This window comes from Dactylosporangium sp. NPDC048998, from assembly GCF_043197855.1.
In the GTDB taxonomy this organism is placed as follows: domain Bacteria; phylum Actinomycetota; class Actinomycetes; order Mycobacteriales; family Micromonosporaceae; genus Dactylosporangium.
Genome location: NZ_JBICTV010000017.1, coordinates 55,189 through 112,859, shown reverse-complemented (window position 1 = coordinate 112,859; position 57,671 = coordinate 55,189). Strand labels below are relative to the sequence as shown.

Here is a 57,671-nt window from a genome sequence, read left to right as displayed (position 1 = left end):
GCGGCTCACCGCCGACGAGCACGTCGTCGGGTTCGGGGAGCGCTTCGACCGGCTCGACCAGCGCGGGCACGCGCTCGACGCGACGGTCTTCGAGCAGTACAAGGGCCAGGGCGCGGCCGGGCGCACCTACCTGCCGATGCCGTTCGCGCACGTCCTCGGCGGCTCCGGCTGGGCGTTCCACGTCGACACCGCCGAGCGGACCTGGTTCGACGCCGGCGCGGACCTCTGGGTCGAGGCCGACGTGGTGGACGGACACCTGGACGTCCGCTTCTACGACGGCACACCCGGCGAGACCCTGCACCGGTGGCTCGGCGAGGTCGGCCGGCCGGAACCGCTGCCCGACTGGGTGTTCCGGCTGTGGGCCAGCGGCAACGAGTGGAACACCCAGGAGCGGGTCGCCACCGAGATGGCGCTGCACCGCGAGCACGACGTCCCGGTCGGGGTCGTGGTCGTCGAGGCGTGGAGCGACGAGTCGACGTTCGTGGCGTTCCGCGACGCGCGGTACGAGGTCCACGACGACGGCCGCCCGCACCGCCTGGCCGACTTCACCTTCCCGCCGGACGGCGCCTGGCCCGACCCGAAGGGCATGGTCGACGACCTGCACGCCGACGGCGTCAAGGTCGTGCTGTGGCAGATTCCCCTGCAGAAGATGCGCCCCCACCCGACCGGCCAGGCCGCCGCCGACTCCGCCACCATGGTCGCCCGCGGCTACGGGGTGCGCGAAGGCGACGGCCGGCCGTACCGCAACCGTGGCTGGTGGTTCCCGACCGCGCTCATGCCGGACCTCACAAGCGCCGAGGCGCGCGACTGGTGGCTGGCGAAGCGGCGGTACCTCGTGGAAGACGTCGGCATCGACGGGTTCAAGACCGACGGCGGCGAACACGCGTGGGGCCACGACCTGCGCTACGCCGACGGCTCGGTCGGCGCCACCGGCAACAACCGCTTCCCCGTGCACTACGCCGCGGCCTACGGGGCCCTGCTGCGCTCCTGCGGCAAGGCGCCGGTCACGTTCAGCCGGGCCGGCTTCACCGGCTCACAGCCGCACGGCGTGTTCTGGGCTGGCGACGAGGACTCCACGTGGGAGGCGATGCGGTCCTCGCTGCGGGCCGGCCTGACCGCGGCGGCGTGCGGGATCGTCTACTGGGGCTGGGATCTGGCCGGCTTCTCGGGACCGGTCCCCTCCGCCGAGCTGTACCTGCGGGCCACGGCGATGTCTGCGTTCCTGCCGATCATGCAGTACCACTCGGAGTACAACCACCATCGCAAACCGTCCCGTGACCGCACCCCGTGGAACGTCGCCGCGCAGACCGGCGACCCTCGGGTGCTGCCGGTGTTCCGCCGGTACGCGCACCTGCGCGAGCGGCTGGTGCCGTACCTCGCCGCCTCGGCGGCCCGGACGATCGAGACCGGCTGGCCGCTGCTGCGCTCGGTGTGCCTGGTCGCGCCGGACGACCCCCGCGCGTGGCAGCACCCGTACGACTATCTGCTCGGCGACGACCTGCTGGTGTCGCCGGTGGTCGAGGAGGGCTCGACGACCCGGTCGGCCTACCTGCCGCAGGGACGCTGGCTGGACCTGCGGACGCACGAGGTGCTGGACGGCGCCCGCGAGGTGGAGGTCCCGGCCCCGGCCGACGAGATCCCGGTCTGGTGCCGCCTGGAAGCAGCGGATCGCCACCGCGGCCTGTTCACCGCCGGCTGACCCGGAGACCCGACGACGGCGAGGAAGCCCCGGCCGACCTGACTTCGGCCGGGGCTTCTGCCGGTGTCCGTCTACTGGCCGGCAGCGGCTCGCTTGATCAGGTCCGCGACCGCGTCGGGGCGGGACTCGTAGATGGCGTGGCTGCCGGGCACCTCGACGACGGTCGAGCCGGCGCGCTCGGACATCGCCCGCTGGGCCGGCGGGGGGATCATCCTGTCGTCGGTGGCGACGAGGTACCAGCTCGGCTTGGCACGCCAGGCCGGCTCGGTGACCGCGCCGGCGAGCGCGTCCAGACCCCACGGTACCTGCGAGTCGGCGAGGAACGCGGCGCGGTCGGCGGGCAGGTCCCCGGCGAAGGAGCCGTGGAATTTGTCGCGGTCGAGGAACAGGAAGCCGTCGACCGGGGGCAGGATCGGCGGGACCGGGGCGCCCGGCGGCGGGTCGGCGATGAGGGTGTTGACGGACTCACCCTTGTCGGGCGCGAACGCGGCGATGTAGACCAGCGCCGCGACCTTGTCGTGGGTGCCGGCCTCGCTGATGACGGCGCCGCCGTAGGAGTGACCGACCAGCACGGTGGGTCCGTCCTGCAGGTTGAGAATCTGCCGGGTCGCGGTGGCGTCGCCGGCCAGCGACAGGGTGGGGTTCTGCACGATGCTCACGTGGTAGCCGTCGGCCTTGAGCAGCTCGTACACCGCCTGCCAGCCGCCGCCGTCGACGAAACCGCCGTGCACCAGCACGACGTTGCGAATGGGGTCACCGGTACTCATTGTTCATTCCTCCTCCGAAGTACTGGTGCCACGCTAGATCCGGCCGCCGGCCCGCCGATTGCGTCATTTGACTTGGATCTGACTTGGATCGCCGCCGCTTCAGCGCATGAGCGGGAAGGTCGTCCACCGGTTCGCGTCCGTGGTGACGTACACGGTGGCGGGGCCCGAGATCGCGATGTACGCCAGCCCGGGCCCGGCGCCCGCGGTCGGGGTGTCGATGCCGACCTCCGGCGGGGTCGACCGGGTGAAGTGGGCACCGCCGTCCCGGCTGATCCAGGCCCCCGCGGGCTCGCTGTCGGCGAGCAGCAGGGCACCGTCCGAGGTGGCGGTGAAGTCCCGGACGTGGTCCGTCACCGGCATGTCGGTCGTCACGTCCTGCCAGGTCCGGCCCGCGTCGGCGGTGCTCAGGACGTGCATGGGTGCGCCGCTGTCCGGGGTGTAGGGGACATAGGCACGGTGCCGGTCGACGGCGAACACGCCTTCCGCACCGGTCTTGGCCGGCACGGGACTGGTCTGCCACGTCGCGCCGCCGTCTGCGCTCCAGCCCACCGCGGCGCTGTCGAACCGGGTGCCGAACAGCGTCGCCCACAGGATGCCGTCGGCCTGCTGGTACGCGGTGATCCGGAGACCGGCCGGCGACGAGATCAGCCGGTACACCGCGCCGCTGGACGTGTCGACGGCGTACGGCGTCGCGCTGTGCGTGAAGCAGCGCGAGGAGCCGCAGTCCATCACCCGGGCGGTGGACGGGAACGCGGCGACGTCGACGAACGCCGACGCCGCGGGTCGCCACGTGTGCCCGGCGTCGGTGGTCAGGTAGTCGGCGCCCTGCACGCTCGCGAGATACGTCTGCGCGTCGATGACGAACGCATCGGGACCGGCGGACGGGTCGAGCGGGTCGCACTGGCTCGCCGGCGCCGGACCGCTGGCCGCGCTCCACCCGCGACCGGCATCCGTGGTGAAGGCGAACCGCAGCTCGCACGGTCCGGCCCAGACGGCGACGGCGGTGTCCGGCGAGAGCAGCGTGAGCCTCGTCGGCCTTGACGCGGTCAGCGGCGGGGGTGGCGGCGTATCGGTGAGCGGCAACGAGGGCACCGATACCCGGGGCGGCATCGTGAACACCATGCCGGCGGCCACCAGCGCCGCGACGGTGAGCGCCAGGCTCGCCGTGCGACGGCGGCGACGCCGCGCGGCCCGCGCGTACAGCTGCTCCAAGGGGTACTGCCGCACGGCGTCCGCGACGCGTGTCCGGTCGAACGGCAGTTGGTCGATGTCAGTCACTCGTGCTCCCCGAAAACGTCGGTTGCGCGCCGGCGGCGCCGATCGTGGTTCGCTCCGCGGTGGGTTGCTCGTCGGCCAGCAGCGCCGCGAGTGCGCGGCGGCCCCGGGACAGCCGCGACTTCACCGTGCCGATCGAGACGCCGAGCACCTCGGCCACCTCCTCGACCGGCCGGTCCGCGAGGTAGTGCAGGGCGATCGCGTACCGCTGGCCGACCGGAAGCCGGCGCAGCGCGGCCATCAGCGTCACGTGCTCCGGTGACGGGTCGGGCACCACCGGCACGGGCCCGGCCCGGCGCAACAGCGTCTCGAGGACCATCCGCCGCCGAAACCGGCTCCGGCTGATGTTGATCGCAACCCGGCACAACCACGCCTCGGGGTTGTCGAGACGCTGGAACCGGCGCGGATCGGAGATCGCGCGGACGAACGCCTCCTGCACCGCCTCCTGGGCCTCGCTGAGATCGCCCGTCACCGCGTACAACTGCACCACCAGGCGCTGAAAACAAGCCGCGTAGACCTGATCGATCACGTCGCCGTCGGGCACCGTGGACTCCTCCCTTTGGCTATCCCACTCACGGGACAGCCGCCAGGTTCCACCTCCGGCGAAAGAATGTGCTGTCAGTCGCCTTTCATGAGGGGGCGCAGCAGTGCGGTGAGCCGGCCGGCGGTCTGGTCGTCGAGGCGTCCGTCGTCGTGCAGCTCGTTGATCTGCTTCTGCAGTTCCTGGGCCGTCTTGCGCACCTTGCCGCGGCCGGAGCCCTGGCGCAGGTCGTTGAGCTTGCCGCGCAGCTTCTCCGCGGTGCCGGAGTCGATGCTGCCGGCGGCGAGACCGTCGGCGATCGCGGCGTCGAACTGGTCCGCGATGGCCCGTGCGGTGGTGGCGGTCGGGATCGGGGACGCCGTCGCGGAGGGGGGCGCCGGCGAAGCCGTCTGGGTCTGGGTCGGCGGGCCCGACTGGGCCAGTTGCGCCGTTTCGCCCGCGGGACGGGACACCAGCATCGCGATCACGACGACGAGGGCGAGGCCGAGCACCACCACCGCGCCGACCAGGCCGGCCAGCAGCGGTCGTGGCATGCGTCGCGCAGGAGGCGCAGCCGGTTCGACGCCGAACGCCGGCAGGTCATGCTCGATCATGGTGGGCGGGTGCGGCAGCGGCGCCGAGCCGACGGCGTGACCGGGGCGTGGGTTGGGCGTGACCGGCGGCTGGTCGCCCACGACGGTCGGTAGGGCCGGCGTGACCGGCGGCGGCTGACCGGCGGCCGCGGCCAGGCCCTGCGCCACCGCTTCGGCGGTGGGCCGCTGGGCCGGATCGGGCGCCATGCAGGCCATGCACAGCCGGCGCACCTGGCGCGGCAGCCCGTCGACGTCCGGGGGCGGCACCGCCGCACCGGCCAGGTGCGCGGACGCTGCCTCCGCCCAGGTGGTCACCGCGCCTGGCCGGTGCCCGGTCAGCGCCTCGTACAGCAGCACGCCCAGGGCGTAGACGTCGCTTTCGGGCGACGCCGCGCCCGGCCGGAGTCGCTCCGGCGCCGCATACGCCGGGGTGCCGACCAGCCGGCCTCCGTCGGCGGCCGGCTCGCCTCCGCCCAGCGCGGCGATGCCGAAGTCGAGGATCTTGGCGCCGGCCTGGGTCAGCATCACGTTGCCGGGCTTGACATCGCGGTGTACCACACCGATGCGGTGCGCGGCGGCCAGCGCCGCGGCGACCTGAGCGACCACGATGGTCGCCTGCTCCCACGGCAGCGGTCCGAGCCGCAGCCGGTCGGCGAGGCTCTGCCCTTCGACCAGCTCCATCACCATGTACCCGGCCACGGCACCGCCCGGCAGCGTCATCTCACCGTAGTCGTACACCTGGGTCACGTGCGGGTGGGCCAGGCGGGCCGAGGCGCGCGCCTCCGTCCAGGTCGCGGCGCGCAGCAGCGGATCCATGGCCAGCGCGGTGGTGAGTACCTTCACCGCCACCGCGCGGCCCAGGACCAGGTCATCGGCCCGCCAGACCTCCGACATGCCGCCCGTCCCGATCCGCTCGCGCAGCGTGAACCGGTCGTGGATGCGCGTGCCGGCGGACAACGCGGACATGGGCACGGCTCCGCCAGAAGCATCCGACCACGACATCGGGCGGCTCACCGGTGCCGGGCGATCGTCGTGAGGGCGTCCATGGGTCGTGAGCCTGCCTCGTCGTGTCGGCCTGCCTCGCTGGGCGAGGCATGGAACTGCTGGAACGTCATGCTTCGGGTGCGGGTCCGGCGCGGACCAACCCTGTAAGGAGCGTTTCGGCGCAGCGCGGTGTTACAGCGCGAGCGCGACGCAGGCGAGCAGCAGCACGCAGTTGGCGATCTCCATGAGGCCGACCCGTTTCGGGGTCCAGCCGCGGCCGGGTAGCAGCGCCGCTCGGAGCAGCAGCACCGCGAACAGCGCGCCGGCCCAGGGGCTCAGCCATGCGGCGACCACCAGGGCCAGGGCATGGTAGCCGATCGACCACCGCCGGTAGGCGGCGTTGCCGCGCTCGCGGATCATGGTTTTGACATAGCAGACAGTACCGGCGAAATAGGCCAGGCACAGCAGGAACGCCTCGAAGACCGCGGCCGGTGCACGGCCGGCGACGGTGGCCACGACCAGCGCGATCAGGCAGCTCTGCGCGACCGAGGCGAGGTCGTTGAACGTGCTGCGCTCGCGGCGGCGGGCCGCGTACCAGGCGTTGAGGCCGAACAACGCGGCGTAGGCGGGCGCATACCACAGCACCGCCGGGCGGGCGGCCACGACGAGGGCGGCGAGCGGCGCGGCGATCCCGCCGTACAGCCACAGCTGCGCCCGGTAGCGGCTCGGCCGGCGGGACTTGACCGCCTGGAACACGTAGTAGGACAGCAGGTACCCGGCGAGCCAGGCCCCGAGCAGCGGCAGGTCGGGCCAGCGGTACCCGGCGGCGAGCAGCCCGGCGAGGTAGGGCACGGTGAGCATCGCCCACGCACCGTGCTGCGGCGGCAGAAACCGGCGCCGGCGGCCCGCGGCAGCGCCCCGACCCGACCGGCCCGACCGGCCCGACCGGCCCTGCCCGGCCGTGGCGGTCGGGGTCGTCGGGGTGGCCGTGTCGCGCATGGTGACCTCCTGGTTCTACCCGGTGACCCGGATGGTGCCGCGGGCGCCCAGGTCCGCGTCGGCAAGGGCGTGGCTGAGGAACGGGTAGCCGCCCGGCTGGTCGAACCTGGTTTCGATGAACCCGCCGCTGCCGGGGGCGAGGTCGAGGATCTGCGCGCCGCCGGGATCGGCCGGTCGCAGCCGGTAGCCGCCCTCGGCGTAGACGGTGTCGAACGGCGCCCCGACGACGTGGAAGGCGGTGGACCGGTTGGGGCCGGCGTCGAGCAGCCAGATCCGCACCCGCTGCCCGGCGCGGGCGGTGAGCGGCCGGAACGCGTACTGGGAGGCGTATCCGTTGAATACGACGACGTCGGGCCGGCCGGACGCCATCTTGGCCGCGTCGCCGGCCTGTCCCTGCGCGCCGAGGTAGAACTCGGACTGCACCAGCAGGTATTCGCCGTCGACCGGCGAAAGGTCGGGCGGGTCGATGATCAGCGCGCCGTACATGCCGTTGCCGACGTGGTACAGCATCGGCATGGCCGAGCAGTGGTACATCCAGATTCCGGCCCTGCCGGCGGTGAACCGGTACACGATGCTCTGCCCCGGCTCGACGGTGCGCATCCCGGTGTCCGGGGCGAGCGCCGCTACGTGAAAGTCGATGCCGTGCTCGACGGTGGTGTCGTTGACCAGGGTGACCTCGAAGGTGTCGCCGATCCGGCCGCGCAGCACCGGCGCCGGCGTGGTGCCGTTGAACGTCCACAGTTGCTGGTTGATCCCGGCGGCGACGTCGCGCCGCACCTGCTGGGCGTGCAGGGTGATGCGGTGCTCGCGTCCGGCCGGCGCCGGGGGCAGGGCGGCGTCGCGAGCGGTGAAGCCGGGGCCCGGGTCGGCCATCGGGTCCAGCCGGTCGGCGCCGGCGGTTCCGGTCATGCCGGGCATGGCGGCCGTCGAGCCGGCGGCGGGTTCCGCGCCGGACGCCGTACCCGTGGCGGTGATGGTGAGGGTCATGCCCGACGCGCGGTGGGCGGGCTGCGAGCACCAGCCCTGCACGGTGCCGCCGATGATCCCCGCGTCCAGGCGGGCGGTGTCCCCCTTGCCCAGCAACGATGTGCGCGCCCCGTTGGCCAGCACCAGGTCGTGGCGGCGGTCGTCGGCGTTGGTCAGCACGATGACCAGGCGGTCGCCGGCCGGGACGGCGAGGTGGTCGGGCTGGTAGCGCATCCCCTTGGCGGTGACCGGCAGGGTCGTGGTGTGCCCGGTGGCCGTCACCGCCGCGGCCGGGGTCGCGGGGGTACCGCCGTCGGCGGCGTGCTGGCCGATGACCCCGGCGACGACGGCGAGCAGGACGAGGGCGACGCCGGTCGCGATCCCGCCCAGCGGCCGGGCCGGTGCCGCCGCCGAGGGCGGCGCGGGCGGGTTGAGGTCCGATGTGGACGGTGCGGGCATGGGCTACCTCGCTCGGGACAGCAGGATGCGCGCCGCCGGCAGCAGGAACTGCAGCAGCGCGGCGAGCAGCAGCACGGAGGTGGTGATCCGCACGAACGGCGGGACGGGCAGGAGGTAGACGGCGAGCGCGAGGTTGGTCATGGTGAGCCGCTGCGGCCAGTGCGCGTCCATGCGGGCGGTGCGTTCACGGACCGGCCCGGGCCCGCCGCCGAGGGCCATCGGCAGCAGGTAGGACAGCGCGCCGAGCAGGACCTGCGCCACGAACCCGCCGCCGAGCGGCAGCAGGACGGTGTCGAATCGGTCGGCGGCGGTTGCCGCGCTGTGCGCGGTGAGCAGCGCGACGGCGTCCCAGGCGAGGGCGACCGGCAGCCAGCACAGGCCGGCGGCGATGGACCAGGTGGCGAAGGACGCCGGCGGGCGCTGCCGGGCCGTCGCGGCGGCGGGCAACGCGACCAGGACAGCTGCGGCGGCGAACAGCGCCAGTCCGGCCGCGGCGAGGACCGGCCACCAGGCGAGGGTGCCCACGCCGAGGCAGGCGAGGCCGGCCAGGCCCAGCGGCAGCGCCTTGCCGGTGGCCGAGGCGGCACCGTGGTGCATGCGGGTGCGCAGCACGGTCGGCCACAGCGTCAGGAGGGTGCCCAGCACGGTGAGGGTGACGAAGCCGAGCAGGTTGACGTGCGCGTGGAACAGCAGCAGCCTCGGCCGCCGATCGTCGTCGGCCAGCAGCATCCACGCCCCGGCCGGGATGCCGGCCAGCACCGCGACGCAGGCGGCGAGGTAGTAGTGCACCGTGACCGCGAACCGGGCCGGCAAGGCCCGCCGTAACCGGACGGCGAGATCCCACAGATGGGCACCGATCGCGGCGAACACGAGCGCGGCGGCGGCCACGCCCAGCCATGCCGGGCCCGCGCTGCCGCCGGCCAGCACGCCGAGCACGCCGGCGTTGAGCATCACCAGGCGGGCGGCCTCGCCACGGCGGTCCGGCGGCGCCGCGGTACGCAGGATCGCCGCGGCGAAATGCGCTCCCCAGACCAGGACGGCGTTGGTGACGGCGCCCAGGAGCAGCAGGTGCACCAGCAGCCACCGGCCCTGCGGCACGAACGGGTGGGCCAGACCGACGGCCACCATCCCGGCCAGGTACGCCAGCGGCAGCAGGCCGGCCCGCCGGTGCCAACCGGCCCGGCCCGATGACGCCCGTTCGGCGGTCGCGCTCACCGCCCTGCCGCCGTCTCGGCGGCCCGGGCGTGCGGCACCGCGCGCCGGGGCCGGCGGGCGCGCAGCGCGAGCGCGGCGGCGCAGACCACGAACCCGGCCACGGAGACCTCGTTGACCACGCCGGCCCATCGCCAGACCGGGACCAGCCCGGCCCAGTCCCCCAGACCCAGCCGCGCGGCCGGCCCCGGCCCGGCGACCAGCAGGAGCAGCGCGCCCAGCCCGGAACAGGCCGGGGCGAGCAGCCCCCACCGGGCGCCGAGGGCGACGGCGCGTTCCAGAGCGACCAGGGTGCCGACGAATCCGAAGACCATCACCGGCCCGTGCACGGCACCGACGCCGGCCGCGCCCGAGCGGTCCGGCAGCGGCAGGTCGAGCAGGATCAGGGCGGCGTACAGGCCGCCGAGCAGCCCCACTCCCCCGGTGACGAGCAGCGGCAATCGCCATCCGACCGGGACGGCGTGCCGGCTGCTCACCGATCCGGCCGCTCGCCGCCGCTGCGCAGGCGGACCACGCAGGCGCCGGGCACGGCGAACGGCTCCAGCTCGGTGTCCGCGCCGGAGGCGCCCAGCGCGCCCAGCGCGCCGCCGATGACGCCGTGGTGCACCCCGCACACCACGTCCGGGTTGGCCAGGGCGAGGTCCAGGAACGGGCAGGATCGCAGGTGTACCACCGCGGAGCCCGGGGCCGGCCGGTCGACGACCTGCGGGGTGAAGCCGAGCCCGTCCAGGACCCGGACCAGTCCGTCGACGGGGGTGGGCCGGGCCGCGTCCCCGGCCCGGGCGGCCGTGAGGGGCGCGGCGAGGGCCCGGCCCCAGTCCCGCCCGGCGCGCACCCCGGCGGCGTGCGGGTCGTCGGCGTCGCGGGCGAGGTGCCCGATCAGCGCGGCGGCCAGATCCCGGTACGGCCGGGCCGCCGGTGACTGCGCTTCCCCGGTGTCGGGCTGGGTGGCGGCCTGATAGCGCCAGGCGGGCCGGCCCGGGGAGCCGTCGCCGCGGCGCTGTCGGGTCAGCAGCCCGGACTCGACGAGCTGGTCCAGGTGGGCGCGCACGGTGCTGGGGTGCAGCCCGGTCGCGTCGGCGACCTCCGCCGCGGTCATGCCCTCGTCCGCGCGGCGGACCAGGTCCAGCATCCGGACCCGGCTGACCGCCGACAGCGCCCGATGCCGGGCGGTGTCGGGTACCTCACTGGATGGCCCACGCCCTACCGTTGTCACGGGATATAACGTTACAACGGTAATCGCCAGCAAAACTAGTGGAGGGCTCCATGTCACATCCGGAAACCGCGGACGAGACCGCCGCGCAGGCGGTCAGACGCCATCACGCCCAGCTCGCCGCCGAGCTCGACCAGCGGGTGGAGGCGCTGCTGCGCCTGGTCGACGACGATGACCCGTATACGGCCGAGGAGGCCCGCCAGGACCTACTGGGTCACCTGCGGCGCGAGATCGTCCCGCACGCCCTGGCGGAGGAGCGGGCGCTCTACCCGGCGGCCGCCGCCGAGCCGGAGGGTCGCCTGCTGGTCGACGGCATGCTCGGCGAGCACCGTGCGCTGACCGCGCTGATCGGGGAACTGGCCGCCACGGGTTCGCCGGTGCGCGCCGCCGCGGCCGGCCGCGCGCTGAGCGCGCTGTTCGCCGTCCACCTGGCCAAGGAGAACGATCTCGTACTGCCGCTGCTGGTCGCCGCGCCCGGCGTGTCCCTGGCCGGCATCCTCGCGGGCATGCACGACCTCCTCGGCCTCCCCGGCCCGGAATCCGTCGGCGCCGCGCAGCCGGCCGGCGGCTGCGGCTGCGGGGGTTGCGGTTGCGGCGGTGATCAAGCCGGCAGCCCGGCGAGCTGAGCGGCCATCGGTTCTCAGCCTCCCGTCACCCACGTCAGCATCGCTTGCCAGTGTGCGGGTGACGGCGTGTGGGCCGCGTCCTCGCCGATGCGAATCGTGGCGTCGGGCATCCGTGCGGCGATCAGTGGCGCATCGGGAACAGCCCGGCCGGGGTCGTGCCGACCGGCCCAGACGAGGACGCGGCAGGGCACGCCGCGCAGGCCGAACCCCCACGGGTGGATGTCGGTGGCGAGCCAGTCGCCGACCAGGCCGGCCGCGCCCTGGCTGGCGCCTTCGCGGTAGGACTCCTCGTGCGGCCGCATCCAGGCGTCCCGGCCCGCGGCGAGCAGTTGCCGGTGCTGCTTGAGCGGATCCTCGGCGTACCACGCGGCGGCGCGGGTCACGTAGCGGCGCCCGAGCCCCGGAACGCTCCGCAGCGCCCACGCCTGCAGCCGCTCCCGGCCACGCAGCGTGCGCAGTTCCCGATCCGGGCCGGTGAAACCGGCGGCGACCACGCCGGTAAGGCGATGCGGGAACCGGGCCCCACACGCCACGGCGTACGGCGCGCCGCCGGAGAACCCGATTACGCCGAAGCGCTCGATCTCCAGGGATCGCATCAGCGTACCGACGTCGTCGGCGACGCCGAGCAGCGTCGGCCGCCGGGCAGGCGTGGACCGGCCGTACCCGGGCCGGTCCACGGTGATCAGGCGGAAGCCCGCCAGGGCCGTGTCGTCCGGGCGGCTGAGCCGGGAGCCCGGCGTGCCGTGCAGGAACACCACCGGCGGCCCCGCCGGATCGCCATACTCCGCCCAGCCCAGGACCCGGCCGTCCGGCAACACAAGATCCATATCGCCTCCCCGTCGGGCACCGCGGTGCACAGACCCGCGTCGCCGGTCACCCGTCCGTCGAGTCGCTGGTCTCCGGGCTGCCATTGTCCGCCTGGCTGGCCGGTGTCGCACGGTCGCGACGCGGCAGCGCCCTGCCCACGCCCATGGCGGCGACGCCGCCGATCCAGGCCGCGCAGGCCCAGGCGCCGTGGAACATCCATACCGGCGCCTGTTGCAGATCGCGGAGCTCGTTCACGGCCCCCGCCAACAGCACCGTCGCGAACGTCGACACGGCCAGCACCAGCAGCCACGCCAGCGGCCGCCGTGCGCCACCGAAGACGCTGAGGATCACGCTCGGCGTGGCCAGCCACACGCTCGACGAACGCATATGGTGACTGGACGGCCAGATCCAGTTGAAGATCCAGTCGAGGAACAGCATCGCGCCCGTGCCGAGCACCAGAACGATCGTCAGCCAGAACAGGGCCCGCCGCCACGAGAAGTCGTCACCGCCATCCGCCACAGACCGATCGTAGAGGCCGAATGCCATACGTAGCGCCGAGGTCAAGCGGCGGCTCGGCCCCACCGCTCGGCCATGTCCCGCACGTACGTCTCATAGCGCCGCGGCGGACGGCCGAGCAGGCGGGTGGTCGTCGCCACGTCGCGGGCCGACGTCGGCATGCTGCGCTTGGCGACGAAGGCGTACGAGCGCTGGAAGTCGGCGAGCTTCGGCCCGCTCAGGCTCCGGGCGAGCACGTCAGGCCAGTCCGGGCGGTCGCCCTCGTAGCGCACCGGCCGGCCGAGGACCTCGCTCCAGACCTGCGCCGCCCGGGCGCCGCTGACCGACTCCGGGCCGGCCAGCGCGTATGCGCCGGACGGGAAGGCCGGGTCGGTCATCGCCCGGGCCACCACCTCGCCGACGTCACGCAGGTCGATCCGGTTCACGCCCGCGCCGTTGGCCGGCAGGCCGTACCGGCCCGCCAGGATGTCGGCGCGGATCAGCTCGTCGTTCTGGTAGTAGTTCGTCACCCCGAACAGCACCGGCCTGGCCTTCGACCGGCTGATGCGGTGCCCGATGCGCAGCTTCCCGCGGTAGTGCGGCAGGCCGAGGCCGATCAGCTTCCGCAGGAACCAGCGCACCACGACGTTGTACCCACTGACGTGGACGCCGGCGAAGACCAGCCGCACGCCGAGCCGCTCGCAGGCGGCCACGAACGTGGCGGCCATCCGCTCCTCGTCCGGATCGTGCGGCGAAACGTACAGCGCGGCCGTGGCGCCTGCCAGTGCGGCCTCGACGGACGCCGCATCCCGCAGGTCGGCGACGACCGGCTTTGCGTCCGGCGGCAGCAGCCGGGCCCGTTCGGGGCCCCGCACGAGCGCCCGCACGTCGGCGCCGCGGGCCAGCAGCGCCGCCGTCACCTCCCGGCCGATGCTTCCCGTCGCGCCGGTGACCAGTACCGTCATCTTCTCTTCCTGTCTGCTGTGGCGCCGTCAGGCGCCGTGGACGTGGTGGGAGGGCGCCGCGTAGCCCTCGTAGGCGAGGTGCACGACCATGCCCTTCGCGGCGTGTTTGAGGTTGTGGCAGTGGTTCATCCAGACGCCCGGGTTGTCGGCCCGCAGCGCGACCTCCCACACCTCGCCCGGCTGCACGTCGAACGTGTCCATCCACAGTGGACTTCCGGTGAAGGGGCGGCCGTTGTACCGCAGTGCCAGCACGTGATGGCCGTGCAGGTGCATCGGGTGCGTGTCCCGGCTGCGGTTGACGACCGTCAGGTGGACGAGGTCCCCGGTGCGCACCGTCTGCGTCGCGACGTTCGGGTACGCGCGCCCGTTGACGGTGAACGCGTACTTCGGCAGGCCGTCCACCATGGACACCCCGCGGTCGAGCACCATCGTGAACCGCTTGTCGAAGTGGCTGTCCGGGCCGAACGGGGTCGCCGCGGGCGCGCCGTAGCGGGTCTGGTCCAGCGTCGGCCAGGCCGCGGTGTCGACCGGCGCCGGTGCCGCAGCGTCCGCGGCGGGCGCGAGCCGGACGGTGGCGCGGCCGCCGTCCACCAGCAGCGTCACCGGCGCCGGGCCGGCCGTCACCAGCAGGTCGGCGCGGGCGCCGGCGGGCAGCCGCAGCGCCACCCGGTCCACGACGCCGGGCTCGTTGAGGTCGGTGCCGTCGACGGCCGCCAGCCGGAACGGCGCGCCGGTCAGCGCGAGCCGGTGCGGGCCGTCGTCGGTGTTGACCACCCGCAGCCGGACCGGCGTGCCCGGCGCCACCACGTGCGTGGTGGGCTGGTCGCGGTCGCCGACGGCGAGGGCGGTGCCGAACGTGTGCAGCGGCAGCGTGAGGTCGGCCCCGGCGGCGGCGTCGCGCGGGCGGACGACAAGCGTGCCGTACAGGCCCAGCCGGACGGCGCGGTCGGACGCCTCGTGGGTGTGGTACCAGTACGTGCCCACCCGGTCGGCGCGAAAGCGGTACTCGAACGCCTCGCCCGGGCGTACCGCGTCCTGGGTCATGCCGGCGACCCCGTCCTCGCCGACCGGCACGTCGTAGCCGTGCCAGTGCAGCGTGACCCCAGCGGCGATGTCGGCGTTGCGCAGCGTCACCACGACGAGGTCGCCCTGCGTCACCTCGAGGGCCGGCCCCGGCGCCCGCCCGTCGAACGTCCACGCCTGGAAGCGCTGCCCGGAGGAGAGGGTGATGGTGGCGGTACGGGCGGTGAGCGTGAACCGGCGGACCGGGATGCCGGACGCCGCCGCGGCCGCCGGATCCGGGCCCCGCAGGGAGGTCACCGCCACCCCGTGCCCGTCCTCCGGCGCCGCGGACACGGGCGCCGGGACGGCGATGGCCACGCCCAGGACGACCGGCGCCAGCGCGAACAGCCAGGCGAACGGCGCCCGCCGGGAGCGGTTCCCCGCGGCCCGCCAGGTGACCATCCCGGCGAGCGCCACCGCACCGGCCGCGACCAGCCCGGTACCCCAGCCGGCCGGGTAGCCGGCGAGCAGGGTCAGGACGGGCCCGACGGCCGCAGCGTAGCCGGCGACGGCCAGCGCCACCGGCGTCAACCGCCGGGCCACGACCACCGCCGCGCCGGCCGCCGCGGCGGTGACCGCGGCCAGCGGCAGCGCCACCGACACCTTCTCCTGGACGAACCACCAACCGGCCCGGGCGATCGCCGCCACGAGGCCGAACCTCGCGAGCATGGCCAGCACGGCGGCCGTGACCAGCAGTACGGCCGCGCGGTGCCGCCGAGCCGCGGCGCACCACGCCGCGCCGAGCCAGGCCGCCGCCGACAGGGTCGCGGCGAGCACCTCCACGTCGATGAGCCGGGCGGTCACACCGTCACCCCGCTCGGCTCGGCCGGCGCGGTGACGGCGGTCGGGCGGGAACCGGACCCGGCGGACGCCGCCCGCACGAACCGGCGGGCCCGCACCACGCCGAGCACGGCGACGGACACCACGGCGAGGCCGTTGAGGGCGTGGAAGCCGAGGATCCACTGGGCGCCAGGGGTGCTCTGCTCCATGGTCATCTCGGTCACCAGGTGGACCACCACGAAGATCAGGATCTGCACGACCACCAGGCCGAACGGGACGGCCGCGAGACCGATCAGCCGGCCCGGCACCCGGGCGATCGCGGCGACGGCGGTGGTCAGCAGCGAGGCGAGGGGGATCACGATCATGCCGTTGACGGAGTGCATCTCGAAGGACGCATGATCGCGCGGGATGGAGAACGCGCCGAACGCGGCGAAATAGAACTGGGCCAGCACCGCGAGCAGCACCACGCCGCTCATGCCCAGATAAACTTTGCGCACTACCGTGCTCCTGTCTGAAGGGGTACCGACTTGCGGTGCCGTCACACTGCGACCGGGCCCTGGAAGAGCGCTTGGCCCCGGTACGGCGCGCGCCCCCAGTCGGCTCCCATTCCGCGCCAAGCGCGGGCGTGCAGGGTGCGGGCATGACTCGTAGTGCCAACGCACCGACCGCCGGCCAGATCAACCTGCCCGGCCAGGCCGCCGCACCCGACGGCCCCAACGACCTGACCGGCATGTTTGTCATGCATTGGGCATTCCGCCGGGATCTGGACCGCTTCGCCGCCGCGGCGATCCACACGCCGGTCGAGGACCAGGCCGCGTGGCGCGCCCTGGCCCGCCGCTGGAGCCTGTTCCGCCACGTCCTGCACGACCACCACACGGGCGAGGACGAGGGGTTGTGGCCGGCCCTGCGCTCCTCGGCCGACGCGGCGGGCGCGGCCGTGCTCGACGCCATGGCGGCCGAGCACCACGACATCGATCCGCTGCTCGCCTCGGTCGCCGAGGGAATGGACCGGATGGCGGCCACGCCCGATCCGGACGCGCGGGCGGCGCTGGAGGTGCGCGTGGTGGCGGCCCGGGAACGGCTCGGCCGCCACCTAGCCCACGAGGAGCGCGACGCGCTGGCCCTGATACAGCGGCACCTCCCGCCCGCCGAGTGGGAGCGGATCTCCAAGGTGTACTTCGAGCGGGCCAAGACCCCGCGCGAGGTCGCCGCGCTCGTCGCGTGGGTGCTGCACGACCTGCCGGAGCCGGCCGCCGCTCGCCTGCTCGGCGGGGCGGCCCCCGTGCGCGTGCTGTGGCGGCTGGTGTTGCGCCGGCCGTTCGCTCGCCGGGAGCGCCGCGCGTTCCGCTACGCCGGCTGAGCCGCCGGCCGCCCGTCAGAAGCCGCCGTCGGCCCGGAGCTCGGCCAGCCACCGGGCCATCACGGGCACGTCCCACGCGGCGGCGAGCCCGGCCGCGTCGTCGGCGTGGCGGGCGGCCAGGTCCCGCTCGCCGGCCGCCGCCGCGGCGAGCGCGAGGTACGCGTCGACGGGCCCGAGCGCGCCGCCGGACCCCGCCGTGGCGGGCCGGCCCGCGTGCGGTGCCAGCAGCTCGTACACCTGGGCGGCGAACCGGGGCCGCCGCGCCGCGTAGGCGGCGTGCGCGCCGATGGCCAGGTCGAAGGTGGCGGCCCAGGACGTGCCGTCCGGCACCCATCCGTCGCGGTCCAGCACCGCCGCGACCGTGTCGTGCTCGCCGCTGCGAACGAGGGTCAGCAGATAGACGGTGATGGCCATCGCCGGCTCCGCGTCGTACATCGCGCGGGCGATCGGCAGGAACTCGCCCGCCCGCCCCTGCCACATCTTCGCGAAGAGGGACGAGACGACGAACAACTCCCGGGCGGGCAGCGCGGTGCTCGCGGACAGGGCGGCCGACTCCGCGAGCAGCTCCTCGACCTCGGCGGAACGGTCCTGCATGACCCGCCACGGCAGCTCCATGCCGTTCAGGACCACCAGTGGGTACGCCAGGCGCAGCCGCTGCGCACCGGCCCGGGCCTCGGCGACGTCGTGCCACATCGCCTCGACGCGACCCGTCTCCTGCCCGGCGATCGCCCGGAACGTGAGCAGGTGCGTGCGGGCGGCGTCGCCGCCGGCCGGCCCCTCGGTCAGCCGCAGCGCCTCGTCGATCCGGCTCCACCGCTGCTCGGCGTTGGCCGTCTGCCAGGTGGCCACGAAGGCGGTCGCCGCCGCCCAGGCCAGCAGCTGCGGATCGCCGATCCGCCGGGCCATGGCCAGCCCCTCCTCGGCCAGCGCGTCGCGTTCCCGCGGCGCGTCGGCGTAATGCAGCTCGCCCGCCAGCGTCAGCAGCGCCCGGCAGCGCAGGTCGCTGTCCCCGGCGGGCAGCTCCCGCAACACCCGGCGCAGCGCCGCGACCGCGGGTGCGTGGACCACGGTCCGGTCCCGGATGGTCCACACCGAGCCGTCCGCGGAGCCGATCGCGGCCCGGGCGAGCCGGTGAACGTCGCCGAGCTCCTCGGCCGCACGGCAGGCCAGGTCCAGCGCGTCGAGTTGCGTGACGCGGTCACCGATCCACTGGCCCGCCGCGGCGTGGGCCATCAGCAGGTCGTACCGCTCAACTGCGGTACAGGACCGGTCCTGTGCCTGCGCCGCCCTGGCCGCCGCGAGCAGCGCGGCGGCCTCCTCGTAGCCGTGGACGGCACGCGCCCGGGCGGCGGCCCGGGCGGCGGCCCGCCACGCGGCCCCGGCGTGGGCGGGCCCGGCGGCGAGCCAGTGCCGGGCCGCCTCGGAGAGCCGCTCATCGCCCTCGTCCCGCAGCGCCGCCGCGACGCCGGCGTGGCGGCGTGCCCGGCGCGCCGCGCTCTCCGCCTGGTACACGACGTCGCGGACCAGCGCGTGCGCGAACCGGAACCGGCCCGGCGCCGTCTCCTCCTCCAGCACCACGCCGGCGGCGACGGCCGGGTCGAGGTCGTCGAGCACCGTGTCGGCGTCGTGGCCGGTGACGGCCGCGAGGAGGTCGAGGTCGTACTGCCGGCCGATCACCGCCGCGGCCCGCAGCAGGTGCTGGGTCGGATCGGGCAGCCGGGCCACTCGCCGGGCGACGACGTCGGTGACCGCCGCCGGGATGTCGGCGCCGCCGCGCAGGCGCAGCAGCTCGACGAGGAAGAACGGGTTGCCGTCGGTGCGCTCCCGCAGCGACGCCGCCCGCTGGGCCGGCGCGGCCTCACCCGTCACCGCCCGGGCCAGTTCGGCGACGCCGACGGGGGACAGGCCCGGCAGGTCGAGGCGCAGCGCATGGCGCCGGCCGAGCGCGGCGACGACGTCGGCCAGCACACCGGCCGGCTCGGGGTGGGCCCGCCGGGTCGCGACGAGCAGCACCGGCGCGCCGGTGAGATGGTCGGCGAGGTGGTGCAGCAGCCGCAGCGAGGACAGGTCGGCCCAGTGCAGGTCGTCGAGCACGACGAGCAGCGGGCGGCGCTCGGCCGCGGCGGCGAGCAGCCGGGCGAAGGCATCCGAGATGCGGAACCGCTCCGCGTCGGCCGAGGACCCGTCGGCCGCCTCCGGCACCGCCGCGGCCCGATCCCGGCCGGGCCCGGCGGGCAGCAGCCCCGCGAGCCGGTCCGCGTCGGCGCCGGCAAGCTCGCGCAGCACGCCGTTGCCGAGCACGCCGGACAGGTCGCGCAGCGCGCTCGCCCAGGGCCAGAAGGGCGGCGCGCCCTCGTCCTCGGAGCAGCGCCCCACGAGCACGGCGAAGCCGTCGTCGGCGGCGCGCCGGGCGAGCTCCGCCACGAGCCGGGACTTGCCGATGCCCGGCTCGCCGACGAGCAACGCCAGCTCGGTGCGGCCCGAGCGGACCGGGCCGAGCAGCTCGAGCAGCGCGGCCAGCTCGGCGTCCCGGTCGACGAGCGGCCAGGTGCGCGGATCGCCGGTGACGACGGCGCCGGCCGGCCCCGCCCCGCCGCCGGCGGACGGCGCGGGTGTGGGCGGGGCAGGGGCGGGCACCGGCCGGGCCCCGCGGACCGCCGCCGGGTCCTGCTTGAGTACCGCGAGCTCCACAGCCCGCAGCACCGGTCCCGGGTCCACGCCCAGCTGCTCGCCGAGCGTGTGCCGGATCGTCTGCAGCGACGCCAGCGCGTCGGCCTGCCGGCCCGCGCGGGCCTGGGCGAGCGCGCGCAGCGCCCACAGCCGCTCCCGCAGCGGGTAACGCTGCGCACGCCCCGTCAGCTCAGCGGCGACGGTCGCGTGCTCGCCGAGCTCCAGCCGGATCAGCGCGAGGTCCTCGGTCGCGACCAGCCGCAGCTCGGCCAGGCGGGCGCGCTCGGCGACCGCGGCGTCGGCCTCTTCGAGCTCCTGGAACGGCGTGCCGCGCCAGAGCATGAGCGCCTCCCCCAGCCGGTGCGCCATGGCCGCCAGCTCCGCGGGGGCGACGCCGGCCGGTACCGCCGGAAGCCCCGAGGCGTCGGCGAGCGCGAGCCGCCGGTGCACGGCGTCCACGGCCGCGGCGAACCGGGTCGCGTCCACGTCCTCGTCGCTCAGCCGCAGCGCATACCCCGGCGGCACGGTCACCAGCACCGACGCGCGCTCGCGCGCCGCCCGCCGGGGCTCGACGACGCGGCGCAGGCCGGAGACGTACCCGTGCAGCGAGCTCAGCGGCGACGGCGGCGGGTCGTCGCCCCAGACGAGGTCGACCAGCGCGTCGACGGCGACCGCCCGCGGCCGGTGCAGCACCAGGGCGGCGAGGATGGCGCGCTGCTTCGGTGTGCCCGCGTCCACGGGGACGCCGTCGTCGAGGACCTCGACCGGGCCCAGCACCGCCACGCGCATCCGTCGAGGATACGGGCGGTGGCCGGGCCCGCCCGGTCGGCGTTGCGACAGATTGTCACCGCGACGATCGGCCGGCCAGGGCCTGCGCCGGGCCGGTCGGCATCCGACCGGCCCTGGGAGGACGGGCTCAGGACGGCTCCCCGGCCTCCGGCTTCGCCTCCACGGTGAACGTCGTGGTGATGACCGTACCGGCGGCCGTGCGGAACTGGCCCCACATCCGGTACAGACCCGGTCGCGGGAAGGTCACGTGCAGTTGCAGGTCGGGCCCGAACGTCTGGCCGGGCAGCGCGAACACGGGCCGTCCCCGGTCGTCCTCGGCCTCGGCGTGCTCGTGGGCGAAGCCGCTGCCGTCCAGCGGCATGACGACCACGTGACCGGCGGCGGCCAGGTAGGGGCGCAGGTCGGTGATGGGCTCGCCGGTGGCCACGTCGGCGAACCAGTAGGTGAAGCGGCTCGGGGCGCCGACCCTCGCGGTACCGGCGAGGATCACCTGGACGCCGTCCACGATCTGGTCGCGCGGTGAGCGGGCGGCATCGGCGCGGGGCGTGGCGCCCGGGTCGCCGACCACGATCTCGTGGCGGTCGACCACGTCGCCCATCTCGCCCGTGCGGCGGAATTCGGTGTGGATCAGGTACCGGCCCGCGGTGGGGAACGTCAGGCCGACCGTGAACTCGCCGGTGCGCCCGGTGGGCTGCGGGTGGACGTGGGCGAAGGTGCCGAGGTCGGCGCGGGTGACGATGAAGTGCATCCAGGCCTCGTGGCTGCGGCCGATGTCGTCGACGGGGCGACCGGTCGACGCGTCGGTCACCAGGATCCGGATCGTCGTGGGCCGCCCGGGCGTGACGTCGCCCGGGACCTGCAGCGCGACCTTCAGGCCGGCGTCGTCGGCGGGCCGGGGCGCGATGTCGGCGCCCATCATGACGCTCATCGAGGGGCGCATCGGCATGCCGGTGCCCTGGGTCCAGGCGAGGACGCCGTTCATGCCGCGGCGGGCGGCGTCGGTGCGGCTCAGGCCGGTCAGCCCCGCGCCCACGACGACGGCCAGGGCCGCGACGCCGGTCAGGTACGCCAGGTCGGCGATCCTGGCACCCCACCGCGGTCGCAGGTCCGCGGCGGTGTCCGGGCGCCGGAACCGGCGCAGCCGCAGCGCGTTGGTGACCACGCTGACCGAGCTCATCGCCATCGCGGCGGCGGCGAGCGCGGGATCGAGCAGGATGCCGTGGATCGGGTACAGCACGCCGGCGGCGACCGGGATCAGCAGCACGTTGTAGCCGAACGCCCAGCCCAGGCCCTGCTTGATGGTGGCGACGGTGCGCCGGGACAGCGCGATCGCGGAGACGATGCCGCGCAGGTCGCCGCCGACCAGGGTGATGTCGGAGGCGGCGATGGCCACGTCGGTGCCGGTGCCGATGGCGATGCCGAGGTCGGCCGTCGCCAGGGCGGGCGCGTCGTTGATGCCATCGCCGACCATCGCGACGACGGCGCCGCGCTCCTGCAGAGCGGCGATGTGGGCGGCCTTGTCGGCGGGGCGCACGTCGGCGATGACCCGGTCGATGCCGACCTGCCCGGCGACGACCTCGGCGGTGCGGCGGTTGTCGCCGGTCAGCATCCACACCTGCAGTCCGAGGGCGCGCAGCTGCTCGACGGCGTCGCGGGAGCCGGGCTTGACGGTGTCGGACACGCCGATCAGGCCCCGCAGCCGTCCGTCGAGCGCGACGTACACCGCGGTCCCGCCGGCGTCGGCGACGTCGTCCGCGGCCGCGACCAGCGGCGCGACGGGCACGTCGTGGCGCGCCATGAGAGCGGCGTTGCCAATGAGGACGTCGCGGCCACCGGCGCCGGCCCGGATGCCGTAGCCCGGCAGGGCCTCGAACGCCGCGGCCGGCGGCACCGCGACGCCCTGTTCGCGGGCGTGGGCGACGATCGCCTCGCCGACCGGGTGCTCGGAGCCCGTCTCGGCGGCGGCGGCGAGCGCGAGCAGTTCATCCGCGGTCGTGCCGGGCAGCGCGGTGACGGTGGTGACGGCGGGACGGCCGCGGGTGATGGTGCCGGTCTTGTCGAGCACGACGGTCGTGACGCGGCGGGCCTGCTCGAGCGCGTCGCCGCCGGAGATGAGGATGCCCAGCTCGGCCGCCTTGCCGGTGCCGACCATGATCGCGGTGGGGGTGGCCAGGCCGAGGGCGCAGGGGCAGGCGATGATCAGCACGGCGATCGCGGTGCCGATGCCGAGGGTGAGCCGGCCCGGCTCGGGACCGGCCAGCGCCCAGATGCCGAAGGTGAGGGCCGCGATGCCGATCACGGCGGGCACGAACCAGCTCGCCACGGTGTCGACGAGGCGCTGCATCGGCGCCTTGCCGGCCTGCGCGTCCTCCACCAGGCGCACGATCTGGGCCAGGGTGGTGTCCCGGCCGACCGCCGTGGCGCGCATGACGACGGCGCCGGTGCGGTTGACGGTGGCGCCGATGAGGGTGTCACCGGCGGCCTTCGCCACCGGCAGGCTCTCGCCGGTGATCATGCTTTCGTCGACGGTCGTGCCGCCGTCGGCGACGACGCCGTCGACCGGGACCTGCTCGCCGGGCCGGACCCGGATCAGGTCGCCGACGGCCACCTCCTCGACGCGGACCTCGACCTCGTCGTCGCCGCGCACGACCCGGGCCGTGCGGGGTTGCAGCCCGACGAGGGCCTTGATCGCCGCCGCGGTCTGCCGCTTGGCGCGGGCCTCGAGCCACCTCCCGGCGAGCACGAGCGCGGTGACGACGACGGAGATCTCGAAGTACACGTGCAGGGGCAGTCCCCACCGTTCGGCCAGGGCCGGCCAGAGGGTGACGAACGCGCTGTAGGCGTAGGCCACCGTGGTGCCGAGGGCGACGAGGGTGTTCATGTTGACCGCGCCGTGCCGGGCCGCCGCCCACGCCGCCCGGTAGAAGGGCCGGGCGGCCTGCACCTGCACGACCGTGGCGACGACGAGCAGCAGCGGCATGAGCCAGTCCATCGCGTCGACGGGCAGCGGCACGTACATCAGGACCATCATCACGAGGCCGACCGCGAGCGTGGTCAGCCACGTCCACTTGAGCCGGCGCAGCTCTCGATCTCGCCGGTCCTCCCCGTCGGCCGCTGGGGTGGGGGCCGGGGCCGCGCCGGCCCCTGCGGCCGGCGAGGCCTGCGGCGCCGAGCGGGGTGCGGCGGCGTAGCCGGCCCGGCCCACGGCGGCGGTGAGCGTCTCGATCGTGACGCGGGCCGGGTCGAAGGTGATCGCGGCGGTCTCGGTGGCCAGGTTGACCTCGGCCGCGTCGACGCCGTCGACCTTCCGCAGTGCCTTCTCCACCCGCCCCACGCACGACGCGCAGGTCATGCCGCCGATCTCCAGCGTGCAGGAGGCGGCTGTCGATGTCGCCATCTGGTGCTCCTCGTCAGCGGGCCCGCGAACCGGGCCGGTGCGCCGACCGTGCCCGGCGCCGCTGTCCGCGCGGTGCCGGTCCGCTGTCCCCGCCGCGCCGCCCCGCGCGGCACGGACGGCGCGCGGACAGGGGCCGGACAGCGGCGGCACACAGGCTGTGGCACAGCAGCGGGCCGCATCGGGCGGCCCGCCGTGAGGAAGGAGCGATCCCGTGAACGAGATCCTGCTCGCCGTGCCCGGCATCACCTGCGAGCACTGCGTCACCGCGATCACCGCGTCCGTCGGGCGGGTGCCCGGCGTGACCGCCGTCCATGTCGACGTGGCCGCGAAGACCGTCCGCACGACCGGCGACGCCGACCCGGACGCGGTGCGGGCGGCGATCGACGACGCCGGCTACGAGACGGTGTGAGGCCGCCGTGCTCACCGAACCGGGCAGTGAACTCGGCACTGAGCTCGACACCGCGATCGTCGGCGGCGGGCAGGCCGGGCTCGCGCTCGCCCACTACCTGCACCGCGCCGGCGTGCGCTGCGCCGTCCTCGACGCCAACGGCCGCGTCGGGGACTCCTGGCGGCGGCGCTGGGACTCGCTGACGCTGTTCACGCCCAACCGGTACAACGGGCTGCCCGGACTGCCGTTCCCCGGCCATCCCGACGCGCACCCGACGAAGGACCAGGTCGCCGACTACCTGGAGGACTACGCCGCACGCTTCGGCCTGCCGGTACGCCTGGACAGCCCGGTGACGTCGGTGCGTCCGGCCGACGCTCCGGCTGTTCATCCGGCTCCGGCTGGGCCCGGCGTCTTCGTCGTCGAGACCCCGGGCGAGCGGTACACGGCCCGCCGCGTCGTCGTGGCCGCGGGCGCGTTCCACACCCCGCAGACCCCGCGGTTCGCCGACCGGCTGTCCCCGTCCGTCGTCCAGGTGCACAGCAGCCGGTACCGCAACCCTGCGCAGCTCGCCGGCGATGACGTCGTCGTGGTGGGCGCCGGCAACACCGGCGTGCAGATCGCCGAGGAGCTGGCCGCCGACGGGCGCCGGGTGGCGCTGTCGGCCCCCACGCTCGGCCCGGTGCTGCCGCAGCGATGGCTCGGCCGGGACGTCTTCTGGTGGTTCTCCCGCCTGGGGACCATGGGCGTGGGCCCCGACAGCCGGATCGGCCGGCGCCTGCGGGCACAAAACCCGATCATCGGTACCGACGTGCGCGGCTTGCTGCGGCGGGTGGAGCGGCTGGACCGGGTGACCGGTGCGGACGGGCGGGACCTGCTCCTGGCCGGCGGAACGCGGCGGCGCGTCGACGCCGTGGTCTGGGCGACCGGCTTCCGGCCGCACTACCCGTGGCTGCGAGTGCCCGTGCTGGACGCGTCCGGCGCGCCGGTCCACCGGCAGGGCGAGACCGCCTGGCCCGGCCTGTACTTCCTCGGGCTGCCGTGGCAGCGCACCCGGGGCTCGGCCGTGCTCGGCTGGGTCGGCCGCGACGCGGCGGACCTGGCCGGACGCCTGCTCGCCGACGCGCCGAGGGCGGCCACGAGGGCATCGGCCCAGGTCGGGTGAGCTCGCACGGCCGGTAGCATGGCCGGAACCTCCACCTGGAGGGCCGGACCGGAGGAGGTGGACGTGGCCGACGATGTCGTGTTCCGCCTGCTCGGGCCCGTCGAGGTGCACGTGCCCGGCCGGCCGGCGGCCGCGCTGCCGCCGTCCCTGCGGCCGCTGCTGGCCCGGCTGGTCCTCGCCGCGGGCCGGGTCGTGCCGGTCGACACGCTGACCGACGCGCTGTGGGGCGAGCAGCTGCCGGCCGACGCGACGAACGCCCTGCAGACCCGGATCTCCAAGCTGCGCCGGGCCCTGGGCCCGGCCGGCGAACTGCTCGTCACCCGGGCGCCGGGGTACCAGCTGGCGGTGGCGCCGGAGGCCGCCGACGTTCAGCGGTTCGAGCAGGCGGTGGGCCGCGCCCGGGCGGCCCGCGACGCCGGGGCCGCGGCCGACGCGATCCGCGGGTACGACGAGGCGCTGCGCTGGTGGCGCGGCCCCGCCCTGGCCGACGCCGGCGACGCCGAGTGGGCGGAGCGGGAACGGCACCGCCTGGAGCAGCTGCGGCTGGGCGCCGTGGAGGACCGGCTGGAGCTGCTGCTGGAGACCGGCCGGCACGCCGACGCGGTCGCCGACCTGGAGCGGCTCGTGGCGGAGCATCCGCTGCGCGAACGGCTCTCGCGCCTGCTCATGCTCGCGCTGTACGGCAGCGGCCGGCAGGCCGAGGCGCTGACCGTCCACCGGGCGCTGCGCGAACGGCTGGCCGACGAGCTCGGCATCGACCCCGCACCCGACGTGCAGGCCCTCGCCGAGGCCATCCTGCGCCAGCAGGTCCCGGCGGCCGCGGCACCGGCGCCCGTCGAGGCTCCGGCGCCGTCCCCGGCGGCCGCGACGCCCCCGCCGGCGGTGATGCCCGCACCGGCCGGGACGTCGCTGCCGGCCCGGCTCACCTCGCTGGTGGGACGGCAGGATGACCTCGCGACGGTGCTCGACCAGCTGCGCGCCGCGCGGGTGGTCACGCTGACCGGGCCGGGCGGCGTCGGCAAGACCACCCTCGCGCTGGAGGCGGCCCGGCGCGTGGACGCCCGGATCGCCGGCACGGTGCGGTTCGTCCGCCTGGCCGCGCTGGCCGTCGGGGCGGATGTCGCCGAGGAGGTGGCGGTGCAGCTCGGCCTGACCGCCGCCGGGCCGGGCGCCGCCGGTGACGCCGCCGCCGCACACCTGGCCGGCACCCGGACGCTGCTGCTGCTCGACAACTGCGAGCACGTCGTCGACGGCGCCGCCACGCTCGTGGAGCACCTGGTCCGGTCGTGCCCGGACCTGCGGGTCCTGGCGACCAGCCGGGAGGCGCTCGCCGTCACCGGCGAGGTCCAGCTGGCCGTCGCGCCGCTCGCCGTGCCCATCGGCGCGGCCGACCCGGCGGCGACGCCCGCCGTCCAGCTCTTCCTCGACCGGGCCCGCGCGGTGCGCCCCGGCTTCGAGCTCGACGCCGGCACCGCGCCGGCGGTCGTCACCATCTGCCGCCAGCTCGACGGCATGCCGCTGGCGATCGAACTGGCCGCCGCCCGGGTCAAGGCGCTGCCACCGGCCGAGATCGCGGCCCGGCTGCACGACCGGTTCACGCTGCTGTCCGGCGGCCCCCGCACCGCCGAGGCCCGGCACCGGACGCTGCGGGCCGCGCTCGACTGGAGCCACGACCTGCTGCCCGAGCCGGAGCGCGTGCTGCTGCGCCGGCTGGCGGTGTTCCGCGGCGGCTGGGACCTGGCCGCGGCCGAGGACGTCTGCGGATTCGCCGGCCTCGCGCCCGGCGACGTGCTCGACCTGCTGTTCCGCCTGGTCGACCGGTCGCTGGTGGTGCCGGATCCGCACACCGGGCGGTTCCGGCTGCTGGCCACGATCCAGGAGTACGCCGTGGAACGGCTCGCCGAGGCCGTCGAGACCGACGCCTGCCGCGACCGCCACCTGGAGCACTACACCCGCCTGGCGGAGGAGCACGGGTCGCGGGTCCGCGGGGACGGCACCGCCTGGGCCCGCCTGCTCGAGGACGCCGACAACCTCCGCGACGCCGTGGACCGCGCCCTGCACCGCGCGCCCAGGGATCCCGCGAGCGCGCAGCGGCTGACCGCCGCGCTGATCTGGTACTGGAACTACGGGCTGCGGCACGAGGGCGACCGGGCCCTGACCGCCCTGCTCGACTCCGGCGGCGCCGATGCGCACACCCGGGCGCAGGCGTTGCGGAGCATCGGCCTGCTCAACGTCTACTACCCCACGCCCCGCTCCCGCGCCGCGGCCCGGGACGGCCTCGCGCTCTTCGAGGCGCTCGGCGACACCTCGAACGCCGCGATGTCCAGGCTCGTCGTGGCCTGGGAGGGACAGTACGGCGGGGACGCCGAGGAGTGCCGCGGCCTCGTGCGACGCGGCCGCAGCGAGCTCGGCGACGCCGACAACGGCTGGTGGCTGGCCGTGGCCGAGTACCTCGAGGCGCTGCTGGACCTGCGCACCGGCGCGTTCGACGACTCGGCCCGGCGCTGGCGGCACGCCGAGACCCTCTTCGACCTCGCCGGCGACGCGATGCTCGGCGGCGCGGCCGTGGCCCACCTCGGCGTCGCGCTGCGCGAGGCCGGGCAGCTGACCGACGCCCTCGACGTGCTGCACCGGGCGGCCGCCGCGGCCCGCCGGTCGAACTCCCCGCACGGGCTGGCCTTCTCCCTCGTCCAGCTGGCCCACGCCCGCCTCGACGCCGGCGACGGCGACGTGGCGGCGCTGCTCGACGAGGCCGACGCGATCGCCCGGCACGCGCGCAACCCGCGCTGCCAGGCATGGGCGGCGTGGGGCCGCGCCCGCATCGCCCTCGCACACGCCGACGCGGGCACGGCCGGGCGGGAGTGCCACCGGGCGGTGACGCTGCTGGAGGATCGCGAGTTCCCCTGGGCGCTGACCCGGCTGCGCGCGTGCGCCGCGGCGGCCGATTAGCCGTCGCGGACGTCCAGCACCGGATAGCCGCCCAGGCGCAGCGCGGCGGCGACGGCCGCCGGGCACAGCGCCCCCCGCACCCGCAGCAGGCCGCGGTCGGCGCGCACCTCGAGCGACACGACGCCGGGGACGTCGCTGACGTGCCGGCTGGCCCGGCGTACGCAGCGCCGGCAGATCGGGCCGCCCACGAGCACCGTCACGATCGTCGTCATGGGCCCAGCCTGACCCGGGCGGCTGGCCGGTCGCTGTCCGGACGCTGTCCGCGCCGGCCGCCGGCGTAAGCGGCCGGCCAGTGCGGGGACAGGGCGCCGTCGCACGCTCCCGGTGACGGAACGGCAACCGCGACCGCCAAGGAGTCACGATGCACCCCACCACCGCCCCGCATCCCGTCCCGGTCCGTCCGGGCACGGCCGCGCAGGCGCACGAACTCGTCAAGATCTACGGCCGGGGCGACACCGCCGTCCGGGCGCTCGACGGCGCGAGCGTGTCGATCCCCGCCGGTACCTTCACCGCCGTCATGGGCCCGTCCGGCTCCGGCAAGTCGACGCTGATGCACGCCCTCGCCGGGCTCGACACCGTCGACGCGGGCCGGGTGCTGCTCGGCGGCACCGACCTGACCGCGCTCGACGAGCGGCGCCGCACGCTGCTGCGCCGCGAACGCCTCGGCTTCGTCTTCCAGAGCTTCAACCTGGTGCCGGCGCTGACCGCGGCGGAGAACATCCGCCTTCCGCTCACCCTCGCTGGCCGCAGCCCGGACCCGGCCTGGCTCGACCTGCTGGTGGAGACGCTCGGGCTGGCCGGCCGGCTGCACCACCGCCCGGCCGAGCTGTCCGGCGGCCAGCAGCAGCGGGTCGCGGTGGCCCGCGCCCTCATCGCCCGGCCGGAGATCGTCTTCGCCGACGAGCCGACCGGCAACCTCGACTCGCGCAGCGGCGAGGCGCTGCTGGACTTCCTGCGCGACGCCGCCCACCGCCTCGGCCAGACGATCGTGATGGTCACCCACGACCCGCGCGCCGCCGCGTACGCCGATCGTGTCGTCTTCCTCGCCGACGGCCGGGTCGTCGCCGAGCTCGACGACCCGACCGCCGCCACGGTCCTGACCCAGATGGCGCGCCTCGACGCGCCCGCGTCCCCCGCCGCGACGTCCGGAACGGGGCGGTGATCGCGATGTGGCGCCTGACCTTCCGCAACACCGTCGCCCGGCCCGCCCGTCTCGCGCTGACCCTGCTCGCCGTGGCGCTCGGGATCACCTTCGTCACCGGCAGCCTGATCCTCACCGACACGTCATCGAGGCTGCTGGACGACCAGTTCCGCACCGCCGCGGCGGGCACCGACCTCACCGTGCGCCGGGCCACCGCGTTCGACGACGCGATGGGCGTCGAGGTGGAGCGCGACCCGCTGCCGGCCGGCACCGTCGACCGCGTCCGCGCGGTGCCGGGCGTCGCCGACGCCCAGCCGGCCGTCCGCGGCCAGGGGCTGCTCACCGCCGGCGGGCGGGCGATCGTACCCTCGGGGCCGTCGCTGCTGCTGTCGTGGACGTCCGCGCCGTTCAACGCCTTCACCGTGCGCGACGGCCGGCCGCCGGCCGCCGACGGTGAGGTGGCCGTCGACGCGGCGACCGCGCGCGAGCACCACATCGGGCTCGGCGACGTCGTCACCGTGCAGGCGACGGAGTCCGCCACGCTGCGGGTCGTCGGCCTGGCCTGGTTCGGCGACACCCCCGGCCTGCCCGGCAGCACCGTCGCGCTGGTCGCGCTGCCCACCGCGCAGCGGCTGCTGCACCTGGGCACCGGCGTGTCCCAGGTCGCCGTCTCCGTAGCCGACGGCACGAGCGCCCAGCAGGTGCGCCAGCGCCTCGCCACCGAGCTCGGCGCGGAGCACGAGATCGTCGCCAGCCAGGACGTGGCGGCGGCCGGCGCGGCCGCGGCCAAGAGCCAGGTCGGCTTCCTGCGGGTGATGCTGCTCGCGCTGGCCGCGGCGGCGCTGCTCGTCGGCGCGTTCCTCATCGCCAACACCTTCTCCGTCGTGACCAGCCAGCGCACCCGCGAGCTCGCCGTGCTGCGGGCGACCGGCGCCACCGGCCGGCAGATCCTCGCCTCGGTCCTCGGCGAGGCGGTCCTGGTCGGCGTCGCCGCGTCGGCGGCCGGCATCGGGCTCGGCGTCGCGGCCGCGGCCGGGCTGCGCAGCCTCGCCAGCCGGTTCGGCGTCGCGCTGCCCGGCGGCGGGCTCGTCCTGCTGCCCCGCACGGTGCTCGTCGCGGCCGTCATCGGCGTGCTGGTCACCCTGGTCGCCGCGACGGCGCCGGCCCGGCGGGCGGCGCGGGTGGCCCCGGTCGAGGCGATGCGGCAGTCGTCGGCCCCGGTGGTGGCCGGCCGTGCCCGCACGATCGCCGGTTCGCTCGTCACCGTCGCCGGCGCCGCCGCCTTGGCCGCCGTGCTGGCCGGCGCGGGCTCGTTCGCGCTGCTCGGCCTCGGCGCGCTCGTCACCGTCGCCGGGCTGACGCTCATCGGCCCGGTGCTCGCCCCGGTCCTGACCCGGCTGGTCGGGCGCCCGCTCGACCTCGCCGGCGTCCCGGGCCGGCTGGCCCGCCAGGCCGCGACGCGGGCGCCCCGGCGCACCGCGGCGACCGCCATGGCCCTCGCGCTCGGCCTGGCGCTGATCAGCTTCATCACGGTGGTCGGCGCGTCGGTGAAGGACGGGCTGCGCCAGTCGTACGGCGAGACCGTCACCGCCGACTACGTCATCGAGAGCGGCCGCAACGAGATGCTCGGTGGGCTGCCGCACACCGTGCACCACCACGTCGAGGCCCTGCCGGAGGTGTCGGTGGTGTCGCGGCTGCGGTACGGGCACTGGAAGGACGGTGCGATGACGGGCGCGCTGACCGCGGTCGACCCCGCGACGCTGCCGCGGGTCACGTCCCTGCACATGGTCGCCGGCCGCCTCGACGCGCTGACGGACGGCGGGGTCGTCCTGGCCGAGCGCGTGGCCCGGGAGCGGCACCTCGCCGTCGGCGACGAGCTGCCGATGACGTTCGCCCGTACCGGTGCCCAGCGCCTGCCGATCGTCGGGCTGCTGCGCGACGGCGACGCGCAGGCACTGTCGACCGACTACCTCATCGGCCTGGACACCTACGCCCGGCACTACGCCGAGGACGTCGACGCGAGCGTCTTCGTCAGGATCGCGCCGGGCGTCGACCGGGCGGCCGCCAAGCGCGCCATCGAGGCGGCGCTGGCCGACTCGCCGACCGCGCAGGTGCGTGACCAGGCCGGTGCCGCCGCCGAGCGTACCCGCACCATCGACCAGGTCCTCGGCCTCACCACGGCGCTGCTGCTCTTCACCGTCGTGATGGCGCTGCTGGGCATCACCAACACCCTGGCCCTGTCCATCGTCGAACGCACCCGCGAGATCGGGCTGCTGCGGGCGGTGGGCATGACCCGCGCCCAGCTGCGGTGGATGGTGCGCGGCGAGGCGGTCCTGGTGGCGGCGCTGTCGGTGGTGATCGGCGTGGCGCTCGGCGTCGGTTTCGGCGCCGGCACGGTGAGGGCGCTGGGCGGGATCACGCCGCTCGCCGTGGTGGTCCCCGCCGGCCGGCTCGCGGTCGTCGTCGCGGTCGCCACGCTCGCCGGCCTCGTCGCCGGGCTGCTGCCCGCCCGGCGTGCCGCCCGGCTCGACGTGCTGGAGGCGATCAGCGCGGCGTGACGGTATCGGTGCGGTGGCGGCCGGGCAGGTCGAGCCGGCCCCCGGTCAGGTGGTGAGCACGATCTTGCCGCGGCGGGGGCCGGTCTCGAACGCTGTGTGGGCCGCCGGGGCGAGCGGCCGGCGCGCAGGGCGACGTCAACGGGTGAGACGCTCGCCGCGCGGACCCTGATCCGGACCTCGCCCGGGCCCGCGTGCGGCTCCGGGTGCCCGGCCAGGTGCAGCACCTCGGGAGCACCGAAACGGTCGAACTGTACCGCGAACATCGATCACACCTCCGGCGGGCTACGGTAGGCCTGGCTGGTGCGGTACCACCGGAAACGAGAGGCGAGCGGAAGACTTTGACTCGGAAATCCCGCACGGACGCGCGACACAACCGGGAGCTGCTCGACGCCGTGCTGGCCGAGCGCGTGGCGGCCTGCGAGGCCGACCTGCGCGCGGCCCTGACCGACCCCGACCCGTGGCGTGGGCTGTCGGCCACGGTCCGTCACTTCGCGGCCCGCCAGGTCGACGACCGCGGGCTGAACGAGGTGCTGCTGCCCCCCGGGACGGCGTTCGCCGAGCAGCGCCGGGCCCACGCCGGCGCCCTCGAACGCCTCGTGGACCGGGCCAGCCACGCGGGCGTCGCCCGGCCCGGCCTGTCGGTGCAGGACGTGCGGGCCGGGCTGACGGCCCTGGCCTCGCTGCGCGCGCTGCCGCCGGCCCGCGCGGCGGCGACGATCGGGCGGCTGACGGAGCTCCTGCTGGCCGGCATGGCGGGGCGCGCGGCGGTGGAGGCCCGATGATCGTCATCGACGCCGGGTCGGCGGTGCCGCCCTACGAGCAGCTGCGGGCGCACTTCGCGCGGCGGATTCAGGAGCGCAGCCTCGCCGTGGGCACGCGGCTGCCCACGATTCGCAGCCTGGCGGCCGAGCTCGGGCTGGCGGTCAACACGGTCGCCCGGGCGTACCGCGAGCTGGAGGACGCGGGGCTGATCGAGACCCACGGACGGGCGGGGTCATTCGTGTCGGCCGCCGGTGAGCAGGCGCGGGAGCGGGTCCGTCGGGCGGCGGCGGACTACGCGGCCGTCGCCGCCGCCGCAGGGGTCGAGCCGGCCGAGGCGATCCGGATCGTCGAGGCCGCGATGGGCGTCGCCCGGGGCTGAGGCGGCGACTCGCCCGGTCCGGCTCAGCGCGAAGCCGCACTGAGCCGGACCGGGCGCGGTGGCTACCCGGGGGTCAGGACGCGACCGCGATCGCCGGGAGCATGAGCTTCATCTGGGTCCCGGCGGCGTCCGGCTCGAGCGAGTTGAACATGAACGCGAGCAGGGCTTCGTTGCCGACCCAGGCGCAGATGGAGACCTGCTGGCCGGAGGCGTCGGTCTTCTGGCACTCGGCCTTGCCGCCCAGCTTCCCCGGGTCGATGTTCACCGGGTTGCCGCCGCTGCCGCCGAGCTCCTTCAACGCGCCCTTGAAGAACTCGTCGAGCTGCTTCTGCGGGCCGCCGATGCTGAAGATCGACCCGGTGCCGCCCCACACCACGGCGACCCGCGCGGGCTTGGCCGTGTCCTGGTACTGGGCGGCGAACGGGTTTTTGATGCCGGCGTCCGACATCTGCTGGCTCAGGGCCTTCGCCTGGTCCTGGTTGGCCTGCTTCTTCCAGGTGCTGATCGTCGCCGGGGCGGTGAGCTGCACCTTCGGGCCGGTCGGGGGCTTGGACGCGCCGGCGGAAGCGCCCGACGTCGGGCCGGTCGAGGCGCCCTGCGTCGGGCCGGTCGAGGCCGCGGCGTCGGGCTTGCCGTCGGAGGTGTAGACCCACGCCGCGATGCCGATGCCGCCGCACAGCACCAGGGCGAGCGCGCCGAACACCAGGCTCAGCACGAGGCCGGTGCGCTTCTTCGGCGGCTCGGGGGCGGCGCCGGACCAGGCCGGGTAGTCCGGCTGCGGCTGGCCGTAGCCGGACTGACCGTAACCGGGCTGGGGCTGACCGTAGGCGGGCTGGCCGTATCCGCCGCCGCCAGATGCCGGCATGGCCGACGTCGGCTGCGCGTAGTTCGGCTGGCCGTAGCCGGGGTCGTTGCCGTAGGACGGCTGGCCGTAACCCTGGTCGCCGCCGTAGCTCGGCTGACCGTAGGACGGCTGACCGTAGCCCGGGTCGTTGCCGTAGCTCGGCTGACCGTATCCGGGGTCGTTGCCGTATGAGGGCTGGCCGTAGGAGGGCGGCTGCTGTCCGTACGACGGCTGCTGTCCATATGGCGACGGCTGCTGGCCGTATGCGGGCGGCTGCTGGCCGTAGGGGTCGTGTGGGGGTTGTGGTGCGTACGGGTCAGACATGAAAGCTCCTCGGCACGCGGAAGACGCGGGGCAGCTTAGTCCCTTATCGCTCGGCGTGTTGTCCGGTTCTTGGCGATGCGCGTCACTCGCGTTTGCTCAGTTTCGCGCCGCGCCCGCCGATCGGCAATGGGTGTGGCGCGCGCCGGTCCGGCCCCTGATCCACGCGCGCGACCGGGTGGCCGCGACGCGCGCCGTGGCGTACTTCCTGATGGTCGGGTGGCGCTGACCGACCCGCTCACCGGCCTGCCGAACCGGCGCGCCTTCGACCTGGACCTGACCCGGGCGCTGGCCACCGGCGCGGAACGCTGCCTGCTCATCGTCGACGGCCTTCGCGTCCGCGCCCGCCCCCGTCGGCGCCGAGGCACTGCTGGCCGCGGCGGACCGGGCCCTGTACGACGCGAAGGTCCACGGCCGGGACCGCGTCGCCTCGATGCCGACGATGACGTTCACCGAGCGGGGGCGGTGACCGCCACGATGCGCCGGGCGGATCCGGTCGCCGGGTCCGCCCCGATCCGTTGCCGTATAGGGCGTCTGCTTACCCCGCTCGCTGATATTGTCACCCGATGTTGACGGGTACGGCCGACCCCGGCGACGCGACCGCACCTGCCACGGGCAGGATCGTCGCGCAGCGGCGCGGCGGCGATGCGCCGCAGACCAGCGAGGATTCCAACGGCGTCGCCGAGAACAGCGACACGGCCGCCGGGCAGCGGCCCGGCCGCCGTGCGGACCTGCTCGCGCTCGGCAGCTACCTGCTGGGGGCGCTGTTCGTCGTGTCGCCGCTGCTGGCCCACTACGGCCAACGGATGGCGATCCGGCCCGGCGACCGGGCCCTGTCGGAGCTCTTCCTCGGGTGGGCCGCGCGCGCCGTCACCCACGGCGAAAATCCGCTGTTCATCCCGCAGCTCAACGCGCCGTTCGGGGTCAACGGCATGAGCAACACCACGGTGCTGGCCCTGGGCATCCCCATGACGCCGATCACGCTGCTGTTCGGCTCGCAGGTCAGCTTCGACGTGCTGATCGTGCTGGGCCTCGCCGGCTCGGCCGCGGCGTGGTACTGGCTGCTGTCGAGGCACGTGGTCAGCAGCCGGACCGCGGCCTGGGTCGGCGGCCTGATCGGCGGGTTCGCCCCCGCCGTCGCCTCGCACGCGTCGTACCACCCGAACCTCGTCGCACAGTTCCTGGTACCGCTGCTGATCTGGCGATCCCTCAAGCTCCTGGAGCCGGGGCGCTCGGTGCGCAACGGCCTGCTGCTCGCGGCGCTCGTGGTGCTCCAGGTCTTCATCAACGAGGAGACGCTGTTCCTCGTCGCCCTGGTGATGGGGCTGTTCCTGCTGCTCCTGGCGGTGCAGCGGCGCGACCGGGTGCGCGCCGCGCTCCGGCCGCTGGCCGCCGGGCTCGGGGTCGCCGCGGGCGCGTCGATCGTCGTGCTGGCCTATCCGCTGTACTTCCAGTTCCTCGGCCCGGGCAGCTACCAGGGCGGCGAGCAGTACATGACCACGTTCCGCATGGACGTGCTCGGCCTGACCTCGTACGGCAGCAACAGCGTGGCCGAGCGCCTGCGCACGCTCGGGGCGCCCCCGCCACCGCTGGGCGCCGAGGAGCACGGGTACTTCGGCTGGGGCCTGTTCCTGCTGATCGTCGCGCTGGTCGTGTGGCAGTGGCACGACGTGCGGATCCGGTGCATGGCGCTCACCGGGGCGTGCTTCGCCGCGCTCGCCTGGGGCACGCCGCTGCAGTTCCAGGGCGAGGTCACCGGCATCCCCGGGCCGTACGCGCTGCTGCAGCACCTGCCGCTGTTCGACACGGTGCTGCCCACGCGCCTCGGCGAGGCCACCAACTGGGCGGTCGTGCCCATCGTCGCGCTCGGCCTGCAGCGGCTCATCGACCTGCGCGGCGTGCCGGCGCGCACCCGGCGGATGCTGCTGATCGGCGTGTTCGCCGCGGTCCTGGTGCCGGCGGCGCCGATGCCGATCAAGGTCGCCCTGCGCCCGCCGGTGCCGTCGTTCATCTCCTCCGGCGCGTGGCGCTCCTACGTCGGGCCGGGCCAGACGGTGGTGGTGGTCCCGCTGCCGCAGTGGGACTTCGAGACCGGCATGTTCTGGGCCGCGTCGACCAACGCCGAGCTGCCGCTGTCGCACGGGTACTTCCTCGGCCCGGCCGACGGCGTCAGGGGCCGCCACGCGTTCGTGGGCCCGGTGCCGCGCCCGACGGACAAGCTCTTCAGCGTCGCCATGTACAAGAGCACCGTGCCGTCGGTGACCGACGCCGACCGCGAGCAGGCGCGCACGGACGTGCAGTACTGGCACGCGGCCCTGGTCCTTGCCCCGGACGGCGCGCAGTGGGCCCCCACGCGCGAGACCTTGACCGCGCTGTTCGGCCCGGGGCGGCAGACGGGCGGCCTGTGGATGTGGGACGTGCGCAAGCTGTCCTGACCGCCCGCTGACGTCAGCCCATGACCCGGGCGCCGTAGGACGTCGCCACCGAGAGGAGGGCGCGGGCCGTTCTCGCGCGGCGCAGGTCCGCGGCGGTGAGGGCGCGCCAGTCGGTCGGCAGCCCGCGCAGCTGCGCGACCGTCATCGGCAGGGCGGCCAGGCTCAGCCTCGTCAGGTCGGCGGCGTGCGGGCGCGCCGCGGGCGCGGTCAGGCTGCGCACGAACCACATCCACCGCCAGACCCACTCCTCGCGCGACCAGGCGGCGGCGTCCGCGGCGCGGTCCAGCAGCCAGATCTCCAGGCCGGCCCACTCGGCGGCGCGCTGCCACTCCTGGAAGCGCAGCGTGGGCAGGGGGTGCAGCAGGGCGACCCACCAGCCGGCCGCCTCGGCGCTGTCCGGCACGCGGTCGGAGAGCCACTCGGCGCGCTCGGTCCTCGTGAGCGGGAGGAGGTACTGAAGGCTCTCGCACACCGCCCGCCAGCGGGCCTCCGGCAGGGCCGGTGACTCCGGGACCGGCCACACGGGGGCCGCTATCGCCACCGCCACCCCGTCCTCGGCGGTCAGGATCGAGCCGCTCAGCGGGGCCCGCAGCGTGGTGCCGGGGGCGCCGTGCCGCGACGGCGGGAGCTGGACCAGGGTCTGGCCCACCCGGCGCAGCTCCTCGTGCAGGTCGTCGAGGCGGACCCGGGCGGCCAGGCGGTCCGCGCGCACCACGAGGAAGCGGCCCTGCCACGGCTCGTCCGGGCCCAGGCGCTCGTAGTGGCACTCGACCGGGCCGAAGTCGCGGTACATGCCGTCGGCGGAGGCGTGCTCGCTGTACTCGTGGCCGAGGGCCGAGGCCAGGGCGTGCAGCGGCGCGTCGGCGTCCATGCCGTGCACCCGGGCGGTGGCCAGCGCCTCCACGCACAGCTCGAGCGGGTCGGGGGCGCTCACCGCGGCACCGGCCCGAGCGCGGCGCCGATCAGGGGGAAGGCCGCCGTGATGTCGCCGGCCACGGCGTCCGGCGGCGGTTGCGCGGGGTCCCAGGCGCGGCCGCGGCTGAGCCAGATCGTGCGCAGCCCGGCGGATCGGGCGCCCGCGATGTCTCGTACGGGGCAGTCGCCGACCATCCACGTCTCCCCGGTGAGCCGCTCGCCGCAGCGCTCGGCGGCCGTGGTGAACATGCGGAGGTCGGGCTTGTCCGCGCCGACCTCCTCGGAGACCGCGACCGCGTCCACGTGCGCGGCGAGGCCGGTGTGGCGCAGCTTGGCGTGCTGCTGCGCGGTCGCGCCGTTGGTGGCCACGGCCACCCGCCAGCCGGCCGAGCGCAGATCGTCGAGCAGGCCCGGCAGCCGCGGGTCGGGCTCGATGTTCGCCACCAGCTCCGCCCGCAGGGCCTCGACCGTCTTGTGGACGCCGTGACGCTCCCGGATCGCGGCCAGCAGCCGCGCGCGGGGGGTGTACCCGTCGCCGTCGGCCCGCTCCAGCCAGGCGGTCTCGGCCGGGGGCAGTCCGCGCTCGGCGACGTAGGCCGCCGCCCAGCGCCGGAACGCCGCCGCCCGGTCGATGAGCGTGTTGTCGAGATCGAAGATCGCCAGCGCCACGCCGCCGATCGTACGCACCCGTGCAAAGGTCCGCCCGGCTCTCGCGACTCCCGGCCAGCGGCGCTCTCACCTGCCACGTTGCGTCGAGCCTGCCAGGTTGCGCCGAGCCGCCCGTCGCGCCCGGCCGCCGCCGCACAAAGCGACATACCCGAAATTTCGGATATGTCCGTCACGGAGTGGCGGACATATCCGCAGCCGGGCCAGGGCAGGCGATGGTCAGGCGATGCGGAAGGTGTCGCCGTACACCTTCCAGGTCAGCGGGGTGTGCAGGTCGAGGTTGCCGTCCTTCAGGAACTGGCGCTGGGCGGTGTCGACGCGGCTGGTGTCGCTGTGCGCGGCCTCCGTGCGCATCGCGGCGACGCGGGCGTCCAGGAAGGCGTTGAGGTACGCGGTCTCGTCGCCGCCCTGGGCCGGGGGCTTCGCCCTCGCCAGCGCGGCCCCGCGGATGCCGCCGAAGCTGTCCGCGTCCGGGCCCGGGCCGTGCATGACCATCGCGTCGTAGTAGATGAACTGGCCCAGCGCGCCGAGGCCGTCGGCCTTGGCCTGGTTGACGGCGGGGTTGAAGTACACACGGTCCCGCTCGTCGTCCTGAGCCTTGGTGAACTGCGGGTCGGCGGCCGCGGCGCGCCAATCGGCGGTGAAGCCCGGGTCGAGGCCGGCGTGGGAGGCGGTGCCGTTGACGCGGCGCAGCGCCGGCAGGTAGTTCGCGAGCCGGTTGCCGGGGACGCGCTGCGTGTAGGCCTCGACGAGCTCGAGCATGTCGCCGGTGCCGGAGCAGAAGCCGATGATGCCGGCCGTGTACCCGCGGCCGTCGCCGATGTCCTCGATGTACTGGTACTGCGCCTTCCAGTCCAGCGAGGAGTTCTCCGCCGAGGACACCAACTGCATCGCGATGTCCTTCTTGCGCGGGTCGGTCAGGTCCGCCGACGCGGCCTCGGCCCGCACGGAAGCCGGCACCATGGCCGCCGCCGTGGCGGTCGGCGGCGGGGCGGTGCTCGACGGCGCGGGCTGCGACGCGCGCCCGGCTCGGCGGGTGCTCGGGGCGCCCCCCGAGCCGGAGCCGTACACCTCGAACTCGTACAACGAATACCCCCACTTCGTTCCGCGGCCGGTACCGTACAGGCGCACATAGCGCCCGGATCCGGACAGGCCGGTCTCCGCGCCGGCGTTCGCCCAGATGCCGAGCGGTACCGCGATGAGCGCCCCCGCGGCGGCGAACGCCACGGCGAGCCTGCGAGACAGGTGCATCGACCCTCCGGCTGGTGCGGTTCGGACAGTCCGATCCGACCACGTACCGGACGACGGCGGCAGCGAGGAAAGGTGGATTTCAGCATGGCCTCAGCCGCACGCGTCCCGTTCGGGTGACGTACCTAAGAAACGCGGCGGCCGAAGAGGTCCTGCAGCGCCGGGAGCAGATCGGGGTGTTCGAACTCGAAGCCCGCCTCCAGCAGGCGCCTCGGCACGCAGCGACGGCCGGTCAGGGCCAGGGCCGGGTCGGTGCGCAGCAGCATCGCGCCGAGGCGGACCAGCGGCGCCGGCGCGGGCGGGGCGGCCGGGCGGCGCAGCACGGTGCGCAGCGCGCGCATGAGGTCGGCGTTGCGCACCGGGTTCGGGGAGGTCACGTGGACCACGCCGTGCAGGTTGGCGTCGTCGATGCACCGGCGTACCGCGGCGAGCAGGTCCGCGACGTGGATCCAGCTGACCCACTGCCGCCCGCTGCCGACCCGGCCGCCCAGGCCCCACCGGACCAGGCCGGCCAGGCGGTTCAGGGCCGGGGTGTCGCGGTCCAGGACGATGCCCATCCGCAGTACGACCTGGCGGGTGTCCTCGATGATCGCGCGCTGGAACGTCGCCGCCTCCGTCAGCGACGCCGCGGCCTCCCAGGCGCGCGCCACGCCGGCCATCTGGGGCGGGCCCTCGGCCACCGGGGCGGATTCGTCGAGCTCGTCCTCGCCGGCGTCGCCGTAGATCGCCAGGGTGCTCGCCTGCAGCCAGACCGGCGGCGGCTCGGCGAGGACGGCGGCGGCCTCGACGAGGGCGAAGGTCGGGCGGACCCGGGACAGGCGCAGCAGGTCGACGTTGGCGGCCGTCGGGCGGCGGTCGACGAGCTCGCCGGCCAGGTTGATCACGGCGGCGCCGGCGAGCTCGGCGGCCCAGTCCTCCACCGTGATGCCGTCCCACAGGATCTGGCGGTACGGTAAGTCGTCGCGGACCCGCCGGGTCAGGATCACGATCTCGTCCCCGCGCGCGGCCAGGTCAGCCGCGATCCGGCGCCCCAGTGCCCCGGTGCCCCCGGCAAGCACGATCTTCACGCCGCTTTTCTACCAGTTCACCCCCTCCGGCGACACACGCGCGGGGGTTCGCGAGCCGGCCAAGTAGCCTTGGCGCGGTGAACAGCGAGCGCCGCCGGCAGATCGACGCCATCGTCCGGGGCGCGGTGGCGTACGAGGACGGGCTCGACGCGCTCGCCGTGGCGCCCGCCGCGGAGGTCGATCCGACCCTGTCCGCCGCCGTCGGGGACGCGTGCGAGCGGCTGTGGCGGGGCGGCTGGCAGCCGGCCGAGCTGCACCGGGCCGTGGTCCGCCGCGGCGGCACCGACCGGCCGGTGCTTGGCCAGGCCGTCGCCGACGCCGTCGCCGCACACCTGCGCGGCTTCCGCCGGCGGGACGTGGACGAGCGCTGGCTGGCGCAGGCGGACGAGCTCGGCGCGGCGGTGTGGTGGAGCGCCGACGCGACGTACGTGTCCGAGCTGGCCGCCCGCCGCCGGCTCGACCGGGTGTCGGCCCTCGACGACCTGCTGAGCCTGCTGGTCGTGCTGGCCGAGCTGCCGGCGATCGAGGTGCTGGTCCCGCCGCCGGGCACCGCCCGGCCCCGCAGTGCCTCCACCGCGGCGCGGGTCGACGAGCGGCTGCTCGACCGGGTGCGGGCGCTGCTGGCCAAGGCGGAGTCGACGGGGTACCCGGCCGAGGCCGAGACCTACACGGCGAAGGCGCAGGAACTCATCGCCCGGCACTCGATCGACGAGGCGCTGCTGGCCGGCGCGGGCGGCCCCGAGGCCGGCGTGGTCCCGTTCGCGCGGCGCATCGGCGTCGACCACCCGTACGAGAGCGAGAAGGCGTCGCTGCTCAGCGCCGTGGCGCAGGCGAACCGCTGCCACACGGTGTGGTCGCCGGACTACGGGTTCACGACGGTGTTCGGGTTCGACGCCGACATCGACGCGGTCGACCTGCTGTACACCTCCCTGCTGGTGCAGGCGGGCCGCGCGATGGCGCGCTCCGAGCCGCCGGGCGGCAAGGCCGGCCGGGCCCGGCTCAAGGCGTTCCGCCAGTCGTTCCTCGTCGCCTACGGGGTGCGCATCGGCGAGCGGCTGGCCCGCGCGGCCGAGGCCGCCCTGGAGGCCGCCGCCCCGGAGCCGGCGGACCTCCTGCCCGTGCTGCGCTCCCGGGACGAACAGGTCCGCGAGACCATGCTGCGGGTCTTTCCGCACACCGTGCGCGGCCGGGGCAGCCGGGTCGACAGCCGCGAGGGCTGGGAGTCCGGCCGGGAGGCGGCGGACCAGGCCACGCTCGGGTAGGCACGCACGGCGTAGAGCGGGCCGCGCACTCCGCCAACTGGTGTGCGCGGCCCGCCTCCCCCGCCCTCAGGGGGTCTACGGGGTCGTCGTCCACACGAAGGTGGCGCTCGCCCCGGTGCTCGCGGTGACGGTCACGGTGCTCGTGCCGGCCGCGGTGGCCGTGCCCGAGATGACGCCCGCCGAGCTGATCGACAGACCGGCGGGCAGGCCGGTCGCCGTGTACGTGGCGCCGGCCGCGCCGAAGGCCCACGAGACCGGCTTGCCGACCGGGCTGCTCATCCCGTACGGGTTGGGCAGCAGGTTCGACGGCACCGTCGCCGCGGTCACGGCCAGGTTCCCGGTCAGCGGCAGGTTTCGCGAGGAGTTGCCGATCGAGATCTGGTACGTGCCGGACGCGGTCGTCCACGCGTTGCTGGTGGTGTTCCAGTACGCCAGGTCCTGCTGGGTGACCGTGAACGTGACGGTCGTCGACGCGCCCGCGTTCAGCGTCACCCGCTGGAAGCCCTTCAGCGACCGCGGGGGCTCGCCGACGGCGGCCGGCGCCCCGACGTACAACTGGACCACCTCGGTGCCGGCCCGGCCGCCGGTGTTGGTGACGGTCGCGCTCACCGTGGCCCGGCCGTTGTTCAGCGCCCCGACCTGCAGGTTGGAGAAGCCGAACGTGGTGTACGACAGGCCGTAGCCGAACGGGAACAGCGGCGCGATGTTCTGGCTGTCGTACCAGCGGTAGCCGACCTTCAGGCCCTCGGAGTACTGCACCTGGTTGTTCGCCCCGGGCCACTGCGCCGCGGTGTTCGCCGGCACGTCGGCGAGGCTCTTCGGGAAGCTGACCGGCAGCTTGCCCGACGGGTTGGCATCGCCGAAGAGCAGCGCCGCCGTCGCCGTGCCGACCTGCTGGCCGGCGTAGAAGCCCTCGAAGACGCCCGCGACCTGGTCCAGCCACGGCATCGTGGTCGCCGAGTTGGTGTGCAGCACCACGATGGTCTTCGGGTTGGCCGCCGCGACCTGGCTGATGAGCTGGTTCTGGGTGCCCGGCAGGTCGATCGTGGTCTGGTCGGAGCCCTCGTTGCCGTAGTTGTTGCTGGCGAACACGATCGCCACGTCGGAGCTCTTGGCGAGGTTCACCGCGTTCGTCAGGTTGGTGCCGTCGTTGTACGTCACCGTCGTGCCCGTGCCCGAGACGCGGTTCTGGATGCCGGTCAGCGGCCAGACCGTGCCCGAGCTGGTGGCGGTGGCGCTGCCGCCGCCGACGCTCTGCACGCCCGCGCCGCCGTCGACGCCGAGCACGGCGATCGAGTGGGTGGTCGCGGTCGACAGCGGCAGGATCCCGTTGTTCTTCAGCAGGACCGTGCCCTCCTCGGCGCCGCGCCGTGCGACGTCGATGTGCGCGGCCGTGCTCACGCCGGCCGTCGGCGAGCCCGCCTTCGGCTTGTCGAACAGCCCGAACGCGAACATCGGCGTCAGCACGCGGGTCACCATCAGGTCCAGCTGCGCCGCGCTGACCTGGCCGTTGGCGACCGCCTGGCGCAGGAAGTCGGCGTAGAAGTACCCGCCGGGCATCTCCATCGTCATGCCGTTGTTCGCGGCCGGCACGGTCGAGTGCGCCGCGCCCCAGTCCGAGGTGACGAACCCGCCGAAGCCGGCCTGCTGGTACAGGGCGGTGTTGAGCAGGTACGGGTGGTCGCAGTCGTACGTGCCGTTGACCGTCGAGTACCCGCACATGATCGACGCCGTCGCGCCCTGCGTCACCGCCGCCTGGAAGCCCGGCAGGTAGATCTCCTGCAGGGTGCGGGTGTCGACGATGGCGTTGTCGGCCGGCCCGTTGCGGTTGGTCTCCTGGTTGTACACGGCGGCGTGCTTGGCCTGCGCCAGCACGCCCTGGCTCTGGATGCCGCGGATGTCGGCCACGGTCATCTGGCTCGTCAGGTACGGATCCTCGCTGAACGTCTCGAACGCCCGGCCCCAGCGCGGGTCCCGCACGATGTTCAGCGTCGGGCCGAGCGCCACGTTCGCGCCCTTGCCGGCGAACTCGGCGCCGATCGCCGCGCCGTACTGCTGCTCCAGCGCCGGGTCGAACGTCGCCGCCGACGTCACCGCGGACGGCATCTGGGTGACGCCGCCCATGCCGTCGCCGACGCCGCCGGGCCCGTCCTGGAAGCCCATGTCCGGAATGCACAGCGAGGGGATGCCGGTCAGATTCCCGATGTACGGCGACGAAGCCCCGTTGCCGTGCAGGATCGAGATCTTCTGGTCCGTCGTCATCCGGCTCAACAGCTGGCTGACCCGCGTCGCGATCGGCGCCGTCGACCCGACCCACGGGCACCCGGCCGGCGGCGACGTGGTGGGCGGGGCGGTCGTCGGCACCGTCCCGATCACGTGCACCTCGAACTCCCACAGCGAGTACCCGTACTGCGTCGCCCTCGCCGTGCCGTACATCCGCACGTACCGCGCGCTGCCGCTCACGTTGATCGTCTGGGTGCCGCCCGCGCCGCTCGTCGTCGAGTACGCGCTCGTCCAGTTCGTGCCGTCGGCCGACAGCTGGATCTGGAAGGCCGTCGCGTACGCCGTCTCCCACTGCAGCACCACCTGGCAGACCTGCGCGCTCGCGCCCAGGTCCACCTGGATCCACTGCGGGTCGGAGAACGCGCTCGACCACCGCGTGCCCGCGTTCCCGTCGACCGCGCTCGAGGCCGGCGTACCCGCGTTCTCGGTCGACGAGGCCGTCGCGGTGCGGTTCAGCGCGGCGTTCGCGGTGCCGCACGTGCCGGCCCCCGTGTCGCCGTACACCTGGAACTCCCACAGCGAGTACCCGTACTGGGTGGCCCTCGCGGTGCCGTACATGCGCACGTACCGGCCGGTCCCGCTCACGTTGAGCGTCTGGGTGCCACCGGTGCCGGTCGTGGTGCTGTAGATCGTGGTCCAGGCGGCCGCGTCCGCGGAGACCTGGATCTGGAAGGCGGTCGCGTACGCCGTCTCCCACTGCAGCACCACCTGGCTGATCGTGGCGCTGGCCCCCAGGTCCACCTGGATCCACTGCGGGTCGGAGAACGCGCTCGACCACCGCGTGCCCGCGTTCCCGTCGACCGCGCTCGAGGCCGGCGTACCGGCATTCTCGGTGGACGACGCGGTGGCCGGCTTGCCTTGCGACAGCAGTTGCGTCGCGGCGGAGGCGGTGATCGTGGTGACGACGAGATAGCTTGCGACGAGCGCGGCAACGGTGAGCGGCACCAGTTTCCTGATGCGGCCCCCGCGTTTCAGGACAGCGAGCATGAAGACCTCTTGGCGGAGAGGACAAGCACCCTTCGGGTGAGAGAGCGCTCTCTGCAGAGTTCCCCTGAGGGTGGCCAACTGTCAAGGGAGTGAACGGAATCTATTCGGAGAGCGCTCTCCGACCGCCATGCCTTTCGCGCGACTTCCGGCCTTGCCCACCGTGCAGATCTTCACGGATAAGTCCGGCGCTGGCGCGCCTGACTTATCCGACATTTCAAGCGCGAAAAGATCGAGCGAGCCGGACCCGAGGCCGCTGATTTCGAACCAGCCGGGGTCGAGACCGCCGGGGGCGGGTTTAGCGGAGCCGGGGCGGGTTGAGCGGAGCCAGGGGCGGGGAGGTTGGGCCTGGCGGTAAGGGGGCGCGCGGGGTCATCAGGCGGCGGCCCGACCGGGGGCGGCGGCGCAGTACGAGCAGGGCGGCCAGGGCGATCAGGGCGGCGCCGAGGACGGCGGCGGCCGTGGGCAGGTACGCCGGGATGCCCAGGTAGACGGTGATGCCCAGGATCCGAGACAAACCCCACGGCAGCAGCGCCATCTGATCGTTCCAGACGGTCAGCGCGCGCTCCAGGCCGACCGCGGCGACCAGGCCGCCCAGCAGGGCCAGCGGCACGCCGGTCGCGGCGAGCAGCACGGCCGCGGCGCGGCGGCGCGGAAGCGAGTAGCGGTCGCGCACGACCAGGGCCACGGCGGCGAAGAGCCAGGCGAAGGCGGCGAAGGCCACGCACACGTACGCCGAGCGCCGCACCGGGTCGGTCCAGAACGCGAACCAGTAGCCGCCGGGGCCGCGGCCGGCCAGGGCGCCGAGCAGGATCACGGTGCGCAGCATGGCGACGCCGCCGATCACGGCCCACAGGTGGAACGGATCGCGGCGGCCGGCGACCGCGCGTGCGGTGACGGCGAACAGCAGCCATCCGCCGAGGGCGACCACAAGGTGGGCGGGGGCGGCGAACCAGGTGTAGACGAGCCGGGACGCGACCAGGACCAGGGCGGGCACGGCGATCACGAGCACGCGGTCGAGGCGGCCGGGCAGCGGGGCGAGGTCGGCGAGGCGCCACGGGCGGGTCGCGCCGAGCCACAGCGCGCGCAGGCCGGTGGAGCGGCCGACGGCGCCGAGCAGCAGCAGGAAGACGGTCAGGCCGAGCAGGATGCGGGCGAGCAGGGCCATCGGCGGGTCGCGGTCCGCGCGGGCGGCGCCGAGGTCGGCGGCGGTGAAGTTGTACGCCGGCAGGTCCACGTCGCCGCGGTAGCGCGTGACGTGGTCGTCGCGGGCCTCCCGGTATCGCGCCTCCGCCTCCTGCCACGCCGCGCGCGCCGTCGGCGAGCCGGTGTCGAGCCACTGCGCGTGCCGCAGGACCATGGCGCGGTAGGCGCCGAGGGTGCGCAACAGATCGGTCTCGTACGCGAGCGTGTCCAGCAGCCGCGCCCGCAGCGTGGCGTCGCGCCAGTTCGCCGGGTCGGTGGCGGCGATCGTCTCCCGCATCGAGGCGGCGAGGGCCACGGCGCGGTCGCCCTCGGCGATCGCCTCCTCGAGCCGGTCGCGGCTGACCGCGTAGATGCTGTCGAGGGCGGCGGAGTCGCCGGTGACGATGTCCCACTCGAAGATCCACATCATCGGCGGCGGCTCGAGGCCGAGGGCGTTGACCTTCTCGTCCGCGTAGGGGCCCAGGTAGAGGCCCTTGGTGACCGCCTCCCGGGACATCGCCATCATCCGGCAGATCGCGGTGACGGTCGCCGGGTCGTCGGAGAACGTCTGGCGGGCCCAGTCGGCGGTGATCCGCGCCGGCGGGGTGGACGGCTCCCAGGCGAGCCGGGCGAGGGCGTAGGAGTTGAGGTCGTAGAGCTGCCAGAAGCCGGAGTGCAGCAGCAGCGTCATCGGGCCGGCGCGCAGCGGGCCGCCGTCCTGGGTCCAGGTCCACACGCCCTCGACGTGCGAGTTGGCGGCGAGGAAGCGCTGCAGGGCCTGCTGGTGCAGCCCGGTGAGGTCGTTGGGCAGCGAGCCGAACCCCTCGAACTCGCGCCGCGACTGGAACTCCACGATCCGCCGCTGCTCGCCGACCTCGAGCGTGGCGTTGAAGGGCAGGTGACTGTAGAAGTCGCCGCGGGAGTACTTCGTCGACACGATCAGGTGCGGGTCGTCGAGACCGCCGAGGACCTCCCGGTAGGCGTCGGGGTCGGTGTGCAGGTCACCGACCGCGCCGACGCCGACGGTCCAGGTGCGGAAGATGACGTCGCGGCCGGTCCCGCCGGCGGTCTGCAGCAGCGTGGTGAGCATCGCGCGCACGGCCGCCGGGGTGGTGACCGCGATGCGCGACGAGTAGTCCCAGCCGGCCTGCCGGTAGACGTCGCCGCCCTCGCCCACGCGGACCATCAGCCCGCTGACGAACGGCATGCGCTGGAACAGCTCGGCCAGCCCCTGGGCGTACACCTGCCAGAACTGCGGATCGGAGACCTTGAGACCGCCGAATCTCCGCTCGAGATACCGCTGCAGGGGCGGCGACAGCGAGAGCATGTCGGTCAGCAGGTAGACGCGCATGCCCATGTCGGCCGCATAGCCGAACACCGGGGCGAAGGCAGCGGTGAGGGCCTCGGCGCGGGCGATGTGCGAGTCGCCGGCCGGATAGATCGCGTGCCCGCCGCCGACGCCGGAGAACGTCACGTATTCCAGGAACCCCGGCAGCACGACGCCGTTGTACCCCTGCGCCAGGGCATGGTCGACGAACTGGTGGAACTGCCCGGAGATGCGCTCGACGGCGACCGGGTCGACCCACGGCGCCTCGGGCAGCAGCGCGCCGCCGACGACGTCGGTGTTGAGCGAGTAGTCGGTGCCGGCGGCGAACGCGGCCACGTCGGGCTCGCGGCCGACCGAGCCGGCGTCGGTGAGCCGCAGGCCGAGCCGGGGCGTGACGACCGTTTCGCGCAGTTCGTCGGGCAGCGGCGGCTCGCCGGAGCGGATGCGGTCGGCGAGCGCGTAGAGCCCGGAGGCGGCGCCCGCCTCGTCGCCGGCGGTGATCGCCAGGGGCTCGTCGAGGCGGTAGGAGCCGGCCGGGACGGACGGGTCGAGCCGGACCGTCAGGTCGGCCGGGCTCTCCGCCGAGACGGCGGGGCGGGGCAGCCCGCGCGCCACCACCGCCTCGGAGACCGCCGACGCGGCCAGCGCGAGACGGGGCGAGGAGGGCACCGCGATGGACCCCAGCGACACGGCCGCCGGCGGGGCGACGTCGGCGACCGAGGGCCGCTCCACCGGTATCGAAGCACGGGAGAACCGCAGGCCCAGCGCCCCGCCGACGGCCCAGGCCACCAGCCCGCCCAGCGCCAGCAGCACCACCAGGGTGGTGAGCGGGAGGCGGGCACGGCGTCGGGTCACGGGCGACATCGTAGGGCGGGGGTCCGACAATTCCGAGGGGCAATCACCCGGCGCCGAAGCAGACGAAACTGTCCGTGCTCGCACGGTCACGCGGATCGGCGGACGCCTGCGCGGCGGCGAGCGCCGCGGCCGGCCCGAGCCCGGTGGCGAGGTGGCCGTAGAAGGCGCGCATGAGGTGGCGGGTCACGCCGTCGTCGACCGGACCGGTCGAGGCGATCACGGTCGCGGTGCCCATGTTGAGCAGCGCCGCGACCAGGCCCATCAGCTCGTCGCCGGGGTGCACGGCGGCGAGCCCGGTGTCGCAGCCGGACAGCACCAGCAGGGCGGGCGGCCGGCGCAGCGCGGTCAGGTCGTACACCGTGAGCTGCCCGTCGGCGAGCAGCAGGAACGAGAAGAGCGGGTTGTCGACGCGGAACTCGCCGTGCGAGGCGATGTGCCCGATCGAGGCGCCGTCGAGCGCGGCCAGTGCGGGCGCCACCCGCGCCTGGTCGCCGGCGAGGACGACGGCGCCGGGCCGGTCGGCGGCGATCTCGCGGACCTCGTCGGCGGCCTGCTCGGCCGAGGGCGCCCCGACCAGCACGAGCTTGCCGTCCACAGTGGATGAAGTCACGCAACGCAGCCAGATCGTCGCCGAGGGTGCGACGGTCAGCGAGCGGCCGCGCAGTCGCGGTAGCATTCCCCACGGCAGCGCGTGGAGGGCGCCGGTCGGCACCAGGACCAGTGGCCCGTCGCCGAGGAGATCGGCGAGCGGGCCCAGCAGGAGCCGGTCGAGCACCTCGGCGCGCCGTTCGAGTCGCTCGCCGCCGGCGGCGTGCCCAAGCACCTGGTTGTGCAGGGCGAACCTCAGCGACTCCAGCTCAGCTCGCACCGCGTCGATTTCGCCAACGATGCGATGCGTGACCTTGCGCCCGCGCACGACCAGGGCATGCAGGCGCCCGTCGATGTCCAGCAGCTCGACGAGCACCCGCTCCCCCAGCGCCGTGGCGAGTGCGGGGATCGACAACTCAACAGCGTTGGGCGAGGAACCGGGCGCACGCCACGAGCGGCGGCGGATCTCGGCCTCCAGGACGCGCTGCCGGCGCAGCAGGCGGCTGGTGCGCTGCGGTCCGGTCGGCGCCGCGGCCAGCTCGCCGTTGATCCGCCGCAGCTCGGTCAGGTGCCGGCCCACGACCGGATCGGTCGACGGGTGGGTCGGCGGCAGCGACAGCGCCGCGGAGCGGCACCGCTGGGCCCAGGCCAGGGCGGAGGCGGGGCCGCCGTGGACGAGGGCGAGCCGCAGCCGCAGTCCGGCCAGGGCCGCCGTCTCCGCGCTGCCGCGCACGCGCAGCTCGGTGGCGCCGAGGCTGGCCCGGTAGGCGTCGGCCTGGCGCAGGCCGGACGTGGCCGCGCGCACCGACTCGGTGACGGCGCCGGCGGCGAGCTCCACCCGGGCCCGGATGTGCCACCAGCGCACCCGCAGCGTCGCCGGCCCGAGCTTGGCCGCCCCGCCCGCCTCGGTCAGCAGCTCCCGGGCGGTGTAGAGCTCGCCGAGGTCGACGGCCAGCTGCGCGGCGTCGAGCAGCGCGTCCCAGCCGGGCTGCAGCCAGCCGGCCTCGAGCAGGTGGGCGGCGACCGAGCGCAGCTCGCGCAGCGTGCCACGGTTGGCCTTGCGGAGCGCGACCACGGCGGCGATCTCGGCGACCCGGGCGCGGGCGCTCCACACGGTGCGCCCCTGCCGCTGGAAGACCCGCCGCGCGGCCGCCGCCGCCTCCTTCGACTGGTCCGCCTCGCCGGCGGCCAGGCCGTGCCGGGCGAGCATCAGGTGCGCCTGGCCGAGCACCGAGTCGAGGTGGCCGTCGGTGCAGGCGTCGATCGCGGCCCGGATCGCGGCGTGCGCCTCGGGCAGCAGCCGCACCGACAGCAGCAGGTCGGCCCGATCGAGCAGGCTGACCGCGTCGACCCCGGTGCTCCAGAGCCGGTCGTGGGCCCGGTCGTAGCGGGCGAGCGCGGTCGGCACGTCGCCCGCCTGCGCCGCGACGAAGCCCAGGTTGTGCTCGACCTGCGCCGCCGCGGTGGCCATGCCGAGCCGGTTGTAGAGCGCCTGCGCGGCGCGCAGGTCGTTCTCTGCCTGTTTGAGGTTTCCGCGGTACCCGTGCAGAACGCCCCGGTTGGTCAGTGTCCGGGCCTCCCAGACCTGATCGCCCGAGTTGCGGAAGGCGCGCAGTGCCCCGCGGTACAACTCCATCGCCTGATGGTCGAAACCGAGCCGGCGCAGGATGAGGGCCCGCTGCATCGTCGCGCGGACGCGCCGGTGCCCGTGTAGCTCCGCGACCGCGCGGTCGATCTCCTTGAGTGCCGCGCTCGGCCGCCCGAGATCGTCGAGGATCAGCGCATGGCTCATCCGAGCCTCGGCCTCGTGCACCCGCAGCCCGTGCCGGCGGGCCACGGTCATCGAGGCGCGCAGGTGTTCCGCCGCCCCGGCCGCATCGTGGCGGGCCCGGGCGACCAGGCCGAGCGCGCGCAGCGCCACCGCCTCGCGGCCCGGGTCGCCGTCGCGGCGCGCGTCGCGCAACGCCGCCTCGGCGAGATGCTTGGCCTTGCCGGGGTCGGCCATGACAATCGGTAGCAGCCGCTGCGCAAGATCTTCGTCGGCGGCGGGGAGCACGGACGCTGCCGTCATGGTTGCATCCTGCCAAAAGCTCGGATGTGTATCACGGGGTCGGGAACGCGACTCATGTCACCGGCCTCATTGTTGATCCGTTTTGGGGAGCAGTCATGTCCGTACCAAACGATCGTCTTCGGCGGTGGGAGCAGGCCCGCACCGCGCGCCTGTCCACATTGCCGTGGTTGCGTACCGAAGTACAGTCCGGCCGGCCGGTGCGGTTCGTCGCCGACGAGATCCTGGTCTCCGACCGCGGCGCCGGCATCGCGCACCGGACGCTCAGCGGCCTCGGCCACCGGGCGAGCGATATCACCGAGGACGAGCCGCACGCCGGCCTGCGCCGGTTCAAGGCCCGGGGCCTGGACGTCAGCGCCGCCGTACGCCAGCTGCGCAGCCAGCTGCCGGACGCGGTGGTCGGCCCCAACCACGTGTTCATGTCAACGCCGCACGAGCACGGCGGACCGTTCGGCCCGCCTGCCCCTTCCGACGCCCCGCCGGCCAAACTTGCCCCGTCGGCCACGGGCGCATCCTCCGTACGGGTGGTCGTCATGGACACCGGGGTGTGGACCAACAGCCCGCTGCCGGCCGACTGCTACACCGCGACCGCCGAGAATCTCGAGACCATCCTCGACGGCGACAACGACGGCGAGCTCGACTCGGACGTCGGCCACGCCAACTTCATCGCCGGCGTGGTCGTCCAGTCCACGGACGCCGCGCAGATCCGCATCGTCAAGATCCTGGACACGTTCGGCGTCTGCACGGAGGCCGACCTGGCCGCCGCGATCACGTCGCTCACCGACGTCGACGTGCTCAACCTGTCGCTGGGCGGCTTCTCCATCGGCGACCAGCCGCCCGCGATCCTCTCCGCGGCCCTGTCCGGGTTCCTCTCCAGCACCGGCCGCATCGTCGTTGCCGCCGCGGGCAACGACGGGGTCCAGGACCGCCCGTTCTGGCCGGCGGCGTTTTCATCCAGCGGTACCCCGTGGGCCCAGCAGGTCCTCGCGGTGGCCGCCCACGACGGCAACGACGTGTGCGCCTGGAGCAACCGGGGCCCGTGGGTGAGCCTGGTGGCCCCCGGCGAGGACATCGTCAGCACGTTCATCCACCACCCGAGCTTCGCGTCGGGTTGGGCGGCCTGGAGCGGGACGAGCTTCGCCACCCCGAAGGTGGTGGCGGCGCTGGTCGAGCGCGTGGCCGCGGCCGGTTCAGTGACGGCCGCGGCGGACCAGGTCCGCGCCGAGGCGGGCCAGCATCCGCTGGGCGGCTTCCCGTCCCTGCGCTGACCCGGTAACCCTGGGGCGCCGCGGAGGCCAATGCCAACCCGCGGCGCCCGGCGGCTCCTCGTCCACCCCTACCCCCGCCCACCGCCGGCGCCCCCTGTCCACGCCACCGCAATGACACCGCGCCCTGACACCCAGCTACAGAGCGAAGCCGGCATCGATGAGATTCGACTCGCCGGAGACCTATACGGCAGAGTGAACCGTCCGTTCGACCGACCGCCGGATCGGCCGCGGGCATGCTGGGATGTCTTTTTCATCGGCTATGGGCGGGGTCGGATCTTGAAGACGCTGGTGGACCGGTACCGGCTGGACTACGCGATCGGCGCGGGCGGCATGGGCATCGTGTGGCGAGCCCGCGATCTGCACCGGCAGCGGATGGTGGCGATCAAGGAGGTGCGCCTCCCCGAGGCGCTGGCCGAACCGGATCGCGCCGCCCTCGCCGACCGGGCGATCCGGGCGGCCGCCGGAGCGGCGCGGATCGAGCACCCCGGCGTCGTCACCGTGCACGAGGTCGTGGTCGACGACGGTCGCCCCTGGATCGTCATGGATCTCGTCGACGGCCGATCCCTTGACGAACGCGTTCGTGCCGACGGCCCACTCTCCCCCACCGAGGCCGCCGAGATCGGCCTGACCCTGCTCGACGCGCTGCGGGCCGCGCACGAGGCCGGGATCGTGCACGGCGACCTGAAGCCGGCCAACGTCCTGGTACGCCCCGAAGGCCCCGCCCTCCTCACGGATTTCGCCCTGGCCGCGACGCTCGGTGACGGCGTGCCGCTCGGCGACCCGGCCTACGTGGCCCCCGAGCGCCGCCGGTCCGGCGAGGGCGGCCCCGCCGCCGACCTGTTCTCCCTGGGCGCGACCCTGGCCTTCGCCACCACGGGCCGCGACCCGTCCAGCACGGAAAGCAACACCGCGCTGGACGCCGTCGTGAAGGCGCTCATGGCCGGGGATCCGCTGGCCAGGCCGTCGGTCGAGGCCGCCCGCGCCGCGCTGTCCGTGGCCGCCGGCCGAGATCCGGATCCGGTACCGCAAGAGCCACCCTCACCAACCCTCGCCCCCGAGGCAGGAACGACGAGCGCGAAAGAACCCGAGATTTCCGAAAAATCGGAAATGTCCGACCAGGGGCGCGCAACGACGACGAACAGCGAACGCCCAACGGCCGAATTCGCGGCGCCGGCGACGACCGTCGGCACGGCGACGCAAGCAACCACCGCGGCGAACCAGGCCCGGCCCGAACCAAGACCCGCAACGACGAAACGCAAGCAATCCCCCGAGCTGAAGGTCGCCGCCCTCGTCGGCATCGGCGTCCTGGCCTTCCTCATCGGCATCGGCACCCTCGGGCACGGCGGCAACGCCACACCACAGGCGGCCCAGGGCGCCACGACAGCATCCCCGAGCCCGGCCACCGCCCCGGATCAGCCGAGCCCGACCGCGGACCCGATGAGCCCGAGCGCCTCCCCGTCGGCCGGGATGGCGTCCGCGACCACGGCCCGGCCGACGAAGACGAAGACGACCACCGCGCCGCCGCGAGGCGCGATCCTCTCGGCGGAAATCGAGACCGACCCGGCGACCTACACCGGGCCCTGCACCCCCACCGACCTGGAGGTCGAGGTCACCCTGACCATCAGGACCAGCCAGCCGGGCACCAAGGTCACCTACACGGCGACCGGGCGCGGCACCCGCACCGCGACCGCGACCGACGGCACGTACACCACGACGTACCGTGTCCGGCTCGACAACACCCGCCAGAACACGTACACGTTCGCCCTGAACGTGACCAGCCCGAGCACCGCGAGCGCTGCGACGACGGTCACCGACGACTGCACCGGGCCCTAGAAATCCCTTCGTGTTCGTCTAGGATTCCTGCGTGTCAAGCGACCGGCGAACCGAGACGGATAGGGTCCGCCGGTCGGACGTCGCCATCACCCGCTGCACATTCGCCGTCACCGGCTCGGCGTCCGCGGCGGCGGGGCCGTCCCGGTCGGACGGCGCGCTCCACGTCCAGACCAGCAGGGATCACCTGCAGCGCACGGTCGGCTTCTGGGTCGAGACGATCGAGCCGACCCGCTGCACCGGCTTGAAGGTGGGCGTATGAACGACGACGATGCCACGCGCGACGGACTGCCCCGCTTCATCTACGGCGAGTACACCGGCGAGTTCCGGCTGCCCGAGCGCCCCGAGCCGGACGAGGACGACGCCGCGCCCGGCCCGATGGACCGCAAGACGATGATCCTGCTCGCGGGCGGCGGGCTGGCGCTGGTGTTCATCATCGGCCTCGTCATCGCCGCGCTGAGCACCGGCGGCGCCGTCGACACCCCGGCCGCGGCCAACCAGGAGTCGCCGGTCGCGAGCTCGGCCACGGGCCAGCCGTCGCCGACCGCATCGCCGGAGCCGTCGCCGTCGTGGCCGATGGCGTCCGACCTCGGCGAGCCGGGCGACCCGGCGACGACGGGGAAGCCGACGAAGACCGCGAAGCCGGCGACCACCCAGCCGACGACGCCGAACACGCGGACGACCACGCCGAAGGGGCCGACGTTCACGATCAAGCCACCGCACCCGAGCTGGCCGCCCCGCTGAGGGAGCCGCAGCCCAGCGCCGAGACCGCCGAGACCACCATCGGCGTCGACCGCGGAAGATGAATGTTCGTGAATCCCACACGGTTGGTTACCCTCGATGTACCAACCGTGACGGGAGCGATCGACCATGCTCACCGGACGCAGCCTGCTCGTGCACTGCTCGGCCAACCAGGCCCTGCGCTGCGCCCCGATCGCACGGCGGCCGCACACCGGGCTGGTGATCTCGCCGTATCGTCATGACGAGGGCGGGCTGCTGGCCACCGCCGCCTACCTGCTGCGCCAGCGCCACTTCGACGGCCCGCTGCTGCTCGACGCCGCCCGGTACGCGGGCCAGAACCGCCTCCCGGCCAGCGCCCCGTTCAACCCGCGCTGGCTGCGCCGCCAGCGGGAGCTGGGGCTGCCGATGCTGACCGACTCCGGCTACGTCGACGCCGCCGACGAGGCCGGCCTGGTCAGCATCCTGCACCGCGCGACGGCCGTCCCGGGCGCGGTCGCGGTACTGCCGCTGCACCCGGCGTGGCTGCGCGACCGGCTGCACCTGACCGCGCTGACCAACCACGTCCGCGACGCCGGGGTGCCGATCGCGCTGGTGCTGGAGGCCAGGCACGACCCGTTCGGCCTGCCCGGCTGCGTGCCCGGCCTGCTGGAGGTGCTGGGCTGCGGCGTGCCGACCCTGCTGCTGCGCTCCGACCTCTCCGCGCTCGGCGCCCTGTGCCACGGCGCGGTCGCGGCCGCGGTCGGCACGATCGGCGCGCTGCGGCATCTCGCGCCCCGCGACGCCGCGGGTGGCCGGCCGCCGCCGGGGCCCCGCCCGCCGTCGACGATCTTCAAACCCACCATGTCGTACCGCCGGATCAGCGCGATCTCCCGCGGCAGACGGGGACATCCCGACCCCCGGCTGTGGGCCTGCGACTGCCCCGTCTGCGAGGGCCGGGACCTGGACTGGATGGCCGGCCTGGGCGAGCGCGAGCGCGAGGTGCCAGCCTTCGAGCACGCCGCCGCCGTGCTCTTCGGGCTGCGCGACGAGCTGCTCGGCCCCGGCGTCCCGCTGGGCCGGGCGGCGCTCAGCTGGGCGGCCCGCTGCGCCGACGCCGCGTACCGCGAACGCGAGCTGCGCTGGCCGGTCACCCCGATGCTGCGCCACTGGCGCGAGACGGCGCCCGCCCCGGCGGCGCTCCCGCTGGCGAGTTAATCGGCGGCCGGATCGCCGGCGTGCGGGTATTGTGACCCGTCCGCCCGCACCCGCCCGCAGGAGTTGCACATGTGGCCGACCCTGTTCGTGCTGGGGTTCCGCCGCTGGTCGGCCTACCGGACGGCGACGCTCGCCGGCGCCTTCACCAACTGCGTCTTCGGGCTGATCCGCTCCGCGGTGCTGGTCGCCGTCGTCGGCACCGCCGGCGGCGCCCTCGCCGGCTACGACCGGTCCACCGCCGCCACCTACGTGTGGCTGGGCCAGGCGCTCATCGGCCCGGTGCAGCTGTTCGGCTGGGGCGAGCTGGCGCAGCGCGTGCGCACCGGCGACATCGCGATCGACCTGGCCCGCCCGGCCGACCCGATGCTCGCCTACCTCGCCGCCGACCTCGGGCGGGCCACGTTCGCGCTGCTGCCGCGCGGCCTGCCGCCGCTGGTGGTCGGCGCGCTCGTCACCGGCCTCGCGCTGCCGCACGCTCTGGCGCCCTACGCACTGGGCCTGGCCAGCGTCGCGCTCGCCACCGCCCTGTCGTTCGCCTGCCGCTGGCTGGTGAACCTCAGCGCGTTCTGGCTGCTGGACCTGCGCGGGCCGATGACGCTGTACCTCGTGGTCAGCGGCGTCCTGTGTGGACTCATCGTGCCGGTGCACTGGTTCCCCGGCTGGCTGGCCGCGATCGCCGCCGCCACGCCGTTCCCGTCGATGGTGCAGGCGCCGACCGACGTCCTCATGGGACGGTCGGGCCCGCAGACCCTCGCGGTGCAGGCGCTCTGGCTCGCCGGGCTGCTCGCGGCCGGGCGGGCCGGGTTCGCGCTCGGCGCGCGGCGGCTGGTGATCCAGGGTGGTTGAGCCCTACCTCGTGCTGGCCCGAATGCACGTGCGCGCGCAGACGGCCTACCGCGGATCGTTCGCCATCGAGCTGTTCGCCAGCGTCGGGGCGACCGTCAGCGGCGTCTGCGAGCTGTACGTGGTGTTCGCGAACGTCCCGGCGCTGGGCGGGCTGACGCTGCGGGCCGCGCTGCTGGTCTTCGCGCTCGGCCACGTGTCGATGAGCCTCGCCGACCTGTTCTTCGGCCACCTCGACGCGCTGCCCGGCTACCTGCGCAGCGGGACGTTCGACGCCTTCCTGCTGCGCCCGCTGCCGGTGCTGCCCCAGCTGATGAGCGCTGAGCTGTCGCTGCGCCGTCTGGGCCGTACCGTTGCCGGATCCGTCCTTGCCACGGCGGTCCTGGCCGGGATCGGGATCCGCTGGACCCCGGCGGACGTGGGGCTGGTGACGCTGACCGTCCTGTGTGGAACGGCCATCTTCGCCGCGCTGTTCACGGCCGCGGCCGCCGTGCAGTTCTGGCTCGTCGACGGGGCCGAGGTCACCGCGTCGTTCGTCTACGGTGGACAGTACGCGTCGCAGTTCCCGGCGAGCGTCTATCCCGGGCCGTTGCGGACGCTGTTCACGTTTGTGGTCCCGGCCGCGTTCGTGGCCTACCTGCCGGTCCTCACCCTGCTGCGGCTCCCGCCGCCGCCCGGCCTGCCACCCTGGATCGGCTGGTGCACGCCCCTGGCCGCCGCCGGGGCGTGGGCGATCGCGCTGCTGGGCTGGCGGGCCGGCCTGCGCCACT

The 57,671-nt window shown here is 74.8% G+C and carries 45 protein-coding genes (2 of these 45 only partly in view); 19 read left to right on the top strand and 26 right to left on the bottom strand.

Annotated elements, in window-relative coordinates:
* Window positions 1–1,699 carry the 3' portion of a TIM-barrel domain-containing protein gene (locus ACGFI8_RS30820; protein WP_392810258.1) on the top strand. 479 nt of this gene lie to the left of the window's left edge, so 1,699 of the gene's 2,178 nt are visible here — the last part of the coding sequence; its start codon lies off the left edge, out of view; it ends in the stop codon at window positions 1,697–1,699.
* A 71-nt stretch (window positions 1,700–1,770) separates the two neighbouring features.
* On the opposite strand, the gene ACGFI8_RS30815 is transcribed toward ACGFI8_RS30820, so the two are convergent.
* From ACGFI8_RS30815 to ACGFI8_RS30775, 9 genes are all read right to left on the bottom strand, one after another.
* Complete coding sequence (locus ACGFI8_RS30815) at window positions 1,771–2,466, bottom strand: alpha/beta fold hydrolase (protein ID WP_392810257.1); 696 nt, start codon at window positions 2,464–2,466, stop codon at window positions 1,771–1,773.
* A gap of 99 nt (window positions 2,467–2,565) precedes the next feature.
* Window positions 2,566–3,744 carry a hypothetical protein gene (locus tag ACGFI8_RS30810; protein WP_392810255.1) on the bottom strand — a complete coding sequence of 393 codons (1,179 nt, stop codon included), beginning with the start codon at window positions 3,742–3,744 and terminating at the stop codon, window positions 2,566–2,568.
* Window positions 3,737–4,285 carry a SigE family RNA polymerase sigma factor gene (locus ACGFI8_RS30805; protein ID WP_392810254.1) on the bottom strand — a complete coding sequence of 183 codons (549 nt, stop codon included), beginning with the start codon at window positions 4,283–4,285 and terminating at the stop codon, window positions 3,737–3,739. The genes ACGFI8_RS30810 and ACGFI8_RS30805 overlap by 8 nt, the downstream gene beginning before the upstream one ends.
* Before the next feature lie 74 nt (window positions 4,286–4,359).
* Window positions 4,360–5,820 carry a protein kinase gene (locus ACGFI8_RS30800; RefSeq protein WP_392810253.1) on the bottom strand — a complete coding sequence of 487 codons (1,461 nt, stop codon included), beginning with the start codon at window positions 5,818–5,820 and terminating at the stop codon, window positions 4,360–4,362.
* A 210-nt stretch (window positions 5,821–6,030) separates the two neighbouring features.
* A complete protein-coding gene (locus ACGFI8_RS30795) occupies window positions 6,031–6,837 on the bottom strand; it encodes a YwiC-like family protein (protein WP_392810251.1) in 807 nt (268 codons plus the stop codon).
* 15 nt (window positions 6,838–6,852) lie between these two features.
* Window positions 6,853–8,262 (bottom strand): multicopper oxidase domain-containing protein, encoded by a 1,410-nt coding sequence (locus tag ACGFI8_RS30790; protein ID WP_392810249.1) that lies wholly within the window; start codon window positions 8,260–8,262, stop codon window positions 6,853–6,855.
* A gap of 3 nt (window positions 8,263–8,265) precedes the next feature.
* The gene (locus ACGFI8_RS30785; RefSeq protein ID WP_392810247.1) at window positions 8,266–9,477 is read right to left on the bottom strand and encodes a hypothetical protein; all 1,212 of its coding nucleotides are present in this window, start codon (window positions 9,475–9,477) and stop codon (window positions 8,266–8,268) included.
* Window positions 9,474–9,950 carry a hypothetical protein gene (locus ACGFI8_RS30780; protein WP_392810246.1) on the bottom strand — a complete coding sequence of 159 codons (477 nt, stop codon included), beginning with the start codon at window positions 9,948–9,950 and terminating at the stop codon, window positions 9,474–9,476. The genes ACGFI8_RS30785 and ACGFI8_RS30780 overlap by 4 nt, the downstream gene beginning before the upstream one ends.
* Entirely contained in the window at window positions 9,947–10,690 is a 744-nt protein-coding gene (locus ACGFI8_RS30775; RefSeq protein WP_392810245.1) for a helix-turn-helix transcriptional regulator, read from the bottom strand. Before ACGFI8_RS30775 ends, ACGFI8_RS30780 begins: the two co-directional genes overlap by 4 nt.
* A gap of 50 nt (window positions 10,691–10,740) precedes the next feature.
* Here ACGFI8_RS30775 and ACGFI8_RS30770 point away from each other — a divergent pair, with 50 nt between their 5' ends.
* A complete protein-coding gene (locus ACGFI8_RS30770) occupies window positions 10,741–11,313 on the top strand; it encodes a hemerythrin domain-containing protein (RefSeq protein WP_392810242.1) in 573 nt (190 codons plus the stop codon).
* Window positions 11,314–11,327: 14 nt separating this feature from the next.
* Here ACGFI8_RS30770 and ACGFI8_RS30765 read toward each other — a convergent pair whose 3' ends face one another.
* The 5 genes from ACGFI8_RS30765 to ACGFI8_RS30745 are packed head-to-tail and all read right to left on the bottom strand — an operon-like array spanning window position 11,328 to window position 15,919.
* Window positions 11,328–12,140 (bottom strand): alpha/beta fold hydrolase, encoded by an 813-nt coding sequence (locus ACGFI8_RS30765; protein WP_392810240.1) that lies wholly within the window; start codon window positions 12,138–12,140, stop codon window positions 11,328–11,330.
* A gap of 46 nt (window positions 12,141–12,186) precedes the next feature.
* A complete protein-coding gene (locus ACGFI8_RS30760; RefSeq protein ID WP_392810238.1) occupies window positions 12,187–12,666 on the bottom strand; it encodes a hypothetical protein in 480 nt (159 codons plus the stop codon).
* A gap of 14 nt (window positions 12,667–12,680) precedes the next feature.
* Window positions 12,681–13,580, bottom strand: coding sequence for an SDR family oxidoreductase (locus ACGFI8_RS30755; RefSeq protein ID WP_392810236.1), 900 nt, complete (start codon window positions 13,578–13,580; stop codon window positions 12,681–12,683).
* A 27-nt stretch (window positions 13,581–13,607) separates the two neighbouring features.
* On the bottom strand, window positions 13,608–15,446 hold the full coding sequence (locus ACGFI8_RS30750; protein WP_392810234.1) for a multicopper oxidase family protein: 1,839 nt from the start codon (window positions 15,444–15,446) through the stop codon (window positions 13,608–13,610).
* Complete coding sequence (locus ACGFI8_RS30745) at window positions 15,443–15,919, bottom strand: DUF6220 domain-containing protein (protein ID WP_392810232.1); 477 nt, start codon at window positions 15,917–15,919, stop codon at window positions 15,443–15,445. The genes ACGFI8_RS30750 and ACGFI8_RS30745 overlap by 4 nt, the downstream gene beginning before the upstream one ends.
* 143 nt (window positions 15,920–16,062) lie before the next feature.
* Between ACGFI8_RS30745 and ACGFI8_RS30740 the strand changes: the two genes are divergently transcribed.
* Window positions 16,063–16,782 carry a hemerythrin domain-containing protein gene (locus tag ACGFI8_RS30740; RefSeq protein WP_392810231.1) on the top strand — a complete coding sequence of 240 codons (720 nt, stop codon included), beginning with the start codon at window positions 16,063–16,065 and terminating at the stop codon, window positions 16,780–16,782.
* Between the two features lie 15 nt (window positions 16,783–16,797).
* Here ACGFI8_RS30740 and ACGFI8_RS30735 read toward each other — a convergent pair whose 3' ends face one another.
* Window positions 16,798–20,241: an AAA family ATPase gene (locus tag ACGFI8_RS30735; protein ID WP_392810229.1), complete on the bottom strand. Its 3,444-nt coding sequence runs from the start codon at window positions 20,239–20,241 to the stop codon at window positions 16,798–16,800.
* Window positions 20,242–20,368: 127 nt separating this feature from the next.
* The gene (locus ACGFI8_RS30730) at window positions 20,369–23,638 is read right to left on the bottom strand and encodes a heavy metal translocating P-type ATPase (RefSeq protein ID WP_392810228.1); all 3,270 of its coding nucleotides are present in this window, start codon (window positions 23,636–23,638) and stop codon (window positions 20,369–20,371) included.
* 211 nt (window positions 23,639–23,849) lie between these two features.
* Here ACGFI8_RS30730 and ACGFI8_RS30725 point away from each other — a divergent pair, with 211 nt between their 5' ends.
* The 3 genes from ACGFI8_RS30725 (at window position 23,850) to ACGFI8_RS30715 (ending at window position 28,137) form a co-directional block, all read left to right on the top strand.
* A complete protein-coding gene (locus ACGFI8_RS30725) occupies window positions 23,850–24,047 on the top strand; it encodes a heavy-metal-associated domain-containing protein (protein ID WP_392810226.1) in 198 nt (65 codons plus the stop codon).
* 7 nt (window positions 24,048–24,054) lie between these two features.
* On the top strand, window positions 24,055–25,188 hold the full coding sequence (locus ACGFI8_RS30720; RefSeq protein ID WP_392810225.1) for a flavin-containing monooxygenase: 1,134 nt from the start codon (window positions 24,055–24,057) through the stop codon (window positions 25,186–25,188).
* A 63-nt stretch (window positions 25,189–25,251) separates the two neighbouring features.
* Entirely contained in the window at window positions 25,252–28,137 is a 2,886-nt protein-coding gene (locus ACGFI8_RS30715; protein WP_392810223.1) for a BTAD domain-containing putative transcriptional regulator, read from the top strand.
* Here the strand turns inward: ACGFI8_RS30715 and ACGFI8_RS30710 are convergent.
* On the bottom strand, window positions 28,134–28,349 hold the full coding sequence (locus ACGFI8_RS30710; protein WP_392810222.1) for a hypothetical protein: 216 nt from the start codon (window positions 28,347–28,349) through the stop codon (window positions 28,134–28,136). The genes ACGFI8_RS30715 and ACGFI8_RS30710 overlap by 4 nt on opposite strands.
* Before the next feature lie 149 nt (window positions 28,350–28,498).
* On the opposite strand from ACGFI8_RS30710, the gene ACGFI8_RS30705 reads away from it, so the two are divergent.
* The 4 genes from ACGFI8_RS30705 (at window position 28,499) to ACGFI8_RS30690 (ending at window position 32,977) form a co-directional block, all read left to right on the top strand.
* On the top strand, window positions 28,499–29,299 hold the full coding sequence (locus ACGFI8_RS30705) for an ABC transporter ATP-binding protein (RefSeq protein ID WP_392810221.1): 801 nt from the start codon (window positions 28,499–28,501) through the stop codon (window positions 29,297–29,299).
* Between the two features lie 5 nt (window positions 29,300–29,304).
* Complete coding sequence (locus ACGFI8_RS30700; protein ID WP_392810220.1) at window positions 29,305–31,836, top strand: FtsX-like permease family protein; 2,532 nt, start codon at window positions 29,305–29,307, stop codon at window positions 31,834–31,836.
* 338 nt (window positions 31,837–32,174) lie between these two features.
* A complete protein-coding gene (locus ACGFI8_RS30695) occupies window positions 32,175–32,618 on the top strand; it encodes a hypothetical protein (RefSeq protein WP_392810218.1) in 444 nt (147 codons plus the stop codon).
* A complete protein-coding gene (locus ACGFI8_RS30690) occupies window positions 32,615–32,977 on the top strand; it encodes a GntR family transcriptional regulator (RefSeq protein WP_392810217.1) in 363 nt (120 codons plus the stop codon). Before ACGFI8_RS30695 ends, ACGFI8_RS30690 begins: the two co-directional genes overlap by 4 nt.
* Before the next feature lie 73 nt (window positions 32,978–33,050).
* On the opposite strand, the gene ACGFI8_RS30685 is transcribed toward ACGFI8_RS30690, so the two are convergent.
* Both ACGFI8_RS30685 and ACGFI8_RS30680 read right to left on the bottom strand, forming a co-directional pair.
* Window positions 33,051–34,145: a hypothetical protein gene (locus ACGFI8_RS30685; RefSeq protein WP_392810216.1), complete on the bottom strand. Its 1,095-nt coding sequence runs from the start codon at window positions 34,143–34,145 to the stop codon at window positions 33,051–33,053.
* A gap of 96 nt (window positions 34,146–34,241) precedes the next feature.
* Entirely contained in the window at window positions 34,242–34,595 is a 354-nt protein-coding gene (locus tag ACGFI8_RS30680; RefSeq protein WP_392810214.1) for a hypothetical protein, read from the bottom strand.
* 113 nt (window positions 34,596–34,708) lie between these two features.
* Between ACGFI8_RS30680 and ACGFI8_RS30675 the strand changes: the two genes are divergently transcribed.
* Complete coding sequence (locus tag ACGFI8_RS30675; RefSeq protein ID WP_392810213.1) at window positions 34,709–36,577, top strand: hypothetical protein; 1,869 nt, start codon at window positions 34,709–34,711, stop codon at window positions 36,575–36,577.
* Between the two features lie 13 nt (window positions 36,578–36,590).
* Here ACGFI8_RS30675 and ACGFI8_RS30670 read toward each other — a convergent pair whose 3' ends face one another.
* The 4 genes from ACGFI8_RS30670 to ACGFI8_RS30655 all read right to left on the bottom strand — a co-directional run bounded on the left by ACGFI8_RS30670 (window position 36,591) and on the right by ACGFI8_RS30655 (window position 40,473).
* A complete protein-coding gene (locus tag ACGFI8_RS30670) occupies window positions 36,591–37,511 on the bottom strand; it encodes a hypothetical protein (protein ID WP_392810211.1) in 921 nt (306 codons plus the stop codon).
* Complete coding sequence (locus tag ACGFI8_RS30665) at window positions 37,508–38,179, bottom strand: HAD family hydrolase (protein ID WP_392810210.1); 672 nt, start codon at window positions 38,177–38,179, stop codon at window positions 37,508–37,510. Before ACGFI8_RS30665 ends, ACGFI8_RS30670 begins: the two co-directional genes overlap by 4 nt.
* 198 nt (window positions 38,180–38,377) lie before the next feature.
* Entirely contained in the window at window positions 38,378–39,409 is a 1,032-nt protein-coding gene (locus ACGFI8_RS30660; RefSeq protein ID WP_392810209.1) for a chitosanase, read from the bottom strand.
* Window positions 39,410–39,531: 122 nt separating this feature from the next.
* Window positions 39,532–40,473 carry a TIGR01777 family oxidoreductase gene (locus tag ACGFI8_RS30655; RefSeq protein ID WP_392810208.1) on the bottom strand — a complete coding sequence of 314 codons (942 nt, stop codon included), beginning with the start codon at window positions 40,471–40,473 and terminating at the stop codon, window positions 39,532–39,534.
* A 77-nt stretch (window positions 40,474–40,550) separates the two neighbouring features.
* Between ACGFI8_RS30655 and ACGFI8_RS30650 the strand changes: the two genes are divergently transcribed.
* Window positions 40,551–41,735 (top strand): DUF2786 domain-containing protein, encoded by a 1,185-nt coding sequence (locus ACGFI8_RS30650; RefSeq protein WP_392810206.1) that lies wholly within the window; start codon window positions 40,551–40,553, stop codon window positions 41,733–41,735.
* A gap of 75 nt (window positions 41,736–41,810) precedes the next feature.
* Here ACGFI8_RS30650 and ACGFI8_RS30645 read toward each other — a convergent pair whose 3' ends face one another.
* The 3 genes from ACGFI8_RS30645 to ACGFI8_RS30635 form a co-directional block, all read right to left on the bottom strand.
* Window positions 41,811–45,005, bottom strand: a complete 3,195-nt coding sequence (locus tag ACGFI8_RS30645) for a discoidin domain-containing protein (protein ID WP_392810205.1) — start codon at window positions 45,003–45,005, stop codon at window positions 41,811–41,813.
* Window positions 45,006–45,300: 295 nt separating this feature from the next.
* Window positions 45,301–48,369 (bottom strand): hypothetical protein, encoded by a 3,069-nt coding sequence (locus ACGFI8_RS30640; protein ID WP_392810203.1) that lies wholly within the window; start codon window positions 48,367–48,369, stop codon window positions 45,301–45,303.
* 43 nt (window positions 48,370–48,412) lie between these two features.
* The gene (locus tag ACGFI8_RS30635; protein ID WP_392810202.1) at window positions 48,413–51,028 is read right to left on the bottom strand and encodes a CHAT domain-containing protein; all 2,616 of its coding nucleotides are present in this window, start codon (window positions 51,026–51,028) and stop codon (window positions 48,413–48,415) included.
* A 167-nt stretch (window positions 51,029–51,195) separates the two neighbouring features.
* Here ACGFI8_RS30635 and ACGFI8_RS30630 point away from each other — a divergent pair, with 167 nt between their 5' ends.
* The 7 genes from ACGFI8_RS30630 to ACGFI8_RS30600 all read left to right on the top strand — a co-directional run.
* Complete coding sequence (locus tag ACGFI8_RS30630) at window positions 51,196–52,293, top strand: S8 family serine peptidase (protein WP_392810200.1); 1,098 nt, start codon at window positions 51,196–51,198, stop codon at window positions 52,291–52,293.
* A gap of 276 nt (window positions 52,294–52,569) precedes the next feature.
* Complete coding sequence (locus tag ACGFI8_RS30625) at window positions 52,570–54,126, top strand: protein kinase (protein WP_392810199.1); 1,557 nt, start codon at window positions 52,570–52,572, stop codon at window positions 54,124–54,126.
* A gap of 31 nt (window positions 54,127–54,157) precedes the next feature.
* Complete coding sequence (locus ACGFI8_RS30620) at window positions 54,158–54,385, top strand: hypothetical protein (RefSeq protein WP_392810198.1); 228 nt, start codon at window positions 54,158–54,160, stop codon at window positions 54,383–54,385.
* A complete protein-coding gene (locus tag ACGFI8_RS30615; RefSeq protein ID WP_392810195.1) occupies window positions 54,382–54,867 on the top strand; it encodes a hypothetical protein in 486 nt (161 codons plus the stop codon). Before ACGFI8_RS30620 ends, ACGFI8_RS30615 begins: the two co-directional genes overlap by 4 nt.
* Window positions 54,868–54,993: 126 nt before the next feature.
* Entirely contained in the window at window positions 54,994–56,058 is a 1,065-nt protein-coding gene (locus tag ACGFI8_RS30610; RefSeq protein WP_392810194.1) for a hypothetical protein, read from the top strand.
* Window positions 56,059–56,127: 69 nt separating this feature from the next.
* Window positions 56,128–56,904: an ABC transporter permease gene (locus ACGFI8_RS30605; protein ID WP_392810192.1), complete on the top strand. Its 777-nt coding sequence runs from the start codon at window positions 56,128–56,130 to the stop codon at window positions 56,902–56,904.
* Window positions 56,897–57,671 carry the 5' portion of an ABC transporter permease gene (locus ACGFI8_RS30600; protein ID WP_392810191.1) on the top strand. It continues 20 nt past the right edge of the window, so the window shows 775 of its 795 coding nt (coding positions 1–775); the start codon lies at window positions 56,897–56,899; its stop codon lies beyond the right edge, outside the window. The genes ACGFI8_RS30605 and ACGFI8_RS30600 overlap by 8 nt, the downstream gene beginning before the upstream one ends.

Excerpts from the sequence above, each read along its gene's own strand:
- ACGFI8_RS30815 (WP_392810257.1), bottom strand. The coding sequence starts at position 2,466 with ATGAGTACCGGTGACCCCATTCGCAACGTCGTGCTGGTGCACGGCGGT.
- ACGFI8_RS30800 (WP_392810253.1), bottom strand. The coding sequence starts at position 5,820 with ATGTCCGCGTTGTCCGCCGGCACGCGCATCCACGACCGGTTCACGCTG.
- ACGFI8_RS30795 (WP_392810251.1), bottom strand. The coding sequence starts at position 6,837 with ATGCGCGACACGGCCACCCCGACGACCCCGACCGCCACGGCCGGGCAG.
- ACGFI8_RS30790 (WP_392810249.1), bottom strand. The coding sequence starts at position 8,262 with ATGCCCGCACCGTCCACATCGGACCTCAACCCGCCCGCGCCGCCCTCG.
- ACGFI8_RS30770 (WP_392810242.1), top strand. The coding sequence starts at position 10,741 with ATGTCACATCCGGAAACCGCGGACGAGACCGCCGCGCAGGCGGTCAGA.
- ACGFI8_RS30765 (WP_392810240.1), bottom strand. The coding sequence starts at position 12,140 with ATGGATCTTGTGTTGCCGGACGGCCGGGTCCTGGGCTGGGCGGAGTAT.
- ACGFI8_RS30760 (WP_392810238.1), bottom strand. The coding sequence starts at position 12,666 with ATGGCATTCGGCCTCTACGATCGGTCTGTGGCGGATGGCGGTGACGAC.
- ACGFI8_RS30755 (WP_392810236.1), bottom strand. The coding sequence starts at position 13,580 with ATGACGGTACTGGTCACCGGCGCGACGGGAAGCATCGGCCGGGAGGTG.
- ACGFI8_RS30740 (WP_392810231.1), top strand. The coding sequence starts at position 16,063 with ATGACTCGTAGTGCCAACGCACCGACCGCCGGCCAGATCAACCTGCCC.
- ACGFI8_RS30735 (WP_392810229.1), bottom strand. The coding sequence starts at position 20,241 with ATGCGCGTGGCGGTGCTGGGCCCGGTCGAGGTCCTCGACGACGGCGTC.
- ACGFI8_RS30730 (WP_392810228.1), bottom strand. The coding sequence starts at position 23,638 with ATGGCGACATCGACAGCCGCCTCCTGCACGCTGGAGATCGGCGGCATG.
- ACGFI8_RS30710 (WP_392810222.1), bottom strand. The coding sequence starts at position 28,349 with ATGACGACGATCGTGACGGTGCTCGTGGGCGGCCCGATCTGCCGGCGC.
- ACGFI8_RS30705 (WP_392810221.1), top strand. The coding sequence starts at position 28,499 with ATGCACCCCACCACCGCCCCGCATCCCGTCCCGGTCCGTCCGGGCACG.
- ACGFI8_RS30700 (WP_392810220.1), top strand. The coding sequence starts at position 29,305 with ATGTGGCGCCTGACCTTCCGCAACACCGTCGCCCGGCCCGCCCGTCTC.
- ACGFI8_RS30690 (WP_392810217.1), top strand. The coding sequence starts at position 32,615 with ATGATCGTCATCGACGCCGGGTCGGCGGTGCCGCCCTACGAGCAGCTG.
- ACGFI8_RS30685 (WP_392810216.1), bottom strand. The coding sequence starts at position 34,145 with ATGTCTGACCCGTACGCACCACAACCCCCACACGACCCCTACGGCCAG.
- ACGFI8_RS30675 (WP_392810213.1), top strand. The coding sequence starts at position 34,709 with ATGTTGACGGGTACGGCCGACCCCGGCGACGCGACCGCACCTGCCACG.
- ACGFI8_RS30660 (WP_392810209.1), bottom strand. The coding sequence starts at position 39,409 with ATGCACCTGTCTCGCAGGCTCGCCGTGGCGTTCGCCGCCGCGGGGGCG.
- ACGFI8_RS30645 (WP_392810205.1), bottom strand. The coding sequence starts at position 45,005 with ATGCTCGCTGTCCTGAAACGCGGGGGCCGCATCAGGAAACTGGTGCCG.
- ACGFI8_RS30635 (WP_392810202.1), bottom strand. The coding sequence starts at position 51,028 with ATGACGGCAGCGTCCGTGCTCCCCGCCGCCGACGAAGATCTTGCGCAG.
- ACGFI8_RS30615 (WP_392810195.1), top strand. The coding sequence starts at position 54,382 with ATGAACGACGACGATGCCACGCGCGACGGACTGCCCCGCTTCATCTAC.
- ACGFI8_RS30610 (WP_392810194.1), top strand. The coding sequence starts at position 54,994 with ATGCTCACCGGACGCAGCCTGCTCGTGCACTGCTCGGCCAACCAGGCC.
- ACGFI8_RS30605 (WP_392810192.1), top strand. The coding sequence starts at position 56,128 with ATGTGGCCGACCCTGTTCGTGCTGGGGTTCCGCCGCTGGTCGGCCTAC.